We start from the raw sequence: 57252 nt of genomic DNA on the forward strand, positions 1-57252 counted from the left end.
CCGTTTTCTTCCGGCATGATCCAGATCTGATACAGATGCAGACGCTCGGTGCTACTTGGGTTGTACTCTGAGTGACGAATACCCGTACCCGCACTCATAATCTGAAACTCGCCCGCCGGAACCTGTTCTTTGTTCCCCATGCTGTCCTGATGCTCAACCGCACCTTCCAGCACATAGGTCAAAATTTCCATATCTTTATGTGGGTGAGTGCCGAAGCCCTGCCCTGCTTCAATCACGTCGTCGTTAATCACACGCAGCGCGGAGAAGCCCATAAAGTTCGGATCGTAATAGTTGGCAAAAGAGAAAGTGTGCCAGGAGTCCAGCCAGCCATGATTCGCATGGCCACGTTCATTTGCTTTGCGTAAGTAGATCATTTGTATTCGCCCCCTGAATGATTTGATGGGCTTAGTGTGGACCCGATCCGTCCGGGATGATAGAGGGTGAAAATTGACCCCTCTGTTCAAAAAAATTGAACTATTTGAGGGGGCATAAAACTTACTTCGCGAGAGTTACCGTGGAGGGTGAAGCTTGCTCAAAACCGCGCTCAAGGATTTCCAGATTAGTAAGAACTTCAGATTCCTTGACGTAATTTGGCGCACCGGTAGTAATGGTTTGATACAGCGCATCGTAGACGCGTCCGTAATCTCCCACTTCCGGCTTCATTTCCTCTCTTACCGTAACGCCCTCGTCATTGACATACTCCAGCACACCGACCGAATCATCCGCCGCGAATCCCGCTTCGCCCGGCATAATATTAGCCTTCAGGCTGGTTTCCTGCTGGTCAATACCGTATTTAATAAATGTACCTTTCTTACCGTGAACGATAAATTTCGGATAATCGATTTTCACCAAATGGCTGGTTTTGACGATGGCTTTCAAATCACCATAAAACAACTGCGCTTCGAAAGTGTCGTCCGGATTGGCTTTATTACGCAGGCTGCGAATATCGTAAGCCACATGATCCGGGCGACCAAACAGTGAAATAATCTGGTCGAGGGTATGCACGCCAAGACCATAGAACGCGCCATCTTGCGGTAGTCCGGGTTTAGTTTCTGCCACCGGGCGGTAGTAGTCAAAATGGCTTTCCACTTCGACAATCTCTCCCAGCTTGCCGCTTTCAATCGCTTTTTTCGCCGTCAGGAAGCAGGAGTCAAAGCGACGATTCTGATACGGCGTGACGGTCAGCCCTTTACTTTTTGCCAGCGCAAACAGCTCTTTCGCTTGCGCAAGCGTAGGGGTGAACGGTTTTTCGACCAGCACATTTTTTCCGGCCTCCAGCGCGCGCTTCGCATACTCGAAGTGACTGTCAGCATGGGTGCAGACGACAACCAGCTTAACGTCGGGATCATTTAATACTTCGTCGAGATCGCTGGTGAAATGAATATGGGAATAGATGGGAGCCTGTTCTTCCGGCCTGGCATGGCGGCGAAAAATATGCGCGACATGCCAGCTATCCTTGCGGTTAAGTACATACGGCAGATGGTAACGGGTGGTGCTTTTACCGAAGCCAATGAAGGCGCAGTTAATGACCATAGTTTCGTCCTTTTTAAGGTGGTTAGTGACACCTTAGCGCAAAGCGGACGTGGTTCCTATGCCTGTGTTTCAGTACGTCAGATTGTTGGCAAAGTGCACTTTGATCATGCCGGATGCGGCGTGAACGCCTTATCCGGCCTACACAAAATGGCATCGGTTTGTAGGCCTGATAAGCGTAGCGCATCAGGCAATTTTGCATTTGTCTCAACACGAGCACTTCCCGTGGGCAAAATAGCAAGTCAGCCTGGCTGAAACGAAAGCAAAAAAAAAGCCAGCACCCGGCTGGCTAAGTAATACTGGAAGCAATGTGAGCAATGTCGTGCTTTCAGGTTCTCCGCGAGGGTCTTCCTGATCGCGAGACAATAATAATCATTCTCATTCGCACTTGTCCAACACTTTTTGCAAAAAAATGCATTTGACTCGCTTTTGAAAGTCAATGATGTTGAAAGGGACATTTACACCAAAGAGGACAGAGGAATGAATGAGATAGTGATACGCCACGCTGAAACGCGCGATTACGAGGCTATTCGGCAGATTCACGCCCAGCCGGAGGTGTATTACAACACGCTACAGGTGCCTCATCCTTCCGCTCATATGTGGCAGGAGCGACTCGCCGGGCATCCCGGCATCAAGCAACTCGTCGCCTGTATTGATGGAGACGTCGTAGGTCATCTTACCATTGACGTACAGCAACGCCCGCGTCGCAGTCATGTTGCCGATTTTGGTATCTGCGTCGACTCCCGCTGGAAGAATCGTGGCGTCGCCAGTGCCCTGATGCAAGAGATGATTGAAATGTGCGACAACTGGTTGCGGGTAGATCGCATTGAGCTAACGGTGTTTGTCGACAACGCCCCGGCAATTAAAGTCTATAAAAAATACGGCTTTGAGATTGAAGGAACTGGCAAGAAGTACGCATTGCGAAACGGTGAATATGTTGATGTGTATTATATGGCGCGGGTGAAATAGAAAATTTGCAATCTAAGTTTGTCATTTAAGCCCTCACCTACCGGGAGAGGGCTTAACATATTAATACCCCGCCGTTAAATCATCTACCGAACGTGGATCAGATGCGCCGTACAACTCACCGTCCGGAGCAACCATAATGCTTTGCGTGCTGCCCATCGCTTCTTTCAGCGCCACTTTCTGGCCTTTTGCTTCCAGTAGCTTGAGCGTATCCGGGCTAAATCCTTTCTCCACTCGCAACTCGTCCGGCAACCACTGATGGTGGAAACGCGGCGCATTAGTCGCTTCAGCGACGTTCATTCCATAATCGATACTGTTCACTACCATTTGCAGCACGGTGGTGATAATTCGGCTACCGCCAGGGCTGCCAGTGACCAGCCAGGTTTTGCCATCTTTCACCACAATGGTTGGTGACATCGATGACAGCGGGCGCTTGTTCGGCCCTACAGCATTGGCATCACCGCCTACCAGCCCGTACACGTTCGGTACGCCCGGTTTGGCCGAGAAATCATCCATTTGGTTATTAAGCAAAATACCGCTCTCGCCCGCGACAATACCCGTACCGAAGGTGGTGTTCAGCGTATAGGTCACCGCCACCGCGTTACCGTCTTTATCCACCACTGAATAATGGGTGGTTTGATTACTCTCATAAGGCGCAAGCTTGCCGGGGCGAATTTCGCTGGACGGCTTCGCTTTATTGATATCAATTTGATCGGCAATAGATTTGGCATAGGCCTTATTCGTCAGCGCCTGCCACGGTACTTTGACAAAATCCGGATCGCCAAGGTATTCCGAGCGATCGGCATAGGCATGTTTCTCGGCTTCGGCCATGATTTGCATCGCATCAGCGCTACCAAAGCCATATTTCTTCATATCGAAGTTTTCCAGAATATTGAGGATCTGCACGATATGAATCCCACCAGAAGATGGCGGTGGCATGGAGTAAACCTGATACCCGCGATAATCGCCGCTAATCGGTGTGCGTTCGACCGCTTTATACGCGGCCAAATCCTCTTTGGTAATCAAACCACCGTTTTTCTGCATCTCCTGGGCAATCTGCTCAGCTATTGTGCCTTTGTAAAACGCGTCCGGGCCATTTTCGGCAATCATCTCCAGGCTCTTTGCCAGGTTCGCCTGTACCAACTTGTCGCCCTTTTTCAGCGGCTCCCCCTCTTTCCAGAAGATAGCCTTGCTGTTTTCGTGATTCGGCAGCACTTCGCTACCATAGGTTTTGAGATCGTCAGCCAACGCATCGTTAACGATAAAACCATCACGCGCCAGTTTAAACGCGGGCTGAACCACTTTGTTCAGCGGCATGGTGCCGTATTTATCCAGCGCCAGCGAGAAACCTGCTACCGTGCCCGGCGTGCCGGAGGCCAGATGCGAAGTGAGTGATTTTTTACTGTCCGGGTTGCCCTGGTCATCGAGGAACATATCGCGGGTCGCTTTGGCAGGTGCCATTTCGCGGAAGTCGATAGCGGTGGTGTTGCCATTTTTAGTGCGGATCAGCATAAAACCGCCGCCCCCCAGATTCCCCGCCTGCGGATGCGTTACCGCCAGCGCATATCCCACCGCCACGGCAGCATCCACGGCATTCCCGCCCTCCTTGAGGATATCTACCCCCACCTGAGTGGCAGTGGCATCGACAGAAGCCACCATTCCCTGCTTCGCGCGCACCGGATGGAAGACATCCTCCTCCACGCCATACGAGACGGGCGGCGGCGCAGGTGGCGCGGCTGCCGCACTAAAACAACATCCTGAAAGTAAAGTAGCAATCGCCGCCCGGCGTAAAAACGTCGGTTTTATCATCGTTATTCTCCAGTTGTATGAGGGGCCTTCCCCACTTAAGCCTGGTGTATAACTCTGAAATAATCATCGTTTTGCCGGGAAACGAGTAAACTTAAAGGATATCTTCAGAGGAGGATACGCGATGAAACGACTTCTGCTTTTGACGGCACTCCTGCCGTTTGTCGGCTTTGCACAGCCCATTAATACTCTGAATAATCCTAACCAGCCGGGATATCAAATCCCCAGCCAGCAACGGATGCAAACCCAGATGCAGACTCAGCAAATCCAACAAAAAGGGATGCTGAATCAGCAACTGAAAACTCAGACGCAATTACAACAGCAGCATTTAGAAAATCAGATTAACAGCAACTCGCAGCGGGTATTGCAGTCGCAGCCGGGGGAGCTAAATCCCGCCCGGCAGCAAATGCTGCCCAACAACAACGGCGGGATGTTAAACGGCAACCGTAATCCGGATAGTTCGTTGAATCAGCAGCATATGCTGCAAGAGAGGAGAAACGGCGACATGCTGAATCCACCCAGCACATCGCAGCCTGACCTTCCGTTGAAAACTATTGGGCCGTAAAATTTGGCCCGATCACGTCAATCGCATCAGTACAGATGCAATCCACGCCCCAGCGCAGCAACTCTGCCGCTCGCTGGGGTCTGTTGACGGTATAAACCAGAATCCGCAACCCAGCGTCTTTCAACTGCATCACTCGCGCTTTATCGAGCAACTTATGATTGAGATGAATAGAAACGCAGCCCAGCCGCGTAGTCAGTTCGCGCCAGTCGTCGCGCCACTCATCAAGCAACAAACCGCGCGGCAGTTCCGGTGCTGCCAATTGTGCGGCTTCTAAAGCATCAATCTCAAACGATGACAGCAGCGGCGGGGTCATCTCCGCCCAAAGTTCGCGTGCCGCCAGTGCCACCATTTTGCCCGTCGACGACCCGGTGCCGGTGGTGGGTTTGATTTCGATATTCGCCATCATCCCGTGTTCGCGACAGCGTTCCGCCACCTGCGAAAGCAACGGCAGCGGCTCACCTTTAAACGCTTTGCTGTACCAACTGCCTGCATCCACGCGCAGTAAATCCTGCCAGTTCAGTTCGCCCGCGACGCCCCAGCCGTTGCTGGTACGTTCTAGGTTGTCATCATGGAGCAAGAAGATCTCACCATCTTTCGATAACTTCGCGTCAAATTCGATCATCTTATGACCGTATTTTGCCCCCACGTCGATTGCCGCCAGGGTGTTTTCCGGGGCAAGTTTACCGCCGCCACGGTGGGCGACAATGCGGGGATAAGGCCAGTTACTCATACTCGTTGTCCTGTTTCACCATCAAAAAGATGTAGCTGATTTTCCGGCAAATGCAGCCACAACATGCTGCCTGCCGTCGGGCGTTCCTGATGCGCCAGTCGTACCACCAGCTTCTGATCGCCCCAGCGTCCGTGCGCCAGATTATCAGCGCCGAGGATCTCCAGCGTGTCCATCACCAGCGGCACGCCGCCTTCTGCCTGCGAGCTTAACGCAATATGTTCCGGGCGGATACCGAGGGTCATTTTACGCCCGGCATACTGCCGATAATAACCGTTCAACGGTAGTACGATGCCGCCGTCCAGCTCGAAGTGCGTACCTTCGTTATTCACGCGACCTGTCAGCAGGTTCATCGCCGGACTGCCGATAAAACTCGCCACAAACAGGCTGGCGGGTTTTTCGTACACTTCAACCGGCGTGCCAATCTGTTCGGCAACGCCGCCGTTCATTACCATCACTCGCTGGGCGAGGGTCATCGCTTCAACCTGATCGTGGGTGACGTAGAGTGATGTCGTTTTCAGACGACGGTGTAACTGTTGCAACTCAAGACGCATCTGTACGCGCAGCTTGGCATCGAGGTTAGAGAGCGGCTCATCAAACAAGAACACCGCCGGATCGCGCACAATCGCGCGCCCCATCGCCACACGCTGACGCTGACCGCCAGAAAGCTCGCGTGGACGGCGCTTAAGCAAACCGTCAAGTTCGAGAATGCGTGCTGCTTCTTTGACACGTTCAGCAATTTGCTGCTTGCCCATACCGCGAATTTTCAGCCCCCACGCCATATTCTCCTCTACGCTCATATGCGGATAAAGCGCGTAGTTCTGGAACACCATCGCAATCCCGCGATCTTTCGGCTCCATTTCGGTTACGCGCTGCTCGTTGATCCAGATATCGCCCTCAGTCACCTGCTCCAGCCCGGCAACCATGCGCAGTAGCGTGGATTTTCCGCAGCCAGACGGCCCAACCATCACAATAAATTCACCGTCTGCCACATCAAGCGTCAGCGGTTTAATGACCTGGGTTTTGCCATCCCAGCTTTTGGTTACTGCCTGTAATTTCAGTCCTGCCATCTTATTTCTCACTATCGACCAGGCCGCGCACAAAGGCACGCTGCATCACTAAAACAATCAATACTGGTGGGATCAGGGTTAACAACATCGCAGCCATCACCGAGTTCCATTCTGTCGTGCCTTCGCCAGTGGCGATCATCCCTTTAATCCCCGCCACGGTGGTGCCGAGATCAACATCGGTAATAATCAGCAGCGGCCACAGATACTGGTTCCAGCCGTAGATAAAGGTGATCACAAACAGCGCCGCCAGATTGGTTTTTGACAGCGGAAAGACAATGTCGCAAAAGAAGCGCATCGGTGACGCACCGTCGATACGAGCCGCTTCCACCAGCTCATCCGGCAGCGTCATAAAGAACTGCCGGAACAGGAACGTAGCGGTCGCTGAGGCCATCAGCGGCAGCGTTAAACCTGCGTAGCTGTCGAGCATCTTCAGATTGGCGATCACTTCTACCGTCGGGAAAATACGCACTTCAACCGGCAGCATCAGAGTAATAAAAATCATCCAGAAGAAGAGGTTACGCAGCGGAAAACGAAACCAAACGATGGCGAATGCCGAGAGCATCGAAACGGTAATTTTGCCCAGCGTAATGCTGAACGCCATCACGAAACTGTTAAGCAACATCCGCCAGAATGGCGCGCTATTCGTGCCTACTCCGTTTACCCAAATGTTATGGATATTCTCCAGCAGATGCGTGCCGGGGATCAGCGTCATCGGCGCGGCGTAGACTTCCTGTTTATCCAGCGTCGCTGCGACAAACGCCACGTACAGCGGGAAGAGGATCACCGCAATCCCAAGGATCAGCATGGTATGGCTGAATATCGTCAGCCACGGACGGTTCTCAATCATTGGTAACGCACCTTGCTTTCAACATAGCGGAACTGCACCACCGTCAACACGATGACGAGGAACATCAACACTACCGACTGCGCGGCAGACGAAGCCAGATCCAGTCCGGTAAAGCCTTCGCGGTAGATCTTATAAATCAGCGTGGTAGTGGCCTGTACTGGCCCACCGGACGTAGCGGCATCAATCACCGGGAAGGTGTCGAAGAAGGCGTACACCAGATTAACCACCAGCAGAAAGAAACTCACCGGAGCGATAAGCGGTAACGCGATCTTAAAGAAGCGGCGAATCGGGCCTGCGCCGTCAATGGCCGCCGCTTCGATCAGTGAACGGGGAATGGATTGCAGCGCGGCATAGAAGAACAGAAAGTTGTAGCTGATTTGCTTCCACACCGAGGCGAACACCACCAGAAACATCGCCTGGCCGCTGTTTTGCGCGTGGTTCCAGTCATAGCCGAACTCAGCAAGAAAATGAGTGATCAGCCCGCGACCGGGGTTAAACAGGAAGATCCACAATACGGCGGCAACGGCGGGAGCCACGGCATACGGCAACAACATTAAAGTTTGATAGAAACGGCTGCCGCGCACGATGTACTCCACCAGCGCCGCAAAGAACAGCGACACCAGCAAACCGCTGACGGTGACAAAGGTGCTAAATTTTATCGTCGTCCAGAAGGAGTCGAGATAGTAACTGTCATGGAACAGCGTGACGAAGTTATCCAGCCCGACAAACTGGCTGGAGAAACCAAACGGATCGACGCTTTGTAGCGAGTACCACAACGCTTCGCCCGCAGGCCAGATAAAAAAGATAACGGTGATGATGAGCTGCGGCGCGACCAGCAAATAAGGCAGCCAGCGCGAGCGGAACACCGGACGGGATGATGACATTACGGTTAATTCCTGAACTGTGCCGGATGCGCTTCGCTTATCCGGCCTACACGCGATGCCAGGTCAGATAAGCGAAACGCATCCGACATTACACTGATTAAGACTTCGTCGATTTCTCAAAGCGGCGCAGCAACTGATTCCCACGCTCAACGGCGGTATCCAGCGCCTGCTGTGGCGTCTTCTTACCGGTCCACACGCTCTCCAGCTCTTCATCCACAATTACGCGGATCTGCGGCATATTGCCCAGACGCAGTCCTTTGGTATACGGCAACGGCGGCTTGTTCAGCATCTGACGCGTCGCAGTATCCGCTCCTGGGTTTTTCTCGTAAAAGCCCTGCTCACGGGTCAGGTCATAAGCCGCTTTAGTGATCGGCAGATAACCGGTTTTCTGATGCCACTCAGCAGCGTTTTCTGGCTTCGCGAGGAAGTCGAGGAACTTCGCCACACCGGTGTAAGTATCCTTATCTTTGCCCTGCATCACCCACAGGCTGGCTCCGCCGATAATGGCGTTTTGTGGCGCATCTTTCGCATCGGCGTCGTAAGGCATCATGCCTACGCCATAGTTGAATTTGGCATACTCTCGAATGTTGGCAAGCGAACCGGAAGAGGCGGTCGTCATCGCGCAATCACCGTTATAGAACTTCTCGGTGGATTCATCCTTACGCCCGACGTAGCTAAAATCGCCCTTCTTGTTCATCTCTTCCAGCATGGCGATATGTTTCACCTGCTCCGGCTTGTTGAACTCCAGCACCGCATCTGTGCCGTCAAACCCGTTGTTTTTGCTGGCAAATGGCAGGCCATTCCAGGCGCTAAAGTTTTCCAGTTGGATCCAGCCCTGCCAGCCGCTGGCGTAGCCGCACTTCATACCGGAGGCTTTCAGTTTTGCGGCATAGTCAGCCAAATCCTGCCAGGTTTTCGGCGGCTGCTCCGGGTCTAACCCTGCTTTTTTGAAAGCATCTTTGTTGTAATAGAGAACGGGAGTCGAGCTGTTGAACGGTTGGGAGAGTAAATGTCCGGTTTTGCTGTCGGAGTAGTAGCCTGAAACCGTCGGCACAAACTGCGACTCATCGAAGTTAATCCCCGCATCTTTAAATACTTCATACACCGGTTTAATCGCTTTCGACGCCATCATGGTGGCGGTGCCAACTTCATAAACCTGCAAAATAGCCGGCGCGTTACCGGTACGAAATGCTGCGATACCCGCGCTTAAATTCTGTTCGTAGTTGCCTTTGTAGGTCGGTACAATTTTGTAATCCGGGTTTTCGGCGTTAAAACGTTGAGCCAGAGAATCCACCTCTTTACCCAGTTCCCCTTCCATCGAATGCCAGAACGGAATAGTCGTCACGGCCTGTGCATTCCCCATTAACGCCAATCCGAGCGCCAGTGCTGAAGCTGTATAATGTAACGGTTTCATTGATTATCTCTCTTGTTGTACCGGATGCGCGAATTCACGCGTTTTATGCTCGCGGGGTAACATGACATGCTCGAATTACAGAAAAATAACTCTTTTGTTACATTTTTAAGATAGTAAGGTGTCAGAAAGATGACAAGGCGGTGACGGTACGGGTGAGGGAAAATGGGAGATGGGGCACGGATAAGCGGGAAAATAGAAGGTCTGAGTCAAACTCTACAGATTGTAGATAATGTGCTTATCGTTTCATGCCGGATGCGGCGTGAACGCCTTATACGGCCTACAAGATCGTGCAAATTCAATATATTGCAACTCACCCAATAGGCCTGATAAGTGCAGCGCATCAGGCAATTTTACATTTGTCACCTGTCTCAAAGGAGTCTTTTGACTCCTTATCAATCAACGCGTTATTACCCGCCTAAATACGCGCTTCTCACCGCTTCGTTCGCCAGTAGTGCATCGCCAGTATCGGAGAGCACCACATGACCGTTTTCCAGCACGTAGCCGCGATCTGCCAGCTTCAGCGCCTGATTGGCGTTCTGTTCGACGAGGAAGATGGTCATTCCCTGCTCGCGCAACTGCTCGATGGTGTCGAAGATTTGTTGGATGATAATCGGTGCCAGTCCGAGCGATGGCTCATCAAGCAGCAGCAAACGCGGATTGCTCATCAGTGCACGACCAATCGCCAGCATCTGCTGTTCACCGCCGGACATGGTGCCCGCCCGCTGAATACGGCGCTCATGCAGACGCGGGAACAGCTCATAGACCCACTTTATGCGCTCCTGAAACTGATCTCTTTCGGCAAAGAAACCGCCCATTGCCAGGTTCTCTTCCACCGTCATCCGCGAGAAGACACGACGCCCTTCCGGGACAATCGCCACTGCTTCACGCATGATTTTCGCCGTCTGCCAGTCGGTAATGTCTTTATCATCAAACACAATTCGTCCGCTGGTGGCGCGCGGGTCGCCGCATAACGTACCGAGCAAGGTGGTTTTCCCTGCGCCGTTCGCACCAATCAAGGTAACAATCTCTCCCTGATTAATATGCAGGCTCACCCCATGCAGCGCCTGGATTTTGCCGTAGTGGGCGCTGACTTTGTCAAAGGACAACATGACTTTTTCCATCTTATGCCTCACCTAAATAGGCACGGATCACGTCCGGGTTATTACGGATCTGCTCCGGCGTACCATTTGCCAGTGGCGTCCCCTGATTAACCACGTAGATTCTGTCTGAAATCCCCATCACCAGCTTCATATCGTGCTCAATCAACAAGATAGTGGTGTTGTGATGATTACGCAGCTCGGCAATCAGCTCATCCAGTTCTTTGGTCTCTTTCGGGTTAAGACCTGCCGCCGGTTCGTCGAGCATTAAAATCTCCGGCTGCGTCACCATGCAGCGGGCAATCTCCAGACGACGCTGGTCGCCATAGGCCAGGTTGCTCGCCTGGCGGTTGGCGTGTTCCAGCAAACCAATGCGCTCAAGCCAGGTTGCGGCGCGGTCGAGCGCTTCACTCTGGGCGCGACGGAAAGAAGGCGTTTTCAACAGGCCGGAAAACAGCCCGGTTTTTAGTTGCTGATGCTGCGCCACCAGCAGGTTTTCAATCACTGTCATTTCACGGAACAGACGCACATGCTGGAAGGTGCGCACCACGCCCATGCGGGCAATTTGCTGGCCGGGCAAACCTTCCAGATGCTGATCGCGCAGTAAAATGGTGCCGCCGGTGGGTTTGTAGAATCCGGTCAGGCAATTGAAGACCGTGGTTTTTCCGGCACCGTTAGGGCCGATTAACGAGACGATTTCCTGCGGGTACAGCTCGAGATTGACGTTGTTCACCGCCAACAGGCCGCCGAAGCGCATCATCAGGCCGTTAACAGATAATAATGGCTGACTCATGCCTGCTCTCCTTTCGCTTCGCCGTTCTTCAGCTTCAGTTGCGGGCGTGTCATGGGCAGCAAGCCCTGTGGACGCCAGATCATCATCAGCACCATCAGGCCACCGAGCATCAACATGCTGTATTCGTTGAAATCACGCATCAACTCGCGCGACACCACCAGCAGAACTGCCGCCAGAATCACCGCAAACTGTGACCCCATGCCACCGAGCACCACAATTGCCAGCACAAATGCCGATTCGGCAAAGGTGAAGGATTCCGGGCTGACAAAGCCCTGGCGCGCAGCAAACAGCGTTCCGGCGAAACCCGCAAACGCGGCGCTGATGGTAAAGGCTGTCAGCTTGATACGGCGCGGGCTTAAACCCAGCGAACGACAGGCGATTTCATCTTCACGCAACGCTTCCCATGCGCGACCCAGCGGCATCCGCAGCAGGCGATTAATGACGAATAAGGAAAACACCACCAGCAACAAGGCCACCAGGTAGAGAAAGATGACGCGATCGGACGGATCGTATTTCAGGCCAAAGAAATTACTGAAGGTATCCCAGCCGCCTTCACGGGCAGTACGACTGAACTCGAGGCCAAAAAAGGTCGGTTTAGGGATCTGGCTGATGCCGTTCGGACCGCCGGTAACTTCAGTATTATTGAGCAGCAAAATACGCACAATTTCACCGAAGCCGAGAGTAACGATCGCCAGATAATCACCGCGCAGACGCAACACCGGGAAACCGAGCAGGAAGCCCGCCGCCGCTGCCATCAGACCGGCAATTGGCAGACAGGTCCAGAAACCAAGACCATAATAGTGATTGAGCAGCGCAAAGGTGTAAGCACCAATGGCGTAAAATCCGCCATAACCGAGCACCAGCAGGCCGGAAAGCCCTACCACCACGTTCAACCCGAGGCCGAGGATAATATAGATCATGGTCAGAATGGCGATATCCACCGTCCCTCGCGACACCATAAACGGCCACGCCACCGCAATCACCAGCAGCGCCACGAGGAACAGCTTCTGTTTCACCGTGGAACCATCAATCGCTGGCAGGATGAACTTCGGCCCGGAAACGCTTTTCAACCCTTTCTGGAAAGCAGGTCGCACAAGCTGAAAGAAAAAGACCACCGCCGTGCCGATAAACACCCATTCCCAACGGACATCCGAAGCCGTGTCGACCACCAGTTTGGTGCCGTCCAGCTCCAGTTGCACGCCCATAAAGACGCCCGCCAGGACAAAGAACATGGCGGCAGAGAGCAGCGCCATTGCAATATGCATCGGTTTCATACTTTCTCTACCTCCGGACGCCCCAGAATACCGGTCGGCATCACCAGCAACACCAGAATCAGCAAGGCGAATGAAACCACATCTTTATATTCCGTACTCAGATAGGCAGAAGAGAGCGCCTCCGCAATCCCCAGGATCAGCCCGCCAATCATCGCCCCCGGAATGCTACCAATCCCGCCGAGTACCGCAGCAGTAAAGGCTTTCATCCCGGCCATAAAGCCAATATAGGGGTTAATCACGCCGTAGAACTGACCGAGCAGAACGCCTGCCACCGCCGCCATCGCTGCGCCAATCACAAAGGTCAGCGCAATCACCCGGTCGGTGTTAATGCCAAGCAGACTCGCCATTTTCAGATCTTCCGCGCAGGCACGACACGCGCGTCCCATACGGGAATAGCGAATGAAAATCGTCAGCGCCAGCATGGCGAGGAAGGTGACAATCCAGATCACCGCCTGCATGGTGGTAATAGACGCAGAGAAGTTTTCGCTATGACCCACTATCCACTGACCGTTAAACAGGCTGGGCAGCGCCACGTCGCGCGAACCTTCGGTCAGGCTGACGTAGTTTTGCAGGAAGATAGACATGCCAATCGCGGAAATAAGGGCAATCAGACGTTTAGAGTTACGCACCGGGCGATACGCTACCCGTTCGATACTCCAGCCGTAAGCGCTGGCAATGACTATTGCACCGACGAATCCCGCCGCCACCAGCAGCCAGCCGGTATCAATGCCCATCATCATCAGCGCAGCGATGATCATAAACGAGACGTAGCTGCCGATCATATAAACCTCGCCGTGGGCGAAGTTGATCATGCCGATAATGCCGTAAACCATGGTGTAGCCGATGGCAATCAGCGCGTAAGTACTGCCCAGCGTGACGCCGTTAAACATCTGCTGCAAGAAATACAAAAACTGCTCAGACATAAGGTAACCTTTCTAAACCTGCCCGCTTTTCACGGGCAGTGGGATGATTACTTGGCTGCCGTGGAAGAACCGTCGGCGTGCCACTGGAAGACACCAAAATCAAATCCCTTCAGATCGCCTTTTTCATCCCAGTTCAGCGGCCCAATCACGGTATTAGCACCGTTAGCTTTTAAATCTTTCACCAACGCCAGCGGTTCATCGCTGCCGGTACGCTCAAGGGCAGTCGCCAGAGATTGCACCGCTGCGTAGGTGATCCAGACATAGGGACCGGTTGGATCTTTCTTGTCGGCTTTCAGCGCATCAACAATGCCCTGGTTTGCCGGGTCCTGGTCATAGCGTTTTGGCATGGTGACCAACATACCTTCGGCAGCATCACCGGCAATGTTCGACAGCGACGCGTTACCGACACCTTCCGGCCCCATAAACTGGGTTTTCAGGCCGACGGAACGAGCCTGGCGCAGCATCTGCCCCATTTCCGGGTAGTAACCGCCGTAGTAAACGAAGTCGATGTTTTCTTTTTTCAGCCGGGCAACCAGCGCGGAGAAATCTTTCTCGCCAGCAGTAATGCCGTCGAAGAAGACGATATTGGCATTAGCCGCTTTCAACGCGTCCTGCACCGAACGCGCCAGCCCTTCGCCATACTGTTGTTTGTCGTGAATAATGGCGATGCGCTCGGGTTTCACCGTCTCAACAATGTATTTCGCGGCAGTCGGCCCCTGGGAGGAGTCCAGCCCGGCAGTGCGCATGATGTGTTGATAACCGCGTTGAGTCAGTTCCGGGTTGGTCGCCCCCGGCGAGATCATCAGAATACCTTCGTCTTCATAGATGTCCGACGCCGGCTGGGTAGAGGAGGAACAGAGATGACCAATAACGTATTTAATGCCGTCGTTAACGATTTTGTTGGCGACCGCAACGGCTTGTTTCGGATCGCAGGCGTCGTCATATTCCACGCCAACCAGCTTATCGCCTTTAATTCCTCCTTTCGCGTTAATGTCTTTGATTGCCTGGCGAGCACCGTTAAATTCCATATCGCCCCACTGGGCAACCGGGCCAGACATCGCGCCGACAACGGCAACTTTAATATCGTCGGCCAACGCGGTGTGTGATATTGCCAGTGCAATCATCCCTGCGATGATAGTTTTCGCATTCCGTTTCATTATTCAAAATCCCCACTCGTAATGTTGTGTTGCTTTGTTTTTATGTATTAAAAAATCTGGCTGTTCTTTTTTTATACTGCGCTGTTTTGCCTGTCTGATTAAGGGTTTAGCGCAGTATTTTGTGATAATAGCGATTAAAATCCCTATTTTTCAGTCGATTAAGAACAGATAATATTCTGAATTTATTGATAGATAAACAGAAAAAAGCGCAGTTGTCAGCATAAAATAACGACACAAAGGGCGGAATAATTCACTACCATTCAGGGGATTATGCTGGACAATTTTCATTCTCTAATGTTTTTAATTTGTAATTATTGCTGAAAAAAAATTAATCACCTGCCAAAAGAAATAAAAAAGAGAAAGCCTCCGATTAAATTATTTCGCTACACTGGTTCCACTTTTGTGATTTGTACGGGTTACCTATGAAGCTGACCATCATTCGATTAGAAAATTTTAGCGACCAGGACCGGATTGACCTGCAAAAGATCTGGCCGGAGTATTCCCCTGCGTCTTTACAGGTTGACGATAACCACCGTATCTACGCCGCGCGTTTTAACGAGCGCCTGCTTGCTGCCGTGCGAGTAACCTTAAGCGGCACTCAGGGGGCACTGGATTCCCTACGCGTGCGGGAAGTCACCCGCCGACGCGGTGTGGGGCAATATCTGCTGGAAGAGGTGTTACGTAACAATCCTGGCGTTTCATGCTGGTGGATGGCGGATGCCGGTGTGGAAGATCGCAGCATGATGGCGGCGTTTATGCAGGCGTTGGGATTTAAGGAACAACCGGGCGGCTGGGAAAAGCATTAATATTCAGGTGTGATGACAAACGAGGGATTGCCTGATGCGCTACGCTTATCAGGCCTACAATGTGTATTTCAATTTACTGATTTCTGTAGATCTTGTAGGCCGGATAAGGCGTTTACGCCGCATCCGGCATGAAGCAATGAACTTGATATCAGCAATTTGACGGCAACCCTGGGTTGCCGATTAATGATTACTTCGCATCGGTCGCCGTGCCATTAGCGTGCCAGTCAAACACGCCGAACTCGAAACCTTTCAGATCGCCTTTCTCATCCCAGGTCAGCGGCCCCATCACCGTATCAACCGGGTTCGCTTTCAGGTATTTGGCGATCTCAGCCGGATCGTCGGACTGGTTCAGACCCGCCTGTAAAGATTGCAGTGCCGCGTAGGTGGTCCACACGAATGCGCCGCTTGGATCCTGTTTTTTCGCTTTGATCGCGTCAACAATTGGTTTGTTCGCCGGAACCTGATCGTAGTTCTTCGGCTTGGTCACCAGCAGACCTTCCGCTGACTCGCCCGCGATATTAGACAGCGAGACGTTAGCCACACCTTCCGGCCCCATAAACTGGGTTTTCAACCCCGCCGCACGTGCCTGACGCAGGATCTGCCCCATTTCCGGGTGGTAACCGCCGTAGTAAACGAAGTCGATATTCTCTTTCTTCAGACGCGCCACCAGGGTTGAGAAGTCTTTTTCTCCGGCGGTGATGCCGTCAAAGAACACCACGTTAGCGTTACCTTTCTTCAGGCCGTCCTGCACCGCACGCGCCAGACCTTCACCGTACTGCTGTTTGTCATGAACGATAGCAATACGCTGCGGTTTCACTTTCTCAAGAATATATTTCGCCGCTGTTGGTCCCTGGTCAGAGTCCAAGCCAGTGGTGCGCATAATCAACTTATAGCCACGCGCGGTCAGTTCTGGCGCGGTTGCCGCTGGGGTGATCATTAAAATACCTTCATCTTCATAGATGTCAGACGCTGGCTGCGTTGATGAAGAACAGAGGTGGCCAATCACATATTTTATGCCGTCGTTAACAACTTTGTTCGCCACTGCTACCGCCTGTTTCGGGTCACAGGCATCGTCATATTTTACGATTTGCAGTTTGTTGCCTTTAACGCCGCCTTTGGCGTTAATATCCGCAACTGCCTGCTCTGCGCCAGTAAATTCCTGGTCACCATACTGGGCTACCGGGCCAGACATCGCTCCGACAACCGCGACTTTGATATCTTCCGCCAGAGCCATATTGCTGAATGCCAGCGCGATACATCCTGCCAGTAACGCTTTACCCTTTATATTCATCCTGAGAATCCCCATTCTTCTGGTTATTACGTGTATTGTGATGTTGTTGTACAGCACTTTATTTCGTTTTGTGTATGACTACCCGTGCCTTAGCAGCATACTCTGCTAAAACATACCCGATTTTTATGATTTTGGAACGAGAAATTTAGACGAAACACCACAAATTCATAACAAAAATCACCATCATTGAGAACCATATCTTCGCTTAGATATTTATAAATACATGAAATGTATATTAATATATTATTTGCTATATTTATGGCATATCTTAAATAAGATATTCAGTTCAAGAATAAATAAAACATTAATCATCATTTAAAACAATAAAATATAACCCACCCTTCCTCTTATTTATTACAAAAAGTTTATTAGCAATTTTAGCCAACGCTACCATCTGTGATCCTGTTAACATTTTAATTTATTCGAATTAATATAAAATCTTAGACCAAGGATTCATACTTAATATGATAAGAAACATAACATTCGAATTATGAATATTTATTTCTTATCAGCCGCGCCATAACTATAAAAGGAACTTATCATTTGAATCAGTTCGATATTATAATTCTGACACACGGTGAAGCTGGTAATTATTTATTATCCAGCAGCGAAATGATTGTAGGTAAAACAAAAAATTCCACGTCGCTTTCTCTGCAGCCTGGAATGTCACCTGAAACACTTATGCTACAAGTAAAAGCGGTACTCAGGCCTGGTATTGATACGCTCATATTCACAGATATCTATGGCGGAACGCCATCAAATATTGCCCTCCTTCTTTCTAAAGATTTTCCCATTCGCTGTATCAGCGGTGTCAATTTGGCTATGTTAATCGAAGCCAACATGTTACAGGATTCTGACGAAATACTTACCTTTGAAGAATATGTTCAACATGTACATGATGCGGGTAAAGAAATGGTTCAAACTTATTACTTTAATAAAGGATGATAAACTATGAGTATAGTACATGCCCGTATTGATTACCGTTTAATTCATGGACAAGTTATAACAAAATGGTTAAAAAGAAGTGATGCTAATAAAATAATTGTCATTGATGACCCTTTATCACGCGATCCTTTTCTTGCCGAAGTCTATAAGATGGCAGCGCCAAGTGGCGTCGAAGTAATAATGACATCTATTGAAGATGTATTACAGCGCTGGAATAGCAATAACTTCTATGAAGGAAAGCTATTAATACTTTTCAAATCGATCGATTCTGCATTACAAACCATACAAGGTGGTTTAATACTAGAGGAATTACAGGTCGGCGGCGTTGAAAACACTCCAGGAAGGAAAATAGTTTTCAATCAAATATCACTCAATCATGAAGATGCCGACAAACTTCAAATCATCGAAGATAAGAATATAAAAGTTTATTTCCAAACTATTCCTGAAGAAGATCCTGCCAGCCTACAAAAAATCAAAAATAAGTTAACTTAATTAAGGAGAGGAACTTATGTCTATTTTTACCGCAGCAATTATTGCCCTGGTATATTGGATATCCCAGGCAAAAGTATGGTACGGTTTTTCTATTATGCGTATGCCATTATCGATAGCGCCTATTATGGGACTAATCTTTAATGATATGCCAACCGCTTTATCTGTTGGGGCCACCTTACAGATGATCTATATCGGGAGTATTGCCCCGGGAGGAAACCCTCCTGCCGATGAAGGTTTAGCCTCGTGTATCGCAATCCCAATTGCACTTACCGCAGGTATTAAACCAGAAATTGCTATCTCTTTAGCTATTCCTCTGGGATTGCTGGGCGTGGTTCTGGAAAACGTGCGCAAAACACTGAACACTACGTTTGTCCACATGGCTGACCGCTATGCAGAAAAAGGGGATATCAAAGGCATACAACGCGCAGCCACAATATATCCTCTCCTGTTAGCCTTTCCGATGCGTTTTGTACCGGTATTCATCGCCTGTTTGTACGGCCCGGATGCCATTGCCTCTTTTGTAAACCTGCTTCCCGCCTGGTCGACGAATGGACTGGCGATTGCCGGTAATATTCTGCCTGCACTCGGTTTCGCAATAACCATCATTGTCATCGGTAAAAAACAATATATCCCTCTGTTCATTATCGGCTTTTTCCTCGTGACCTATTCAGGTTTGAATACTATTGGCATCTCTATTTTTGGACTCTGTGCCGTCCTCTTATATATGCAGTCACAAAATGCAAAAGGAACGCAAAATGGATAATACAATTGAGTCAGGATACTCAGCATCCTCACCAATTACGCAAAGAGATGTTCAGATTGTTTGGCTAAAATGGCACGCATTCTCTGAAACATCTTTGAATTTCGAACGCTTGCAAGCGCTGGCATTTTGTAACGCAATGACAGGGGTATTAGCGAAATTATATCCCGATGAAAAAGATCTCGCTAAAGCCCTACAACGCCATTTAACCATGTTCAACACTCAGGCGAACTGGGGATCGGTTATCGCTGGTATTAGTATTGCGCTGGAGGAAAAAGCAGCTCAGGAACCAGAAGAACAACGTGAAGCAACAACGCAGCTCGTTACGGGTTTAAAAACGGGCCTTATGGGGCCTGTATCAGGTATTGGTGACACGTTAGACTTTGGTACATTGCGCCCCATTGTTATTGGTGTCTGTATCCCGTTTGTTATTCAGGGATACGTTATTGCCGCACTTCTCCCCCTGATTTACCAGGTTGTTTACATGTTTTTCGCCAGTCGATTTGCACTCAATATCGGCTATAAAAAAGGGAAAGAATCAATCCTGGAAATCCTGCATTCTGGTAGCATTCATCGAATCATTGAAGGCGCAGGAATGTTCGGGTTGTTGATGATGGGGGCGCTTTCAGCAACATATGTAAAAATTAAGACGCCATTGCACATTACAACCGGTGGCGGTAATACCATCGTCTTGCAGGATATGCTGGATAAAATTGTACCTAACATGTTGCCGCTTATTGCCGTGTTGGGTATTTATTTTTACATACAAAAGTGTGGCCCACATTTCTTACGCATTCTGGTAACTATTCTGTTTTTAAGCCTGGCGTTTTCTTTCTTTGGAGTTTTATAAAATGAAAAAGATAACTATCACGCCAAGACCTTTTGTTGATAAAGGAAAAGTCTATATTGAAAAACTACAATCTGCAGGTTATGACGTTGAATGTAATACCAGTGGAGGTCGATATAGCAAGGAAGAACTCATCGAGAAAATTAAATATGCAGATGCCATTATTACCGGCAACGATCCTTTAGACAGAGAAGTGATTGATCAGGCCAAAAACTTGAAGGTTATATCGAAATATGGTGTAGGGTTAGACAATATAGATGTCGATTACGCGAATAGAAAAGGCATCGTAGTGCACAAAGCTCTCAATGCCAATTCTATTTCCGTTGCAGAGATGGCCATCCTGATGATGCTCTCCAGTTGCCGAAAATATGTCGAAACCGAGAATCAAGCCAGAAATGGTCAGGATGTCAGGCTTGTCGGTCATGAGCTATATCAAAAAACGCTGGGATTAATTGGGCTTGGTGCAATTGGTCAGCATGTTGCCCATATTGCTCATTCTCTTGGAATGATTATCACCGCCTATGATCCCTATCTCGATAAAAATAAAGTTCCATCTTATATAGAGCTTAAATCACTGGATGATATTTATCATCATAGCGACATCCTTTCTCTACATTTGCCGTTACTGGATAATACTCGTAATCTGATCAACGAGACGGTATTCGATAAAATAAAACCCTCGGCCATTTTAATTAACACAGCAAGGGGGGGATTGGTTGATGAAGAATCTTTATATAGCGCACTTATTAATCAGAAAATAGCCTTTGCCAGCGAAGATATTGAGTTGAAGGAACGTTCAGCAAAAATTAAAGAACTAAAAAATTATTCTATTACACCTCATGCTGCTTCATTCACCAATGAGGCCGAGCATAACACCATGCAAATTTCTATTAAAAATGTCCTACAGGAACTGGAGAAAGAATAATGAAAGAGCTTAAAGGGATTATTACCGCAATGGTAACGCCTTTCGATGAAATGGAAAAAATGGACATTTCAGCAGCAAAAAAAATGGCACGTTGGTTAGTCGATAAAGGCGTACACGGCTTGTTTATTTGCGGAACGAACGGTGAGTTTCATTTGCTCTCCGATGACGAAAAAGTTGAACTAACAAAAGCCGTAGTTGAAGAAGTTGGCAATGAAGTGACTATTTGTGCAGGCGCGGGTTGCTGTAGCACAAAACAAACTATTGAATTAACAAGACGCTTAGTAGATGCAGGTGCCGATTACATTTCCGTTGTGACACCATACTACCTGGTGCCTAACCAGGAAGATTTATACCGCCACTATTATGATATTGCCTTAAGCACAACAGCCCCCATTATTCTTTATAACTTGCCGGGTCAGACAGGGTTGAGTATTGAATATGAAACGGCAAACCGTTTAGCCGATATTGAAAATATCGTAGCGATAAAAGATAGCAGTGGTAAATTTGAAGTTCAGAAACAATATCTGGAAATATCTAAACATAAAAACTTTAAGGTGTTAAATGGCTCAGACTCCTTAATGCTGGATGCATTTAAAGAAGGTTCTGTGGCTGCTGTTGCTGCAACGTCGAATGTTCTGCCTACTATTGAAGTCGATTTATATAACTACTTCATGGCCGGTGAACTGGATAAAGCACAGGAAGAGCGCAACAAGATGGATTCGCTACGCATGACCATTAAAAAAATGACTGCGCCTGCGGTAATGAAGGAAGCACTAAACCTGATGGGCGTGAAAGCCGGTATTACCCGTAGACCAATTCATATGCCAAACGACGCGATCGTCGAAGACATCAAGGAAATGCTAAAAGGCTATAAATTCCTGTAAATGATAAATGCCGGATGCACCTTATCCGGCAAGACAGCAGAAACAAAAACCCCCGGACTCGCTTCCAGGGGTTATCAGGTACAGCTCAACGCGTTGTGCAGTTACGCTTCAATAGCAGCGCGAAGTTTTTTCATCGCGTTCTTTTCAAGCTGACGCACACGCTCGGCGGAAACGCCGTAACGGTCAGCCAGTTCCTGCAACGTAGATTTGTTGTCTTCGTCAAGCCAGCGCGCGCGGATGATGTCCTGGCTACGTTCGTCCAGACCTTGCATCGCGTCGGTCAGACGGTTTGCCGCCTGCTCTTCCCAGTTATCATCTTCAATGCCGTCGGCAAAGTTAGATGATTTATCCTGCAGATAGAGCACCGGAGCCATCGGTTGGCTATCGGAATCGTCGTCGGAAGACATATCGAATGTCATGTCTTGTGCCGCCATACGCGATTCCATCTCACGCACGTCTTTGCTGGTAACGCCCAGTTCGCGAGCCACCATTTCGACTTCATCCTGATTAAACCAACCCAGACGCTGCTTGGTTTTACGCAGGTTAAAGAACAGTTTGCGCTGTGCTTTGGTCGTCGCAACTTTAACGATACGCCAGTTACGCAGAACGTATTCGTGGATCTCTGCTTTGATCCAGTGGACGGCGAAGGAGACCAGGCGCACACCCACTTCCGGGTTGAAACGGCGCACAGCTTTCATCAGGCCGATGTTACCTTCCTGAATCAAATCCGCCTGTGGCAGGCCATAGCCCGCATAATTACGAGCAATATGAACAACAAACCGCAGGTGAGACAGGATCAGCGTTTTAGCTGCTTCCAGATCGCCATGGTAATGCAGCTTTTCAGCCAGCGCCCGCTCCTCGTCAGCCGACAACATCGGCCACGCGTTAGCTGCCCGGATGTAGGAATCCAGGTTGCCAACAGGGGCTAAAGCTAAACTTTGCATTTTGTCAGTCATTCAAATCCTCTCAATCGATATCTTCTGGCGCCTCAGTGGTAGCAACAACTGTGCCAGAGCTTAAGAGCAACGAGATTATCATTCACAGTTTTATCAGACCGTGATTTTATCCACAAGTTCAATGCTGGCTTGTGAATAAATTACGCACAAAATGTGACATAGAGATGAAATACCGGGAAGAGACAACGGGGTCTCTTTCCCTGCTACGGAACCCATTGCAGGGAAAGAGTATAGCACGCTTTTATTATTCCGGCGTAAAGTGGCGTAAATGCTGCACCGTGGCAAGCCACGCTGCCACCCAGCCAATCATCGAACACACCAGCAACAACAACAGGCATTCATCGAAAGATAACCCATTGATATCAAACTTCGTTCCGAATACCTGTGCCACTTCTGCAACCGCCGATGACAAACGTAGCACCAGGATTTCTGACAAAATTAATGACAGCAATGCGCCAGAAAATCCCAGCAGCGCACCACCGTACAGGAACGGGCGAAGGATGAAACCATCCGTCGCGCCAATCAGTTTCTGCACGTTAATAGAATCACGACGGGCAAAAATGCTCAGACGCACACTGTTGCCGATAACAAGGAACACTGCCGCCACCATCAGCACGCCGATCATTGCCGAAACACGCCCAACCAGCCCAGTCAGCGCGGTCAGACGGGCAAACCAGCTATCGTCCATTCGCACTTCATCAATGCCGTTAATCTGGGTAATACGGTCACGTAGCGTATTCAGTGACTCCGTACCCTGAAAATCGAGTTTCGGGATCACCACCGCTACTGCCGGAAGCGGGTTTTCCTCCAGCATATCCAACGCACCGCCAAAACCAGACCAATTACGGAACTCGCCCAGCGCGTCTTCACGAGAAAGATAATTCACTTTCTCCACGCCCTGCTCGGCCTGTAGCTGCGCAACCACCCCCGCTGCGGCATCATCGTCCAGCGTTTTTTGCAGATAAACGGTGATTTGCGGTGACGGATAATATTGCGTCGCCGCATGGTTGACGTTTTTGTACACCATATAACAAACGCTGGGCAGCGTCAGGGAGATGGCGATCACCATCACCGTTAAAAACGTGGCGAACGGTTTGCTTTTTAGATCCTGCAAAGCACCGTGGAACGCATAGCGCACCTGTTCGTTGAAAACATTGGTTTTGCGATTCGCCGGTTTCGGTGATGACTTCGCTCGTTTCGGCGCGTTACGACCACCGTCGCCAGAGCCGCCGACCGATTTACGGAAGCGATCCAGACGTCCACCGAACTGGCGAATATTATTAATTGCATCGCGCTTATTCATGGGTCACGCCTCCATGCAAGTGACCATCGCTCAGAGTGAGCATGCGATAGGAACGCCGCGAAATCAGGTTAATATCGTGCGTTGCCATTAATACTGTTACTCCAACGCGGTTAAACTCTTCAAACAAACGTAAAATCCCTTCTGACAGCGCGTCGTCCAGGTTACCGGTCGGTTCATCCGCCAGCAGTACCGCAGGTTTGTTAACCACCGCACGGGCAATGCCAACGCGTTGTTGTTCACCGCCAGAAAGCTGAATAGGAAAGTTCTTCGCTTTGTCCAGTAGCCCGACTTTATCCAGCGCCGCCGATACACGGCGACGGATATCGTCACCACTGGCACCGGCGATAATCAGCGGGATCGCCACGTTATCGTAGACAGTACGATCCATCAGCAGATGGTGATCCTGGAAAATCATACCGATCTGGCGGCGCAGAAACGGAACTTCACGGTTTTTCAGACGCGTGATGTCATGGCCGCTAAACCAGATTTTCCCGGCGCTGGGCCGCTCAATCCCACAGATCAGCTTCAGGAGGGTACTTTTCCCTGCGCCGGAATGACCGGTCAGAAACGCCATCTCACCCGGCTGCATATGGAACGTCACGCCCTGCAGCGCCTGCCTCCCACCGAGATAAGCCTTGCTGACATGTTCAAAGCGAATCATTTTTAGTCCTCTCGGGCAAAAAGTGCCTCAATAAAGTCGTCCGCTTTAAACGGACGCAAATCCTCAATACGTTCGCCTACACCAATATAGCGGATAGGAATACCAAACTGGTCAGCCACCGAGAAAATTACCCCGCCTTTCGCCGTGCCGTCCAGTTTCGTCAGCGTGATACCGGTTAAGCCAACCGCTTCGTGGAACAGTTTGGCCTGGCTTACCGCATTCTGCCCGGTGCTGGCGTCGATAGTCAGCATAACTTCATGCGGAGCTTCAACGTCGAGTTTCTTCATCACGCGAACGATTTTCTTCAGCTCTTCCATCAGGTGCGATTTGTTCTGCAAACGTCCGGCGGTATCGGCAATCAGGACATCAACATTACGCGCCTTAGCGGCCTGAATGGCATCGAAGATAACAGAGGCGGAGTCCGCACCGGTATGCTGGGCAATCACCGGAATATTGTTGCGCTGTCCCCAGACCTGAAGCTGCTCAACCGCTGCCGCACGGAAAGTATCGCCTGCCGCCAGCATTACCGACTTGCCCTGCTGCTCAAACTGACGCGCCAGCTTGCCGATGGTCGTGGTTTTACCCACACCGTTGACGCCCACCATCAGGATCACGAATGGTGTTTTGCCTTCGACATTCAGAGGCTCATCAACCTTCGCCAGAATCTCACCCATCTCTTCTTTCAGCAGGCCGTAGAGCGCCTCAGCATCGCGAAGCTGCTTGCGTGATGCGCCTTCTGTCAGATTGGTGATGATTTTGCGTGTGGTTTCCACGCCCACATCGGCAATCAAAAGCTGTTCTTCCAGCTCTTCAAACAGATCATCGTCGATTTTTTTCCCACGGAACAGGCTGATAAATCCGGAACCGAGGTTTTCTTTCGTTTTTAACAGGCTTCGCTTCAGGCGCGCGAAGAAACCTTCTTTGGTTGGTTTTTCCTGTTCCTGAGCGATTTCTTTAACCGGCTGATCTTCTTCTGCCGGAGTAACCACCATCACCGCCTCTTCTACCGCTTCGGCGGCCAGTGCCTGCGCTTCCAGCTCTTCGTCAGTGATTTCTTCTTGCGCCGCTTGTTCTTCCGCCGCGTCGACAATCTCCACGGTTTCCGCGTCTGCCTGCCATTCTTCTGGCGAAACTTCCTGGGCTTTGACTTCTTCCGGCAGCGGCAGTTCTTCACGCTCAATAGCCACCGGTTCCGGCATGACTTCAGGTTCAACTACCGGCGCTGGCGCTTCTTCAACTATAGATTCCGGCTCTGCAATAACTTCCGGTTCGCTAACAGCTTCAGGCTGCACTTTCTCACTTTCGACAACCTGTTCGCTTACTTCCACCACTTCGGCAGCAAAAGTTTCCGCCCCGGCTTCAGTATGAACCTGCGGCTGCTCTTCAACAGCTTGTTCAGCTACTTTCGCAGGCTCTTCTGCCTGAACGATTTCTTCTACAACCTGTTGTTCATTTTGGACTTCTGTCTCTTTTTCCGGGGTCTGCTCTTTTTGACCAAAGCCCAGCCAGGAAAAAAAGCCACGTTTTTTTTCTTTCGCCATCTGCGACTATACTCCTCGCTGTTGCTTCATGGCACAGCGTTCACGCTATGTACATAGCAGCTAAAAAAATGATGAAATAGTCTATCACTTAACTTATTCCACATCACCGCCTGCAATTATGTGTTATCTGGCGGATTGAGCACTTTATCATGAAAAAACCGAATCATTCCGGCAGCGGTCAAATCCGCATTATTGGCGGGCAGTGGCGAGGCCGTAAACTCCCGGTTCCTGATAGCCCAGGTCTACGCCCCACCACTGATCGCGTACGTGAAACCTTGTTTAACTGGCTAGCGCCGATAATTGTTGATGCGCAATGTCTGGATTGCTTCGCAGGTAGCGGGGCTCTGGGGCTGGAAGCCTTGTCACGCTACGCTGCGGGAGCTACGCTGGTTGAGATGGATCGTGCAGTATCTCAGCAGTTAATCAAGAATCTGGCGACGCTGAAAGCAGGCAATGCGCGAGTCGTGAACACCAATGCGATGTCTTTTCTGATGCAAAAAGGAACGCCGCATAATATTGTGTTTGTTGACCCACCGTTCCGCCGTGGCTTGTTGGAAGAAACCATTAATTTACTGGAAAACAACGGCTGGCTGGCTGATGAAGCCTGGGTTTATGTTGAAAGTGAAGTAGAAAATGGCCTGCCCACCGTTCCGGCAAACTGGTCGTTGTATCGCGAAAAAGTGGCGGGTCAGGTCGCTTATCGGTTGTATCAGCGTGAAACACAAGGAGAAAGTGATGCTGATTAATATTGGACGTTTGTTAATGCTCTGCGTTTGGGGATTTTTAATCCTCAATCTTTTTCAACCATTCCCACGCCCGCTGAATATTTTCGTTAATGTCGCGCTGATTTTTACGGTTCTGATGCATGGTATGCAACTGGCGCTGTTGAAATCGACCTTATCGAAAGATGGCCCACAGATGACCACTGCCGAAAAGGTGCGTATTTTCCTTTTCGGCGTGTTTGAACTGCTGGTCTGGCAGAAGAAATTTAAAGTTAAAAAATAACCTTATTGCTCGCCAACAAAGCTGACAAAACGCGTTCCTTTAAAGCTCAACGTACCTTTATCACCCACCGTCAGGGCATGGTACTGTTGAGCGTCAAGACGGAACGTCTGCTCCAGTCCGCCGCTTTGCGGTTTGAAACTCGCCTCATAACGCAGACTGGTGCCAGCCGGTATCACTTCCTGCTGACGCGAACGACGATCGTTAATCGGTGTTTCTCGCTTATTGCTCACCACCACCAGTTGTTGCTGGAGCGGTGCCATATCATTATCAGCTTTTTCCCGTCGCTGCTGCATAAAGCGAAACGATGCGGCGACAATGATTAAGCCAATGATAACAATAAAGAAAAGAGGTGCCTTGCTCATCTTTATCCCTCATCGGAAAATGCGGAAATAAGCATACCCTGCCAGTTATGGTGTTGTCATCCGTCCACCCTCGCCACTAAACTGGAAGCAAGACTGTAGGCATTCCGCTTACGAAAAAATAACGAATTCAAGGAACTAAGATGCTTTGGTCGTTTATCGCTGTCTGTCTTTCCGCATGGCTATCTGTGGATGCATCGTACCGTGGGCCAACCTGGCAACGCTGGCTATTTAAACCGTTAACCCTTCTTCTCCTGCTATTGCTGGCCTGGCAGGCACCAATGTTCGACGCGATTAGTTATCTGGTGCTGGCGGGGCTGTGTGCGTCACTGCTGGGTGATGCGTTAACCCTGTTACCACGCCAGCGTCTGATGTACGCCATCGGCGCGTTTTTCCTCTCACACCTGCTGTACACCATCTATTTCGCCAGCCAGATGACGCTCTCCTTCTTCTGGCCGTTGCCGCTGGTACTGCTGGTACTGGGCGCGCTATTACTGGCCATTATCTGGACGCGTCTGGAAGAGTTCCGTTGGCCTGTCTGTACTTTTGTCGGTATGACGCTGGTAATGGTGTGGCTGGCAGGTGAGCTGTGGTTCTTCCGCCCGACCGCTCCCGCACTCTCTGCTTTTATGGGCGCTGCACTGCTGTTCATCAGTAACTTTGTCTGGCTGGGTAGTCACTATCGCCGCCGCTTCCGTGCGGATAACGCCATTGCAGCGGCTTGCTATTTTGCCGGTCACTTCCTCATCGTCCGCTCACTGTATCTCTGATAAAACTTGACTCTGGAGTCGACTCCAGAGTGTATCCTTCGGTTAATGAGAAAAAACTTAACCGGAGGATGCCATGTCGACTCCTGACAATCACGGCAAAAAAGCCCCTCAATTTGCCGCGTTCAAACCGCTAACCACGGCACAGAACGCCAACGACTGTTGCTGCGACGGTGCATGTTCCAGCACGCCAACACTCTCTGAAAAAATCTCCGGCACTCGCTATAGCTGGAAAGTCAGCGGCATGGACTGTGCCGCCTGTGCGCGCAAAGTAGAAAATGCCGTGCGCCAGCTTTCTGGCGTGAATCAGGTACAGGTGTTATTCGCTACCGAAAAACTGGTGGTTGATGCCGACAATGACATCCGTGCGCAAGTTGAATCGGCGGTGCAAAAAGCGGGCTATTCCCTGCGCGATGAACAGGCCGCCGAAGAGCCAAAAGAATCACGCCTGAAAGAGAATCTACCGCTGATTACGCTCATTGTGATGATGGCGATCAGTTGGGGACTGGAGCAATTTAATCATCCGTTCGGCCAACTGGCGTTTATCGCCACCACGTTGGTTGGGCTGTACCCGATTGCTCGCCAGGCGTTGCGCTTAATTAAATCCGGCAGCTATTTTGCTATTGAAACGTTAATGAGCGTAGCCGCCATCGGCGCGCTGTTTATTGGCGCAACGGCAGAAGCCGCGATGGTATTGCTGCTGTTTTTGATTGGTGAACGGCTGGAAGGTTGGGCCGCCAGCCGCGCACGTCAGGGCGTCAGCGCATTAATGGCGTTGAAACCAGAAACCGCCACGCGCCTGCGTAACGGCGAACGTGAAGAAGTGGCGATTAACAGCCTGCGCCCTGGCGACGTGATTGAAGTTGCTGCGGGCGGGCGTTTACCTGCCGACGGTAAACTACTCTCACCATTTGCCAGTTTTGATGAAAGCGCCCTTACCGGCGAATCCATCCCTGTGGAACGCACAACAGGCGATAAAGTCCCTGCAGGTGCCACCAGCGTCGACCGACTGGTTACACTGGAAGTGCTATCAGAACCGGGTGCCAGCGCCATTGACCGCATTCTGAAACTGATCGAAGAGGCCGAAGAGCGCCGCGCACCGATTGAGCGATTTATCGACCGTTTCAGCCGTATTTACACGCCTGCGATTATGGCCGTCGCCCTGCTGGTGACGCTGGTGCCACCGCTGCTGTTTGCTGCAAGCTGGCAGGAGTGGATTTATAAAGGGCTGACATTGTTACTGATTGGCTGCCCGTGTGCGTTAGTTATCTCCACGCCTGCGGCGATTACCTCCGGGCTGGCGGCAGCGGCGCGTCGTGGGGCGTTAATTAAAGGCGGCGCGGCGCTAGAGCAGTTAGGTCGTGTTACCCAGGTGGCGTTTGATAAAACCGGTACGCTAACCGTCGGTAAACCGCGCGTTACCGCGATGCATCCGGCAACCGGTGTTAGCGAATCTGAACTCCTGGCGCTGGCGGCAGCGGTGGAGCAAGGGGCAACACATCCACTGGCGCAGGCCATAGTTCGTGAAGCGCAAGTTGCCGCACTCAGCATTCCTGGCGCAGAGTCACAGCGAGCGCTGGTCGGCTCTGGCATTGAAGCGCTGGTCAACGGCGATCGGGTGCTGATATGCGCCGCAGGGAAACATCCTGCCGAAGCATTCGCCGGTTTGATTAACGAACTGGAAAGCGCCGGACAAACGGTAGTGCTGGTGGTGCGTAACGATGACGTGCTTGGTGTGATTGCGTTGCAGGATACGCTACGCGCCGACGCCGCAACTGCCATCAGTGAACTAAACGCGCTGGGCGTTAAAGGGGTGATCCTCACCGGCGATAATCCGCGTGCAGCGGCAGCCATTGCCGGTGAACTGGGGCTGGAGTTTAAAGCTGGATTACTGCCGGAAGATAAAGTCAAAGCCGTGACCGAGTTGAATCAACATGCGCCACTGGCGATGGTGGGCGACGGTATTAACGACGCACCAGCCATGAAAGCCGCAGCCATTGGGATTGCAATGGGTAGCGGCACAGACGTGGCGCTGGAAACCGCCGATGCAGCGTTAACGCATAACCACCTGCGTGGTCTGGTGCAGATGATTGAACTGGCACGCGCGACTCACGCCAATATCCGCCAGAACATCACTATTGCGCTAGGGCTGAAAGGGATCTTCCTCGTCACTACACTCTTGGGTATGACCGGCCTGTGGCTTGCGGTGCTGGCAGACACGGGGGCGACGGTGCTGGTAACGGCGAATGCGTTGCGGTTGTTACGCAGGAAGTAAAGGTGTTGCCTGATAGCCTCTGGCTATCAGGCTTAACGCTGGGGCGGGAACGGCGGCATAGTCAGGAAAGCGTAATATAGCGCTAACATCAGAATGACGGAGATAACACTGAATGCAGCAACCAGGCGAGATGCTAATGATGGCCTTTTGAACATCAACCACAGGGCATAAGCAAGCCCGACGCCGTTGAGTAAAGGTAAAAATATCATTAGCCAGAGCCAACCCCATGCAAGTACCCCCAGCCATCCCCCCACGACGATAAAAACAGGGGCAGCTAATTGGGGGCGAATATCGCGAGCAATCCCAGACAAACTGGAATTAAATAATCCATTTGTGCATTCCATTACACTTGCTTGCCGGATGCGGCGTAAACGCCTTACCCGGCCTACACAGAGCATCGAACTCGTAGGCATGATAAGACGCGACAGCGTCGCATCAGGCATTGTGCACCATATCGCCAGATGCAGCTTAAACGCTTTATTCGTTCTACAAGCCGGTTGCAAGCCGCAAAATTGAGCGCGATCGGCCCCCTCGCCCCTCTGGGGTGAGGGTTAAGGTGAGAGGAAAAGGCGGCATCGAAGCCAATCTGCCCCCATCAGCCACCTTTGCGAATCAAATAACGATAAGGCAGTCCGTCCGTCTCTTTGACCACCAGTTCGTGTTCCATAAAGGTACAAAACCCAGGAATATCGCGGGTCGTGGCCGGATCATCGGCAATAATCAGCAACGTTTCGCCAGGCTGCATATTACGCACGGTTTTACGCACCATCATCACCGGTTCCGGGCAGCGCAGGCCTAGTGCGTCAAGTGTGTGGTCAGGGCTGGAAAAGAGATCGGTCATTTTCTTCTCGTCACATAAAAAAACGGCGCTAGTTTACGCCCTGCGAGTCCGTAAGCAAACCAGGTTAACGATTGCGTGAAAATTAACCATTGCATTGTTAACACAAAGCAGTATCATGCGGCGGCTCGAAAAAAGGGTAAGCACGTTATTATCTCACTATAAAATAACGTGCCGTACGTATTGGGTTCCCTCACCCCAATGGTTAATCAAAAAGGTACAATATGAACGCTTTCTCGCAAACTCAACGCTATAAAGCGTTGTTCTGGTTATCGTTATTTCATCTACTGGTGATCACCTCCAGTAACTATCTGGTACAGCTTCCGGTCTCTATTTTCGGTTTTCATACCACCTGGGGCGCGTTTAGCTTTCCGTTTATTTTTCTTGCTACCGACCTGACCGTGCGTATTTTTGGCGCGCCGCTGGCTCGTCGTATCATCTTTGCGGTGATGATCCCCGCGTTGCTGATCTCCTACGTCATCTCGTCGCTGTTTTATATGGGTTCATGGCAGGGATTCGGCGCTCTCGCCCACTTCAACCTGTTTGTCGCCCGTATCGCTACCGCCAGCTTTATGGCCTACGCGCTGGGACAGATCCTCGACGTACACGTCTTTAACCGTCTGCGTCAGAGTCGTCGTTGGTGGCTGGCACCGACGGCTTCCACACTTTTCGGTAACGTCAGCGACACATTGGCCTTCTTCTTTATTGCTTTCTGGCGCAGTCCGGATGCCTTTATGGCCGAACACTGGATGGAAATCGCGCTGGTTGATTACTGTTTCAAAGTGTTAATTAGCATCGTTTTCTTCCTGCCAATGTATGGCGTATTACTCAATATGCTATTGAAAAGACTGGCAGATAAATCCGAAATCAACGCTTTGCAGGCCAGTTAAAGGTTCGTTATCAGACTTGTGATAAGATGGATGAATGAGCCGTTATGGCCGTTTATCAAAAGGAAGATGTCAATGCGCAATCTGGTTAAATATGTCGGAATTGGCCTGCTGGTTATGGGGCTTGCGGCCTGTGATGATAAAGACACTAACGCTACAGCGGAAAGCACAGTCGCGGAAAGTAACGCTACCGCGAATACCGTCAACCTGCTTGATGGCAAGTTAAGCTTCTCGCTGCCAGCAGATATGACCGACCAGAGCGGTAAGCTGGGAACACAGGCCAATAACATGCACGTCTGGTCCGACGCCACTGGGCAGAAAGCAGTGATTATTATTATGGGCGATGATCCGAAAGAAGACCTGGCTGTGCTGGCGAAGCGTCTGGAAGATCAGCAACGTAGCCGCGATCCACAACTGCAAGTGGTGACTAACAAAGCCATTGAGCTGAAAGGTCACAAAATGCAGCAGTTAGACAGCATCATCTCCGCTAAAGGCCAGACGGCGTACTCTTCCGTCATTCTGGGTAACGTGGGAAATCAAATGCTGACGATGCAAATCACGCTGCCTGCTGACGATCAGCAAAAAGCGCAGACCACCGCAGAAAACATCATTAATACACTGGTGATTCAGTAATTTTAAGATGATGAAACGGCCTCCGGTACTTGCTCCGGAGGCCGTTTTTTTAATCGCCACGTCAGCAATAACGCGATTGCTACCAATCCCGCCGCCGCCAGATAAATCACTGGCACACCTGCCCAACTCATCACCAGCCCAGCCAGCGGCCCGGTCACGCCCAGCGATAAATCCATAAACACAGTATAGGTTGCCAGCGCCGCCCCCTGATTCTGCTGAGGCACCGCTTTTACCGCCACCACGCCCAACGCCGGGAACACCAGCGAAAATCCCGCCCCCGCCAGTAGGACGCCGATTTTCGCCATCCACGGCATGGTCGCCACGCCAACCAATAGCAGGCCGATAATCTCAACGCTAAAGCAGATCATCGCCACGTTTAAGCCGCCAATACGATTAATACCGTTAGGGAATAACAGCCGCGTACCGACAAATGCACAGCTAAACAGCGTCAGCGCGAAAGCTGCGCCGTCCCAACCTTTAGCGTCATAAAACAGTGTGATAAAAGTGGCGATGACACCAAATCCGGCGGAAGCTAACGCCAGTGCCATGCCGTATAGCCAGACGCGCCCAAGCACCGCGCGAAACGGCAGCGGCTTGCCTTTGTTGGCTTTCACTGAAGGACGCGGGATCGCCAACAGAATTGCCACCAGTGCCACGCCCATAATGATTAACGCCAGCGCCTGCAAACCGCCCCAATGATAAAACAGCACGCCCAACGGCGCGCCCATAGCCATCGCCCCGTAAGTGACAATGCCGTTCCAGGAAATGACTCGCCCGATATGCAGCGAACCAACCACGCCAACGCCCCACAGTGTCGAGCCGGTTCCGGCAAAACTTTGTCCAATGCCGAGAATTACACGCCCCAGACACAGTAATAACAGGCTGATGACGGGCAGACTGGCGGTTAATCCTGCCGTCAGATACCCCAGACCACTCAAAAAGCAGCCGCACAGACCAAAGATGACTATCTTTTTTGGCCCCAGCAAATCGGCGTAACGGCCGGCATGAGGACGACTCAGCAAGGTGGCGAAATATTGCAGGCTGATAACCAGCCCCGCCCAGAAGGCGCTAAAACCCATCACATCATGGACATAGCCCGGCAATACAGCGAGCGGCAACCCGATGGTGAGGTAGCTGGCGAAGTTAAACATGACAATGGAGACAATGCGCAAATTCAGGCGCAATCCGTTAAATGCCGGTTCGGCAACGGGTTCGGGCATGAGGATCACCACGTTTTTACAACAGTGTTTCATTTTTACCACGTGCTGACGTGGAAATCAGCAGTAAGAATCAGAATATTGCTGGCGTGACTCCCGCTACACTTAATACAAAAAGTCACAAGGAAGCCCCAATGGAAACCCCTCAACCCGATAAAACGGGTATGCACATCCTGCTGAAGCTGGCCTCACTGGTGGTGATCCTCGCGGGTATTCACGCAGCAGCAGATATCATAGTGCAACTGTTGCTGGCGCTGTTTTTCGCCATTGTCCTCAACCCGCTGGTCACCTGGTTTATTCGTCGCGGAGTCCAGCGTCCCGTTGCCATTACGATTGTGGTGGTAGTAATGCTGATCGCACTTACCGCGCTGGTCGGCGTGCTGGCGGCATCGTTTAACGAATTTATCTCCATGTTGCCGAAATTTAACAAGGAACTGACGCGTAAACTCTTTAAATTACAAGAAATGTTGCCATTTCTTAATCTGCATATGTCGCCGGAACGGATGCTTCAGCGGATGGACTCAGAAAAACTCGTAACATTCACCACTGCGCTAATGACCGGACTTTCCGGGGCAATGGCGAGCGTGCTTTTGCTGGTGATGACCGTGGTTTTCATGCTGTTTGAAGTGCGCCACGTGCCTTACAAAATGCGCTTTGCGCTGAATAACCCACAGATTCACATCGCGGGATTACACCGCGCACTTAAAGGCGTTTCGCATTATCTGGCCTTGAAGACGCTGTTAAGTTTATGGACGGGCGTGATCGTCTGGTTAGGGCTGGCGCTGCTGGACGTACAGTTTGCACTGATGTGGGCAGTTCTGGCGTTTTTGCTCAACTACGTGCCCAATATCGGCGCGGTGATCTCCGCCGTGCCGCCGATGATTCAAGTGCTGCTGTTTAATGGCGTTTACGAATGCATCCTGGTCGGCGCACTGTTTTTAATCGTCCATATGATCATCGGCAATATTTTAGAACCACGGATGATGGGCCATCGCCTTGGAATGTCCACCATGGTGGTGTTTCTTTCATTGTTAGTCTGGGGATGGCTGCTCGGCCCGATTGGCATGCTACTTTCAGTACCACTAACCAGCGTGTGTAAAATCTGGATGGAAACCACGGAAGGCGGCAGCAAACTGGCGATTTTACTGGGACCAGGCAGACCGAAAAGTCGGTTACCGGGATGAGGCGACAAGTGATACGATACGCACTTTCCATCATAATTAAACGTTGGCCCTGATATGTATCGGATAGTTCTGGGGAAAGTTTCGACCTTAAGCGCAGCTCCACTGCCACCGGCTTTGCGCGATCAAGCACCGCAAGGCCCACGGCGAGAACGCTGGCTGGCGGGGCGTGCATTGCTTTCGCACACGCTTTCTCCACTACCGGACATCATCTACGGTGAACAAGGGAAACCCGCCTTCCCCCCGGAAACGCCGCTCTGGTTCAACTTAAGTCATAGCGGTGACGATATCGCCCTGCTGTTGAGCGATGAAGGTGAAGTCGGCTGTGATATCGAAGTGATTCGCCCGCGCGCCAACTGGCGTTGGCTGGCGAACGCGGTGTTCAGCCTCGGAGAACATGCCGAAATGGACGCTGTGCATCCTGACCAACAACTGGAAGTGTTCTGGCGTATCTGGACACGCAAAGAAGCCATCGTTAAACAGCGTGGCGGCAGCGCCTGGCAAATCGTCAGCGTAGACAGCACCTACCAGTCATCGCTGTCAGTCAGCCATTGCCAGCTCGACAATTTAAGCCTGGCAATCTGCACCCCTACTCCCTTTACGCTCACCGCCGACAGTGTGCAATGGATCGATTCACTTAACTGATCCGCCCGTCCGACTGCCTATCTCTTGATCCAGAACAGGTTATCAGTATGACGAATACTTAAAATCGTCATACTTATTTCCGCCATCTATTTTAATCCATTGGGGTTACCATGTTCTCCACACTCCGCCGCACTCTGTTTGCGCTGCTGGCTTGTGCGTCTTTTATCGTCCATGCCGCCGCGCCAGATGAAATCACCACCGCCTGGCCGGTGAACGTCGGGCCACTAAACCCGCACCTTTACACGCCTAACCAGATGTTCGCCCAGAGCATGGTTTATGAACCATTGGTGAAATATCAGGCAGACGGTTCGGTGACCCCGTGGCTGGCAAAAAGCTGGACCCATTCGGAAGATGGCAAAACCTGGACCTTCACCCTGCGTGATGACGTGAAATTCTCTAATGGTGAACCGTTCGATGCAGAGGCCGCAGCAGAAAACTTCCGCGCAGTGCTCGATAACCGTCAACGTCACGCCTGGCTGGAGCTGGCAAATCAGATTGTTGGTGTCAAAGCACTCAGCAAAACCGAGCTACAAATCACCCTAAAAAGCGCCTACTATCCTTTCCTGCAAGAACTGGCTCTGCCGCGCCCTTTCCGCTTTATCGCTCCGTCACAATTTAAAAACCACGAAACCATGAACGGGATTAAAGCCCCGATTGGCACCGGGCCGTGGGTTTTGCAGGAATCGAAACTGAATCAATACGATGTCTTCGTCCGTAACGAAAACTACTGGGGTGAAAAACCGGCAATTAAAAAGATCACCTTCAACGTGATCCCCGACCCGACTACTCGCGCGGTAGCTTTCGAAACCGGTGATATCGACCTGCTGTACGGTAATGAAGGGCTGCTGCCACTCGATACCTTCGCCCGCTTTAGCCAGAACCCGGCTTACCACACTCAACTGTCACAACCGATCGAAACTGTGATGCTGGCGCTTAATACCGCCAAAGCCCCTACCAACGAGCTGGCAGTGCGGGAAGCGCTCAATTACGCCGTAAACAAAAAATCGCTGATTGATAACGCATTGTATGGCACCCAGCAGGTTGCCGACACTCTGTTTGCCCCTTCTGTGCCTTACGCTAATCTCGGCCTGAAGCCGCGCCAGTACGATCCACAGAAAGCGAAAGATTTGCTGGAAAAAGCAGGCTGGACGCTGCCTGCGGGCAAAGATATCCGCGAGAAAAACGGTCAGCCGCTGCGCATTGAACTGTCGTTCATCGGCACCGATGCGTTAAGCAAATCAATGGCAGAAATCATTCAGGCCGATATGCACCAGATTGGCGCTGATATCACATTAATTGGAGAAGAAGAGAGCAGTATCTACGCCCGCCAGCGTGACGGTCGATTTGGCATGATTTTCCACCGCACCTGGGGCGCGCCATACGATCCACACGCTTTCCTGAGTTCGATGCGCGTACCGTCGCACGCTGACTTCCAGGCACAGCAAGGATTAGCCGACAAACCGCTGATTGATAAAGAGATTGGCGAAGTGCTGGCGACCCATGACGAAACACAACGTCAGGCACTATATCGCGACATTCTGACCCGTCTGCACGACGAGGCGGTTTATCTGCCAATCAGCTATATCTCGATGATGGTGGTGGCAAAACCGGAACTGGGCAACATCCCCTACGCGCCGATTGCCACTGAAATTCCGTTCGAACAGATTAAACCGGTGAAACCTTAATGTTGCGTTATGTATTGCGCCGCTTTCTGCTGCTGATCCCGATGGTGCTTGCCGCCTCGGTGATCATTTTTCTGATGCTACGCCTCGGCACCGGCGATCCAGCGCTCGATTATCTGCGTCTGTCCAACCTGCCGCCGACGCCGGAAATGCTGGCTTCTACCCGCACAATGCTCGGTCTGGATCAGCCGCTGTACGTGCAATACGGCACCTGGCTGTGGAAGGCGCTACATCTTGATTTTGGTGTCTCATTCGCCAGCCAACGCCCGGTGCTGGACGATATGCTGAATTTCCTGCCCGCCACGCTGGAACTGGCAGGCGCGGCGCTGGTGTTAATTCTGCTCACTTCCGTGCCGCTCGGTATCTGGGCGGCGCGCCATCGCGATCGCCTGCCCGATTTCGCCGTGCGTTTTATCGCGTTTCTCGGCGTGTCGATGCCTAACTTCTGGCTGGCATTTTTGCTGGTGATGGGGTTTTCGGTGTATCTGCAATGGCTGCCCGCGATGGGCTACGGCGGCTGGCAGCACCTCATTTTACCTGCGGTATCCATCGCCTTTATGTCGCTGGCGATAAACGCACGTCTGCTGCGCGCCAGTATGCTGGACGTCGCCGGTCAGCGTCACGTGACCTGGGCGCGGCTACGCGGTCTGAACGACAAACAGACCGAACGCCGTCACATCCTGCGCAATGCCTCGCTGCCGATGATCACCGCCGTGGGGATGCACATTGGCGAACTGATCGGCGGGACAATGATTATCGAAAATATCTTTGCCTGGCCGGGCGTCGGCCGTTACGCCGTGTCGGCAATTTTTAACCGTGACTATCCGGTCATTCAGTGTTTTACGCTGATGATGGTGGTGGTTTTTGTGGTCTGTAATTTGATTGTTGATTTGATCAATGCTGCGCTGGACCCGCGTATTCGTCGTCATGAAGGAGCGCACGCGTGAACTTTTTCCTCTCTTCCCGCTGGTCGGTACGCCTGGCGCTGATCATTATCGCCCTGCTGGCGCTGATTGCGCTCACCAGCCAGTGGTGGCTACCGTATGATCCACAGGCGATTGATCTGCCTTCTCGCCTGCTTTCGCCAGATGCGCAGCACTGGTTGGGCACTGATCATTTAGGCCGCGATATTTTCTCGCGGCTGATGGCGGCGACTCGCGTGTCGCTCGGCTCAGTAATGGCCTGCCTGCTGCTGGTACTGACGTTAGGGTTGATTATTGGCGGTAGTGCCGGGCTGATTGGCGGGCGCGTCGATCAGGCCACCATGCGCGTTGCGGATATGTTTATGACCTTCCCGACCTCGATTCTGTCGTTCTTTATGGTCGGCGTACTCGGCACCGGGCTAACCAACGTGATTATCGCCATCGCCCTGTCGCACTGGGCGTGGTACGCACGTATGGTGCGCAGCCTGGTGATTTCACTGCGCCAACGCGAGTTTGTGCTGGCGTCACGGCTTTCTGGCGCGGGCCATGTGCGGGTGTTTGTCGACCATCTGGCAGGCGCGGTGATCCCTTCGCTGCTGGTACTGGCAACGCTGGATATCGGCCATATGATGCTGCACGTGGCGGGAATGTCCTTCCTCGGCCTCGGCGTGACCGCGCCGACCGCCGAATGGGGCGTGATGATTAACGACGCGCGCCAGTATATCTGGACTCAGCCGCTACAAATGTTCTGGCCGGGGCTGGCGCTGTTTATCAGCGTGATGGCCTTTAACCTGGTGGGTGACGCACTGCGCGATCATCTGGATCCTCATCTGGTGACGGAGCACGCACACTAATGCCGCAACAGATTGAACTGCGCGATATCGCGCTACAGGCCGCAAAGCCGCTGGTGCACGGTGTATCGTTAACCCTGCAACGCGGCCGCGTGCTGGCGTTAGTTGGCGGTAGCGGCAGCGGGAAATCATTAACCTGCGCCGCGACGCTGGGCATTCTACCCGCAGGCGTTCGCCAGACGGCTGGGGAAATTTTAGCCGATGGCAAACCGGTTTCTCCCTGCACCCTGCGCGGTGTCAAAATTGCTACCATCATGCAAAACCCACGCAGCGCCTTTAATCCGCTGCACACCATGCACACCCACGCGCGGGAAACCTGCCAGGCGTTAGGGAAACCCGCCGATGACGCCACGCTTATCGCAGCCATAGAAGCAGTGGGGCTGGAAAACGCTGCGCGCGTGCTGAAGCTGTACCCGTTCGAGATGAGCGGCGGCATGTTGCAGCGCATGATGATTGCGATGGCGGTGCTGTGTGAATCACCGTTTATCATCGCTGATGAACCGACTACCGACCTTGATGTGGTGGCGCAGGCGCGCATCCTTGATCTGCTGGAAAGCATTATGCAAAAGCAGGCTCCGGGAATGTTGCTGGTCACTCATGATATGGGCGTAGTGGCGCGTCTGGCGGACGATGTAGCAGTGATGTCACACGGTAAGATTGTCGAACAGGGCGATGTCGAAACGCTGTTTAACGCACCGCAACATCCGGTGACGCGCAGCCTGGTTTCCGCTCATCTCGCGCTTTACGGTATGGAGCTGGCATCATGACTTTACTTAACGTTTCCGGCCTTTCACATCACTATGCGCACGGTGGATTTAGCGGTAAGCACCAGCATCAGGCGGTACTGAATAACGTTTCTCTGACCCTGAAAAGCGGTGAAACTGTCGCCTTGCTGGGGCGCAGCGGCTGTGGGAAAAGTACTCTCGCACGGCTGCTGGTGGGTTTAGAGTCGCCGTCGCAGGGCACGATTAGCTGGCGCGGTGAACCGCTGGCGAAGCTCAATCGCGCCCAGCGTAAAGCGTTCCGCCGTGATATTCAGATGGTGTTTCAGGACTCCATCAGCGCCGTTAACCCACGCAAAACCGTGCGCGAGATCCTGCGTGAGCCGATGCGTCACCTGTTATCGCTGAAAAAATCGGAGCAACTGGCGCGCGCCAGCGAAATGCTGAATGCGGTAGATCTCGACGACAGCATGCTCGACAAGCGCCCACCGCAGCTAAGCGGCGGTCAACTCCAGCGCGTCTGCCTGGCGCGCGCGCTGGCAGTCGAACCGAAATTGCTGATTCTGGATGAAGCCGTTTCTAACCTTGACCTGGTACTGCAGGCGGGAGTGATTCGCCTGCTGAAAAAGCTGCAACAGCAGTTTGGCACCGCCTGCCTGTTCATCACCCACGACTTACGCCTGGTAGAACGTTTTTGCCAGCGGGTAATGGTGATGGACAACGGGCAAATCGTCGAAACCCAGGTGGTGGGAGAGAAATTAACCTTTTCCTCTGACGCCGGACGTGTGCTACAAAACGCGGTATTACCCGCATTCCCCGTGCGCCGTCGCGCCACAGAAAAGGTTTAACGCAAATGCAACGAGTCACCATCACGCTTGATGACGATTTACTGGAGACGCTGGACAGCCTGAGCCAGCGTCGCGGCTATAACAACCGTTCCGAAGCTATCCGCGATATTCTGCGTAGCGCTCTGGCACAGGAGGCTACCCAGCAGCACGGCACACAAGGTTTCGCGGTGCTCTCCTATGTGTATGAACACGAAAAACGCGACTTAGCCAGCCGTATTGTCTCCACACAGCATCACCACCACGACCTTTCGGTCGCCACGCTGCATGTGCACATTAATCACGACGACTGCCTGGAAATCGCCGTGCTGAAAGGTGACATGGGCGATATACAGCATTTTGCCGATGATGTTATCGCCCAGCGCGGCGTGCGGCACGGGCATTTGCAGTGCTTGCCGAAGGAAGATTGATTTATTTCTGAAACGAGGAAAGAAAAGATATTAACTGAACTTAATTTATAAAATTAAGTTCAGTTGCATAGATAGATCCTGTAAAGGCAGATGTTCTGCGTAATGAACGCAGCTAAAATTTATGACTTCGCTTTATGACATCACAATATGAAGCCAGGTTTCCCTTCCTTACGCCATTGTCCCAATCGTCTTCCTGAATCGCAGTAGCGCGATGGTGAAAAACACGCCGCCAATTGCCATCAACGTCAGGAACTGCGGCCAGACGATTTCGAATCCGGCACCACGGTAGAGAATGGCTTGCGCGAGGCTAACAAAGTGTGTCGTCGGCATGGTCAGCATAATATCCTGCACCATCTGCGGCATACTTTCGCGCGGGGTAGAGCCACCGGAAAGCATTTGTAACGGTAGCAACACCAGAATCACCAGCAGCCCAAGCTGTGGCATCGAACGTGCTATCGTCCCCATAAAAATGCCGATTGACGTGGTGGCAAACAAACTGAGCGCTACACCCAGCATAAACAGCGGGATCGAGCCTTCAATCGGTACGCCCAGCACACCTTTCACCATCAGCACCAGCGATAATCCCGACACCACCAACACCACCAGCCCCATCGACCAGACCTTCGCCATCATGATCTCAAACGGCGTTATCGGCATCACCAACAAGTGTTCCACCGTGCCGTGTTCACGCTCACGGATCAGTGCCGATCCGGTGAGCACAATCGCCAGCATGGTAATGTTGTTGATGATCGCCATCACCCCGCCAAACCACGCGGGGTCGAGGTTCGGGTTAAAGCGCATGCGGGTTTCCAGCGATACCAACGGTTCGCTGTTATCACGGTAGCGCGCGACAAAGCTATTCACTTCACCGTTGATAATATTCTGGATATAACCGTTGCCAGTGAATGCCTGGCTCATGCGCGTGGCATCGACGTTCACCTGAATATCTGGCTGGCGTCCGGCGAGGACATCACGCTGAAAATTTGGCGGAATATTTATCGCGAAGGTATAGCGTCCGGCGTCCAGTCCGGCATCCATCTCATCGGCGGTGATCATCTCCGGTGGCAAAAACCACGGGCGATAGAAGCTGTTAACGATCCGGTTCGACAATTGCGATTGATCCATATCGGCAATAGCGATCGGCGCGAGGTTCAACGATCCTGGCGTAACGGTTGCCGACGAGTACACCGACACCGTAAACGAGAAGACAATCAGCGTCAGCATCGCTTTATCACCGAGCAGACTGCGCAACTCTTTGATACCCAGATTAAAAATATTGCGTAAATGGCGCATCATCCCTCCTGTTTTTTCAGTAGCAGGATGCTTAAGCCCATCACCAGCGGTATGGCTATCAGCAACGGGATGAAAAGTTGCCACAAATCAGTCAGATCCAGCGCCTTCGAGAATGTCCCACGGGCGATAGTCAGAAAATGGCTGGTCGGATAAACCTCGCCAATCCAACGTCCCGGCCCTTCCAGTGAAGCTACCGGATCGATCATCCCGGAAAACTGCGTCGCCGGAATCAACGTGATTATGGCAGTACCGAAAATGGCGGCTATCTGGCTTTTCATAAAGGTGGAGATCAGCAGCCCCATTCCGGTGGCGATGATGATATACAGCAGTGCCGCCAGGGTGAGCGTCAGGAAACTGCCTTTATGCGGCACGCCAAACACAAACACCGACAGGCCGCAGAGCAGGAAAAAGTTCAGCATTCCCAGCGCGATGTACGGTAGCTGTTTACCGAGCAAAAATTCGCTGCGGGTAGTAGGCGTAACGTAGAGATTGATAATCGACCCCAACTCTTTTTCCCGTACCACGCTAAGGGCGCTTAGCATTGAGGGAATCATCATCAACAGAAGCGGGATCACCGCCGGAACAATCGCTGGCAGACTTTTTACGTCCGGGTTATAGCGATAGCGCGTCTCAATGTTCATCAGACCGCTTTGACTGGCTGGTGTCGATTGTTGGCTTGCCTCGTTCTGTAGCCAGTTCTGATGCATCGCCTGCACGTAACCTTTTACCGTTTCAGCGCGGCTGGGCATCGCGCCGTCGATCCAGACGCCGATTTCCACCGGCGTACCGCGTGCGATATCGCGGCCAAAATTGGGTGGGATCTCAATCGCTACCGTCACATCTCCTGCACGCATCCGGCGCTCAAGCTCGTCGTAACTGGTGAGCGGCGGCTGTTCGATAAAGTAACGGGAACCGGAGAGATTGAGTGTCCACGCCTGGCTGCTGACAGTCTGGTCGCGGTCAAGCACCGCAAAGCGCAGGTTTTCCACATCCATACTGATGCCGTAACCCATTATCAGCATCAGGATCACCGTCCCCATCAGCGCCAGCGTTGAACGTACCGGATCGCGTCGCAGTTCCAGTGCTTCGCGGCGGCTGTAGCTAAACAGACGACGCAGGCTAAATCCCTGACGTGGCGCGTGAGTGGTGTCATGTCCCACGGGCGGTGCTTCAACTTCGTTGCTCTGCCCTGCCGCTTCCTGCAAATAGGCGATAAATGCCTCTTCCAGACTGGCAGCCCTGCGTTTCTCAACCAGCTCCTGCGGCGTGCCGCTGGCGAGTACTTTTCCGGCGTGCATCAGCGAGATGCGGTCGCAGCGTTCCGCTTCGTTCATAAAGTGGGTGGAGATGAAAATGGTCACTTTGTCCTGGCGCGAGAGATCCACCATCAACTGCCAGAACATATCCCTCGCCACTGGATCGACGCCAGAAGTAGGCTCATCGAGGATTAACATCTCCGGGCGATGAATCACCGCCACAGCCAGCGAAAGTCGCTGACGAATACCGAGCGGCAGGGATTCCGGCAGTACATCTTCAACATCGTTGAGCTTAAAACGCTCGCTCATCTCAGCAACTCGCGCAGGAATGTCCGCTTCCGGAATGTGAAACAAGCGGGCATGTAACTCAAGGTTTTGCCGCACGGTGAGTTCGTTATAAAGCGAAAACGCCTGCGACATATAACCCACCCGCCGGCGGGTATCGATATCTTTTGGATCGACTGGTTGCCCAAACAACCACGCTTCACCTTCGCTGGCAGGCAGCAGCCCGGTGAGCATTTTCATGGTAGTGGATTTACCGCAGCCGTTCGAACCGAGAAACCCAAAAATCTCCCCGCGTGGAATGCGAAAATTAACGTGATCAACAGCGACAAAGGAACCAAAACGCATGGTCAGATCGCGCGCTTCGATGGCAATCTCTGCGTTTTCAGGTTGATACGGTGGGATGACTACCGCCTGATGCGCCTGGCGTTGCGCTTGCGGCAACAGATTTATAAATGCTTCTTCCAGCGTGGCGCTTTGCGTTTGCTGCCGCAGCTCTTCGGCACTTCCGGTTGCCAGCACTTCTCCGGCATTCATCGCTACCAGCCAGTCGAAGCGTTCGGCCTCTTCCATATAGGCGGTGGCAACCAGCACGCTCATATTACTCTGCCGCTGGCGGATGCTGTCGATCAGATCCCAGAACTGGGCGCGGGAGAGCGGGTCAACCCCCGTCGTAGGCTCATCAAGAATCAACAATTCCGGATCGTGGATTAACGCACAACACAACCCAAGTTTTTGCTTCATGCCGCCGGAGAGTTTACCCGCCGGACGATCGCGAAAAGGTGCTAACCCGGTGCTGGTCAGTAGTTCATTAATTCGCACTTCCCGCTCCGCTTTGTCGTGACCGAACAAGCGGGCGAAAAAATCGACGTTTTCATACACCGACAAGGTGTGGTAGAGGTTTTTGCCCAGTCCTTGTGGCATCCAGGCGATGCGCGGGCAGACGTCGCGGCGATGCTTCGGGTCGCGCATATCGCCGCCCAATACCATCACGCTGCCCTGCTCAATGACGCGGGCACCAGAAATCAACGACAACAAACTCGACTTCCCGACACCGTCAGGGCCAATCAGCCCGACCATACAGCGGGCCGGAATATCGAGAGTGATATTGTTCAGCGCAACGGTTTTTCCATAATGCTGACTCACGCCCGCCAGTTGCGCGACAGGCGGGACGGGAACCAGTTCCAGATGCGTCATTGCGGCAACCTCACCGCCAGGTCTTCAGGCCACGGAAGTTCTTCATTCACCCGCACCCACGCCACGCCCGGCAAGCCAGTTTTGACATATTCCAGATGCTGCTGGAGTAATTCCGGTGGGATACGCGCTTTGACGCGGAACATCAGTTTCAGCCGTTCATCGCTGGTTTCGACGGTTTTTGGCGTGAACTGGGCAACGCTGGCGACAAAGCTGATGGTCGCCGGAATACGCAGATCTGGCGCGGCATCAAGGATCAGACGCGCTTCCCCGCCCAGTTTCAGCGTGCCAGCCTGTTCGGTTGGCAGGAAGAAGGTCATATAGACATCGCTCAGGTCGACCATATTCAGCACCCGACCGCCTGCCGCCAACACTTCACCAGGCTCAGCAACCCGATACTGCACACGTCCGTCGCGCGGGGCTTTCAGTTCACTATCGTCGATATCTGCCGCGATACGCCGTTCAGTGGCTTGTGCGGCTTCGACACGCGTTTGCGCCTGAATGATATTGGTGCGTGCCGCTTCTATAGCGGCTTTAGAGGCAGAAACCTGGGCTTTTGCCGATTCCAGCGCAGCACGGGCGCTTTCGGCAGCGGCGCGGTCATCATCCAGTTGTTGCGCAGAAATAGCCCCACTATGGGCGAGCGAGCGGGAACGGGTATGACGTTTGGCAACGGAGTCCAGTTCAGCCTGACGTTGATTGACCAGCGACTGCGCGGCGCGAGTTTCACTTTGCCTCTGCTCCAGCAAGGCCCGGGCGGCAGCAACGGCGCTTTGTGCTTCTTTGATTTGTGCGATGGCTTCCAGCCGCTGCTCCTGCAACACGCGGGTATCCATTTTCGCCAGCACTTCACCTTCGCGGACAAACTGGCCTTCTTTCACCAGAATAGTGTCGATACGCCCGGCGATTTTGCTGGCGATATCCACTTCCGTCGCTTCAATGCGCCCATTACTGACGGCAAAACCTTCCGGCACACCTGTCGGGCGCAACAACCACCATGCCACGACGGTAGCAACCGCCAGAACCCCGACAACCCACCACGCCAGATGGCGTTTACTCTTATCCATAATCGATCCGCCATAATCCCTGTAAGCAAACGAAACGTGTTACAACTGCCACTGAACGACGTTCAGCGGATTCTTCCATCCGGGATAAGAAGGAAACGGCATATGCGGCCAGGGCGCTGCAAGATGAGCACCAACGGGGAAGGCTTAGTGAAAACGGGTAGTAATGTTGTCATCATCAGCATTCCTGGCCGTAAATGAAACACGCATACTCATAATTGAAATCAATTAAATACTAACAGTTATATTCATGTTGTCTATTTGATTACTATCAGCTTGTGATACACCACGATGTTCTACATTTCGATTACGTTCTTAACCAAAAATCCTTTTTACAGGTTCTCAGGTTGTGCGACATAAATTTTCACAACAGGAAATAATGTAACTATCACACAGAGTTATTATCCCCTTGAGTACGAATATTTCACGAATGTGAATACGTTTTTTACGAAAAGATGATGAATGAGAAAAGACTGCACCTTACGCAACGATGAAAATAAGAAAAATATATTAATTCAGAATTCATCGTAGGATAAATATTTAATTACCAGTTTTAATCCATCTCTAAAAGCCGATACTTACAACAATAAATCCAGCTATAGTAAAGTCACTTTTTACAATTAGTGGTATCTCATTGTTATATTTAATTGGCTGAAAATACTACTTATACGTTTTCTGATATTAGCAGAAAAACATATGGAGATAGAGATGAATATCTATATTGGATGGTTATTTAAATTAATCCCTTTGCTAATGGGGGTAATATGCATCGCATTAGGTGAGTTTGTATTAGCAGGTTCTGGACAAAGTGAATACTTCGTTGCAGGGCATGTTCTGATTTCTCTCTCTGCAATATGTCTGGCATTGTTCACTACCGCATTTATTATTATCTCTCAGTTAAATCATGGCGTGAATAAACTCTACAACACATTATTCCCTGTTATTGGTTATGCTGGCTCCATTGCAACTATGATTTGGGGATGGTCATTTCTGGCCAGCGATAATGTGATGGCAGATGAATTTGTCGCCGGGCATGTGATTTTCGGTGTTGGCATGATTGCCGCCTGCGTATCAACCGTGGCGGCCTCTTCCGGGCATTTTCTGCTGATCCCGAAAAACGCAGCGGGTAGTAAGAGTGATGGAACACCATTGCAGGCGTATTCTTCAACTATCGGTAATTACTTAATTGCTATCCCCGTTCTGCTCACTCTCTTCGGTTTTATTTGGTCAATAGTGCTGTTACGCAGCGCAAATATCACACCACATTATGTTGCAGGCCATGTGCTCCTGGGGCTAACAGCAATTTGCGCTTGTCTTATTGGTCTGGTTGCTACCATCATCCATCAAACGCGGAATACGTTCTCAGCGAAAGAACATTGGCTCTGGTGTTATTGGGTTATTTTACTCGGCTCACTTACCGTTATTCAGGGCATCTACGTATTAATCAGTTCAGATGAAAATGCCCGTCTGGCTCCGGGTATTATTCTCATTTGTCTGGGGATGATCTGCTACAGTATTTTCTCCAAAGTGTGGTTGCTGGCGCTGGTCTGGAGACGCGCCTGTTCGTTAACCAACAGAATACCCATGATACCCGTATTTACCTGTCTGTTTTGCCTGTTCCTCGCGGCATTCCTTGCAGAGATTGCGCAAACCGATATGGCTTACTTTATTCCCTCGCGGGTTCTGGTTGGCTTAGGTGCAGTGTGTTTTACGCTATTTTCAATCGTTTCTATATTAGAAGCAGGGTCTGCAAAAAAATAATAGAAAAGACTTCAGATAAGACGCTGAGCGTCTTATCTGGGCTTTATTCAGGTTGATTCCCCCTGATTTCACTGCGAAAACGAGGGGGTACTTTACGTCTTATTCTGCCGCCAAATCCTGCGCACAAGCCCACGCGCTGGACCACGCCCACTGGAAGTTATAACCTCCCAGCCAGCCTGTGACGTCCATCACTTCACCAATAAAGTACAGCCCAGACACTTTGCGCGCTTCCATCGTCCGTGATGAGAGTTCATTGGTGTCCACGCCGCCGAGAGTCACTTCGGCGGTGCGATAGCCTTCGGTGCCGTTGGGTTGTACGCGCCACTCGGTCAATGTGGTAATCAGCGCCTGTTGGTCACGCACGTTGAGCTGTTTTAGCGGGACGTCCGGGATTTGCCCAAGTTGTTGCAACCGTTCAACCAACCGTTTCGGCAGATGAACCGCCAACGTGTTCTTCAGGCTCTGATTCGGATGTGCACTGCGCTGCTCGTTAAGGAAGGCTTCCAGGTCGACATCCGGTAGCAGATTGATGCTGACAAATTCACCCGGTTGCCAGTAGCTGGATATCTGCAACACCGCCGGACCAGATAAGCCACGATGCGTGAAGAGTAAATTTTCACGGAACACCGTGCCGTTTTCAGCGGTGATCACTGAAGGTACTGCAACGCCTGCCAGCACCTGTAACTCTTCCAGCAACGGTTTATGCAGTGTGAATGGCACCAGACCAGCGCGCGTCGGCAACACGTTGAGGCCAAATTGTTCGGCAATCTTATAACCGAACGGCGACGCGCCCAGACCCGGCATCGAGAGGCCTCCGGTCGCAATGACCAGTTTATCGCAGCCGACGGTCATACCATTCAGTTCAAGCGTAAAACCCGTTTCATCCTTTGCCACACTCAGCACTTCGCTACGCAATCTGAAGGTCACATTACCCTTCTCACACTCTGCCACCAGCATGTCAACAATCTGCTGTGCGGAGTCATCGCAAAAGAGTTGCCCTAACGTTTTCTCGTGCCAGGCGATGCCGTGTTTATTGACCAGATCAATAAAATCCCACTGCGTAAATCGGGCGAGGGCAGACTTACAAAAATGCGGATTCTGGCTCAGATAGGCACCAGGCTCGACATAAAGGTTGGTAAAGTTGCAGCGCCCACCACCAGACATGAGGATTTTGCGCCCCGGTTTTTTACCATTATCGATCAGCAAAACTCTGCGTCCTGCCTGACCTGCCAGCGCAGAACAGAACATACCAGCCGCACCAGCGCCTATAATAATGGCATCAAACCTTTCCACGTTGCGCTCCTCTTAGAAAAAATGGGCGTGAATTGTAAAGATTCCTCAGTGGCCGCACCAGCATCAATATTACTTAGGGGAAGTATTTATCTGAATTATATAAGATAATTATTTTTTGAGTGAAATTCATACAGGAGGCAAATCAAAAAAATCTATATTTCACTTTGCCCGCGCCGCGAAAGTCACTGATAATGCGCCGCGTTCATGTCCTCAAAATGGCGTAACGTCCTATGCTACATTTGTTTGCTGGCCTGGATTTGCATACCGGGCTGTTATTATTGCTTGCACTGGCTTTTGTGCTGTTCTACGAAGCCATCAATGGTTTCCATGACACCGCCAACGCCGTGGCAACTGTCATCTATACCCGCGCGATGCGTTCTCAGCTCGCAGTGGTTATGGCGGCAGTGTTCAACTTCCTGGGTGTTTTGCTGGGTGGTCTTAGTGTTGCCTATGCCATTGTGCATATGCTGCCGACAGATCTGCTGCTTAATATGGGATCGTCTCATGGCCTTGCTATGGTGTTCTCTATGTTGCTGGCGGCGATTATCTGGAACCTTGGTACGTGGTACTTTGGTTTGCCTGCATCCAGCTCCCATACGCTGATTGGCGCGATTATCGGTATTGGTTTAACCAATGCGTTGATGACCGGTACGTCAGTGGTGGATGCACTCAATATCCCGAAAGTATTAAGTATTTTCGCATCTCTGATCGTTTCCCCTATTGTCGGCCTGGTGTTTGCTGGTGGTCTGATTTTCTTGCTGCGTCGCTACTGGAGCGGCACCAAGAAACGCGCCCGTATCCACCTGACCCCAGCGGAGCGTGAAAAGAAAGACGGTAAGAAAAAGCCGCCGTTCTGGACACGTATCGCACTGATCCTTTCCGCTGTCGGCGTGGCGTTTTCTCACGGTGCGAACGATGGTCAGAAAGGCATTGGTCTGGTTATGCTGGTACTGATTGGCGTCGCACCAGCAGGCTTCGTGGTTAATATGAATGCCACAGGTTACGAAATCACTCGTACCCGCGATGCTATCAACAACGTGGAAGCTTACTTTGAGCAACACCCTGCGCTGCTCAAACAGGCGACCGGTGCTGATCAGTTAGTGCCGACTCCGGAAGCAGGCGCAACACAGCCTGCGGAGTTCCATTGCCATCCGTCGAATACCATTAACGCGCTCAACCGCCTGAAGGGCATGTTGACCGCCGATGTGGAAAGCTACGACAAGCTGTCGCTTGACCAGCGTAGCCAGATGCGCCGCATTATGCTGTGCGTTTCTGACACTATCGACAAAGTGGTGAAAATGCCTGGCGTCACTGCGGATGATCAGCGTCTGTTGAAGAAATTGAAGTCCGATATGCTTAGCACCATCGAGTATGCTCCGGTATGGATCATCATGGCGGTCGCGCTGGCGTTAGGTATCGGGACGATGATTGGCTGGCGTCGTGTGGCGACGACTATCGGTGAGAAAATCGGTAAGAAAGGCATGACCTACGCTCAGGGGATGTCTGCCCAGATGACGGCGGCGGTGTCTATCGGTCTGGCGAGTTATACCGGGATGCCTGTTTCCACCACTCACGTACTCTCCTCTTCCGTAGCGGGGACGATGGTCGTTGATGGCGGTGGCTTGCAGCGTAAAACGGTAACCAGCATTCTGATGGCCTGGGTGTTTACCCTCCCGGCTGCAGTGCTGCTCTCCGGCGGGTTGTACTGGATCTCCTTGCAGTTCCTGTAATCGCACGCATAAAAACGAGCGGGTCAGTTTTCTGGCCCGCTTTTTTTATGCCTTATTGCCGTGGTACTTAATGCCAAATCATCAATGCAATCAGGCTTATCACCACCAGACCACACAATGCGCTGGTCAGGATAAACTGCCGACGCACACGCTCGCAGCGACGAATAAACTCATCATCGTGATGATCACGATACCTCTGAGCATAGATATACCAGACGAGACGAACCTGTTTGTTGGGTTGGCCATGTGAGGTAAAAAAGCCCCCTCCATCAACATATTGATAGAGCAATGGATCGCAATTACGCAGTACCACTAACAACGCGCGTAGTGATGAGAAATAGCGCGCCATGTTAACAATGCAAACGACACATAAAGCCCAAAATAATGCGACGGTGCTTATCATACCTCCTCCCCGGCGACCTGCCCACAGAGTTCCACCCCGGGGCTACCGCTCCCGATACGCTGCCAATCAGTTAACACCAGGTCCTGGAGAAACCGCTTTTGTCGTAACGAACATCCGAGCGGCTCTATAGATAGTGTAGGAGATCAGGTTGTTTTTTTTCTATAAGGTTAACCACTATCAATATATTCATGTCGAAAATTTGATTATCTGATTGGTAAGCAAGGCGGATTGACGGATCATCCAGGTCGCTATAAGGTAAGGATGGTCTTAACACTGAATCTTTACGGCTGGGTTAGCCCCGCGCACGTAGTTCGCAGGACGCGGGTGACGTAACGGCACAAGAAACGCTAGCTGGCCAGTCATCGACAACTTTATGGAAGGAGTAACACTATGGCTTATAAACACATTCTCATCGCGGTCGATCTCTCCCCGGAAAGCAAAGTTCTGGTAGAGAAAGCGGTCTCTATGGCCCGCCCCTACAATGCGAAGGTTTCTCTGATCCACGTAGATGTAAACTACTCTGACCTATACACCGGACTTATTGATGTGAATCTGGGTGATATGCAGAAACGCATTTCCGAAGAGACTCATCACGCGCTGACTGAGCTTTCCACTAACGCAGGCTACCCAATTACTGAAACTCTGAGCGGCAGCGGCGATCTGGGTCAGGTTCTGGTTGATGCGATCAAGAAATACGATATGGATCTGGTGGTTTGTGGTCATCACCAGGACTTCTGGAGCAAACTGATGTCTTCCGCACGCCAGCTAATCAACACCGTTCACGTTGATATGCTGATTGTTCCACTGCGTGACGAAGAAGAATAATCATTCCCCTCTACTTGCTCCTGAACGCCCGCTCATGCGGGCGTTCTGCTTTTTGTTTTGAGCCGATGTTAATCTGCAGTCAGAAAGCTCACTGCGTAGCGAGCAATTCAAATTTACACCCCATAAAAAAGCATGTAACGCCATTACACATAAAAACATCAGCATGATTGGCTGGTTATTTTTGCTGTGATAGTGCATTAATGCATTCATTACATCAATATTAAGAATTTTAGACGCGTGTAAAATCTTTCGCGCGCAATCACTTACGCGTTCATACTTTTCAGGACGGTATTGGAAGGTTAATAAATATGAATACAACAACACCCACTGGGATGCTGCAGCAACCTCGCCCATTTTTTATGATCTTTTTTGTCGAATTATGGGAACGATTCGGCTACTACGGCATGCAAGGCGTGCTGGCGGTTTTCTTCGTTAAACAGCTCGGATTTTCACAAGAGCAAGCCTTTGTCACCTTTGGTGCCTTTGCGGCGCTGGTCTATGGCCTTATCTCGATCGGCGGTTATGTTGGCGACCATCTATTGGGAACCAAACGCACCATTGTTCTCGGGGCAATTGTGCTGGCGATTGGCTACTTTATGACCGGGATGTCGTTACTCAAACCTGACCTGATCTTCATCGCGCTGGGGACTATCGCCGTCGGCAACGGCTTGTTTAAAGCCAACCCTGCCAGCTTGCTTTCTAAGTGCTATCCGCCAAAAGATCCGCGGCTCGATGGCGCTTTCACCCTGTTTTACATGTCAATCAACATCGGCTCGTTGATAGCATTATCGCTGGCACCAGTTATCGCTGACAGATTTGGTTATTCCGTCACCTATAATCTGTGCGGTGCGGGGTTAATTGTCGCGTTACTGGTCTACATCGCCTGTCGTGGAATGGTAAAAGATATTGGTTCTGCGCCAGACTTCCGACCAATGAGCTTCAGCAAACTGTTGTACGTGTTGATTGGCAGCGTGGTGATGATCTTCGTCTGCGCATGGCTGATGCACAACGTGGAAGTTGCCAACCTGGTGCTGATAGTCCTCTCCATCGTCGTCACCATTATTTTCTTCCGTCAGGCATTCAAGCTGGATAAAACCGGGCGCAACAAGATGTTTGTCGCCTTTGTGCTGATGCTCGAAGCGGTGGTGTTTTACATCCTCTACGCCCAGATGCCAACATCACTGAACTTCTTTGCCATCAACAACGTGCATCATGAAATCCTCGGCTTTTCCATCAACCCGGTCAGCTTCCAGGCGCTCAATCCGTTCTGGGTGGTCATTGCCAGCCCGGTACTGGCGACTATCTATACCCGTCTGGGCAGCAAAGGCAAAGATCTCTCGATGCCGATGAAATTCACCCTTGGCATGTTTATGTGTTCATTGGGTTTTCTGACTGCCGCCGCTGCGGGGATGTGGTTTGCTGATGCCCAGGGACTGACATCGCCGTGGTTTATCGTCCTGGTTTACTTGTTCCAGAGCCTGGGTGAACTGTTTATTAGCGCCCTGGGTCTGGCGATGATTGCTGCGCTGGTGCCGCAGCATTTGATGGGATTTATTCTCGGGATGTGGTTCCTGACGCAGGCAGCCGCATTCTTGCTGGGCGGCTATGTAGCGACATTTACCGCCGTGCCGGACAACATTACCGATCCGCTACAGACATTACCGGTCTACATCGATGTGTTTAGCAAAATTGGTCTGGTCACGCTGGGCGTTGCGGTGGTAATGCTGCTGATGGTGCCGTGGCTGAAACGGATGATTGAGACGCCAGAAAGCAATTAATTTTTCCTGCAGCAAACCGGGTAGCAGTAACGCTACCCGGTTTACTTTTACGCTGGTGTCCCGGCATAAATATCAAAGCGATGCCCTTTGGTAACGACCGCGTTAGGCGTGGCGACATTCGCCAGCGGCGGGGCGTAGTCCGGCCGTTTGACCACCACGCGTTTTGTCGCTAACTGGCGAGCAGGCTCCAGCAACCCATCCGCATCGAGATCCGGCCCAACCAGCGACTGAAACACGCGCATCTCTTTTTTCACTAACGCACTTTTCTGCTTATGCGGGAACATCGGGTCGAGATAGACCACCTGTGGGCGCGGGGTAATATCGGTCAGCGCCGTCAGGCTGGAGGCGTGAATTAACTGCAAACGTTCCTGTAACCAGCCGCCGATTTCCGCATCGGCATAGCCACGCGCCAGGCCATCATCGAGCAGCGCGGCAACCACCGGATTACGCTCCAGCATCCGCACGCGGCAGCCCACCGAAGCCAGCACAAAGGCATCGCGCCCCAAACCTGCAGTGGCATCGACTACATCCGGCAGATAATCACCCTTAATGCCCACCGCTTTTGCTACCGCCTCACCGCGTCCGCCGCCGAATCTGCGTCGGTGTGCCATCGCTCCACCAACAAAATCAACAAAAATACCGCCAAGTTTCGGCTCATCGCGCTTGCGCAGTTCCAGATGCTCCGGCGTTAACACTAAGGCCATCAGGTTGTCTTCATCGTGCTCCAGCCCCCAGCGGGTCGCCAGAACAGATAAGGCACCGTCTCCGGTGCCCGATTCATCAATTAAGCAGATTTTCACTGACTGATCAGCCCTTAATGCCGTAATGCTCCAGCATCGCATCCAGTTGCGGTTCACGACCACGGAAGCGTTTGAACAGCTCCATCGGCTCTTCTGAACCGCCACGGCTCAGAATATTGTCGAGGAATGACTGTCCGGTTTCACGGTTGAAAATACCCTCTTCTTCAAAGCGTGAGAAGGCATCCGCCGCCAGCACGTCGGCCCACAGGTAGCTGTAGTAACCTGCTGCATAACCTCCGGCAAAAATGTGGCTGAAAGCATGTGGGAAACGCCCCCAGGACGGAGACGGCACCACGGCAACCAGTTTTTTGATTTCTGCCAGCGTTTCGAGGATCTTCGCGCCTTGTTCAGGACGGAACTCCGCGTGCAGACGGAAATCGAACAGGCCGAACTCCAGTTGACGCAGAATAAACAGCGCTGCCTGGTAGTTTTTCGCCGCCAGCATTTTATCCAGCAGCTCTTTCGGCAGCGGTTCGCCGGTTTCATAATGACCAGAGATAAACGCCAGCGCCTCCGGCTCCCAGCACCAGTTTTCCATAAACTGACTCGGCAGTTCGACTGCATCCCACGGCACCCCGTTGATACCGGAAACGCCTGCGGTCTCGATGCGGGTCAGCATATGATGCAGGCCGTGACCGAACTCATGGAACAGGGTGATCACTTCGTCGTGGGTAAACAGCGCCGGTTTACCATTCACCGGACGGTTGAAGTTACAGGTCAGGTAAGCGACCGGTTTTTGCAGCGAACCGTCGGCTTTACGCATCTGGCCTACGCAGTCATCCATCCACGCCCCGCCGCGCTTGTTTTCACGGGCATACAGATCGAGGTAGAAGCTGCCGCGCAGTTCGTTGTTCTCGTCATAGAGTTCGAAGAAACGTACATCCGGATGCCAGACATCGACATCCTTACGCTCTTTGGCGGTGATGCCGTAAATACGTTTAACCACTTCAAACAGGCCGTTAACCGCTTTGTTTTCCGGAAAGTACGGACGCAGTTGTTCGTCGCTGATGCTATAAAGATGCTGTTTTTGTTTTTCGCTGTAGTACGCAATATCCCACGGCTGCAACTCATCGACGCCAAATTCGGCTTTGGCGAAGGCGCGCAGTTGCGCCAGTTCTTTTTCACCTTGTGGACGTGCGCGTTTTGCCAGATCGGTTAAGAAATCAAGCACCTGCTGCGGATTTTCTGCCATTTTAGTGGCGAGTGATTTAAAGGCGTAGTTTTCAAAACCCAGTAATTGCGCCAGTTCATGACGCAAGGTGAGGATCTCTTCCATCACTTTACTGTTGTCCCACTTACCAGCGTTCGGGCCTTGATCGGAGGCGCGGGTGCTGTAAGCGCGATACATCTCTTCACGCAGGGCCTGGTTGTCGCAGTAGGTCATTACCGGCAGATAGCTTGGGATATCCAACGTCAGCAGGTAACCTTCCAGTTCTTTCGCTTCGGCCTGAGCTTTTGCCGCAGCCAATGCACTTTCTGGCATACCCGCCAGTTCCGCTTCGTCGGTGACGAGTTTAGTCCAGCCCATCGTCGCATCGAGGACGTTGTTGCTGTACTGGTTGCCCAGTTCGGAAAGACGGGTAGCAATCTCACCGTAACGCTGCTGTTTTTCTTTCGGCAGGCCGATGCCAGAAAGTTCAAAATCACGCAGTGCGTTATCAACCGCTTTTTTCTGCGCTGTGTTCAGCGTGGCGTAGTAATCGCCATCGCGCAGGTCACGGTACGCTTTATATAGCCCTTCATGTTGCCCTACCCAGGTGCTGTATTCCGACAGCAGCGGCAGCGTTTGTTCGTAAGCTTCACGCAGTTCCGGGCTATTTTTCACCGAGTTCAGGTGGCTAACCGGGGAGAAAATACGTCCCAGTACAT

56 protein-coding genes and 1 pseudogene (2 of these 57 running past the window's edge) are annotated in these 57252 nt (G+C 51.6%); 27 read left to right on the forward strand and 30 right to left on the reverse strand.

Annotation, left to right across the window (positions count from 1 at the left end; genetic code table 11):
• Together yhhW and BEA93_RS09425 are read right to left on the reverse strand one after the other, a co-directional pair.
• A protein-coding gene (yhhW, locus tag BEA93_RS09420; RefSeq protein WP_016249303.1) for a quercetin 2,3-dioxygenase crosses the window boundary here: on the reverse strand, positions 1 to 374 show its 5' portion. The gene continues 322 nt to the left of window position 1, outside the view; 374 of the gene's 696 nt are visible here — the first part of the coding sequence; its start codon is at positions 372 to 374; the stop codon falls past the left edge of the window.
• Positions 375 to 495: 121 nt separating this feature from the next.
• Positions 496 to 1533 carry an oxidoreductase gene (locus tag BEA93_RS09425; protein ID WP_061090565.1) on the reverse strand — a complete coding sequence of 346 codons (1038 nt, stop codon included), beginning with the start codon at positions 1531 to 1533 and terminating at the stop codon, positions 496 to 498.
• A gap of 477 nt (positions 1534 to 2010) precedes the next feature.
• Between BEA93_RS09425 and yhhY the strand changes: the two genes are divergently transcribed.
• On the forward strand, positions 2011 to 2499 hold the full coding sequence (gene yhhY, locus BEA93_RS09430) for an N-acetyltransferase (RefSeq protein WP_001517259.1): 489 nt from the start codon (positions 2011 to 2013) through the stop codon (positions 2497 to 2499).
• Between the two features lie 60 nt (positions 2500 to 2559).
• Here yhhY and ggt read toward each other — a convergent pair whose 3' ends face one another.
• Positions 2560 to 4305, reverse strand: coding sequence for a gamma-glutamyltransferase (ggt, locus tag BEA93_RS09435; protein ID WP_000595054.1), 1746 nt, complete (start codon positions 4303 to 4305; stop codon positions 2560 to 2562).
• Positions 4306 to 4426: 121 nt separating this feature from the next.
• Between ggt and BEA93_RS09440 the strand changes: the two genes are divergently transcribed.
• Positions 4427 to 4867: a DUF2756 family protein gene (locus BEA93_RS09440; RefSeq protein ID WP_000826135.1), complete on the forward strand. Its 441-nt coding sequence runs from the start codon at positions 4427 to 4429 to the stop codon at positions 4865 to 4867.
• Here the strand turns inward: BEA93_RS09440 and ugpQ are convergent.
• The 10 genes from ugpQ to livK all read right to left on the reverse strand — a co-directional run bounded on the left by ugpQ (position 4854) and on the right by livK (position 15053).
• Entirely contained in the window at positions 4854 to 5597 is a 744-nt protein-coding gene (ugpQ, locus tag BEA93_RS09445; RefSeq protein WP_001517261.1) for a glycerophosphodiester phosphodiesterase, read from the reverse strand. The genes BEA93_RS09440 and ugpQ overlap by 14 nt on opposite strands.
• Complete coding sequence (ugpC, locus tag BEA93_RS09450) at positions 5594 to 6664, reverse strand: sn-glycerol 3-phosphate ABC transporter ATP binding protein UgpC (protein ID WP_000907767.1); 1071 nt, start codon at positions 6662 to 6664, stop codon at positions 5594 to 5596. Before ugpC ends, ugpQ begins: the two co-directional genes overlap by 4 nt.
• A 1-nt stretch (position 6665) precedes the next feature.
• Positions 6666 to 7511 (reverse strand): sn-glycerol-3-phosphate ABC transporter permease UgpE, encoded by an 846-nt coding sequence (gene ugpE / locus BEA93_RS09455; protein WP_000572182.1) that lies wholly within the window; start codon positions 7509 to 7511, stop codon positions 6666 to 6668.
• The gene (gene ugpA, locus BEA93_RS09460; RefSeq protein WP_000099289.1) at positions 7508 to 8395 is read right to left on the reverse strand and encodes a sn-glycerol-3-phosphate ABC transporter permease UgpA; all 888 of its coding nucleotides are present in this window, start codon (positions 8393 to 8395) and stop codon (positions 7508 to 7510) included. The genes ugpE and ugpA overlap by 4 nt, the downstream gene beginning before the upstream one ends.
• Positions 8396 to 8492: 97 nt before the next feature.
• Entirely contained in the window at positions 8493 to 9809 is a 1317-nt protein-coding gene (gene ugpB / locus BEA93_RS09465; protein ID WP_000803211.1) for a sn-glycerol-3-phosphate ABC transporter substrate-binding protein UgpB, read from the reverse strand.
• 407 nt (positions 9810 to 10216) lie between these two features.
• Complete coding sequence (gene livF / locus BEA93_RS09470; protein WP_105224497.1) at positions 10217 to 10930, reverse strand: high-affinity branched-chain amino acid ABC transporter ATP-binding protein LivF; 714 nt, start codon at positions 10928 to 10930, stop codon at positions 10217 to 10219.
• Between the two features lies 1 nt (position 10931).
• On the reverse strand, positions 10932 to 11699 hold the full coding sequence (livG, locus tag BEA93_RS09475; RefSeq protein ID WP_000082101.1) for a high-affinity branched-chain amino acid ABC transporter ATP-binding protein LivG: 768 nt from the start codon (positions 11697 to 11699) through the stop codon (positions 10932 to 10934).
• A complete protein-coding gene (gene livM, locus BEA93_RS09480; protein ID WP_105224496.1) occupies positions 11696 to 12973 on the reverse strand; it encodes a branched chain amino acid ABC transporter permease LivM in 1278 nt (425 codons plus the stop codon). Before livM ends, livG begins: the two co-directional genes overlap by 4 nt.
• Positions 12970 to 13896: a high-affinity branched-chain amino acid ABC transporter permease LivH gene (livH, locus tag BEA93_RS09485; RefSeq protein WP_001295106.1), complete on the reverse strand. Its 927-nt coding sequence runs from the start codon at positions 13894 to 13896 to the stop codon at positions 12970 to 12972. Before livH ends, livM begins: the two co-directional genes overlap by 4 nt.
• A 47-nt stretch (positions 13897 to 13943) precedes the next feature.
• Positions 13944 to 15053 (reverse strand): high-affinity branched-chain amino acid ABC transporter substrate-binding protein LivK, encoded by a 1110-nt coding sequence (gene livK / locus BEA93_RS09490; RefSeq protein ID WP_001517262.1) that lies wholly within the window; start codon positions 15051 to 15053, stop codon positions 13944 to 13946.
• Positions 15054 to 15475: 422 nt separating this feature from the next.
• Between livK and panM the strand changes: the two genes are divergently transcribed.
• The gene (panM, locus tag BEA93_RS09495; RefSeq protein ID WP_105224495.1) at positions 15476 to 15859 is read left to right on the forward strand and encodes an aspartate 1-decarboxylase autocleavage activator PanM; all 384 of its coding nucleotides are present in this window, start codon (positions 15476 to 15478) and stop codon (positions 15857 to 15859) included.
• A gap of 187 nt (positions 15860 to 16046) precedes the next feature.
• On the opposite strand, the gene livJ is transcribed toward panM, so the two are convergent.
• Positions 16047 to 17150: a branched chain amino acid ABC transporter substrate-binding protein LivJ gene (gene livJ, locus BEA93_RS09500; RefSeq protein WP_010381090.1), complete on the reverse strand. Its 1104-nt coding sequence runs from the start codon at positions 17148 to 17150 to the stop codon at positions 16047 to 16049.
• Between the two features lie 543 nt (positions 17151 to 17693).
• Between livJ and BEA93_RS09505 the strand changes: the two genes are divergently transcribed.
• From BEA93_RS09505 to dapA, 6 genes are read left to right on the forward strand one after another with little or no spacing between them, the layout of a single operon-like run.
• Positions 17694 to 18095 carry a PTS sugar transporter subunit IIA gene (locus BEA93_RS09505; RefSeq protein ID WP_001071222.1) on the forward strand — a complete coding sequence of 134 codons (402 nt, stop codon included), beginning with the start codon at positions 17694 to 17696 and terminating at the stop codon, positions 18093 to 18095.
• Positions 18096 to 18101: 6 nt separating this feature from the next.
• On the forward strand, positions 18102 to 18587 hold the full coding sequence (locus BEA93_RS09510; protein ID WP_105224494.1) for a PTS system mannose/fructose/N-acetylgalactosamine-transporter subunit IIB: 486 nt from the start codon (positions 18102 to 18104) through the stop codon (positions 18585 to 18587).
• A 16-nt stretch (positions 18588 to 18603) separates the two neighbouring features.
• Positions 18604 to 19350 carry a PTS mannose/fructose/sorbose/N-acetylgalactosamine transporter subunit IIC gene (locus BEA93_RS09515; protein ID WP_000021881.1) on the forward strand — a complete coding sequence of 249 codons (747 nt, stop codon included), beginning with the start codon at positions 18604 to 18606 and terminating at the stop codon, positions 19348 to 19350.
• Positions 19343 to 20197 carry a PTS system mannose/fructose/sorbose family transporter subunit IID gene (locus BEA93_RS09520; protein WP_000370586.1) on the forward strand — a complete coding sequence of 285 codons (855 nt, stop codon included), beginning with the start codon at positions 19343 to 19345 and terminating at the stop codon, positions 20195 to 20197. The genes BEA93_RS09515 and BEA93_RS09520 overlap by 8 nt, the downstream gene beginning before the upstream one ends.
• Before the next feature lies 1 nt (position 20198).
• Entirely contained in the window at positions 20199 to 21119 is a 921-nt protein-coding gene (locus tag BEA93_RS09525; protein ID WP_016249310.1) for a phosphoglycerate dehydrogenase, read from the forward strand.
• Positions 21119 to 22003, forward strand: coding sequence for a 4-hydroxy-tetrahydrodipicolinate synthase (gene dapA, locus BEA93_RS09530; protein ID WP_001517269.1), 885 nt, complete (start codon positions 21119 to 21121; stop codon positions 22001 to 22003). Before BEA93_RS09525 ends, dapA begins: the two co-directional genes overlap by 1 nt.
• Before the next feature lie 101 nt (positions 22004 to 22104).
• Here dapA and rpoH read toward each other — a convergent pair whose 3' ends face one another.
• The 4 genes from rpoH to ftsY form a co-directional block, all read right to left on the reverse strand.
• Positions 22105 to 22959 (reverse strand): RNA polymerase sigma factor RpoH, encoded by an 855-nt coding sequence (gene rpoH / locus BEA93_RS09535; protein WP_000130220.1) that lies wholly within the window; start codon positions 22957 to 22959, stop codon positions 22105 to 22107.
• A 244-nt stretch (positions 22960 to 23203) separates the two neighbouring features.
• Positions 23204 to 24262, reverse strand: a complete 1059-nt coding sequence (gene ftsX / locus BEA93_RS09540) for a permease-like cell division protein FtsX (protein WP_001042022.1) — start codon at positions 24260 to 24262, stop codon at positions 23204 to 23206.
• Positions 24255 to 24923, reverse strand: a complete 669-nt coding sequence (gene ftsE / locus BEA93_RS09545; RefSeq protein WP_000617724.1) for a cell division ATP-binding protein FtsE — start codon at positions 24921 to 24923, stop codon at positions 24255 to 24257. Before ftsE ends, ftsX begins: the two co-directional genes overlap by 8 nt.
• A gap of 2 nt (positions 24924 to 24925) precedes the next feature.
• Positions 24926 to 26464: a signal recognition particle-docking protein FtsY gene (ftsY, locus tag BEA93_RS09550; RefSeq protein ID WP_105224493.1), complete on the reverse strand. Its 1539-nt coding sequence runs from the start codon at positions 26462 to 26464 to the stop codon at positions 24926 to 24928.
• A 149-nt stretch (positions 26465 to 26613) separates the two neighbouring features.
• Between ftsY and rsmD the strand changes: the two genes are divergently transcribed.
• Positions 26614 to 27210, forward strand: a complete 597-nt coding sequence (rsmD, locus tag BEA93_RS09555) for a 16S rRNA (guanine(966)-N(2))-methyltransferase (RefSeq protein ID WP_000743180.1) — start codon at positions 26614 to 26616, stop codon at positions 27208 to 27210.
• On the forward strand, positions 27200 to 27469 hold the full coding sequence (locus BEA93_RS09560) for a DUF1145 family protein (RefSeq protein ID WP_105224492.1): 270 nt from the start codon (positions 27200 to 27202) through the stop codon (positions 27467 to 27469). The genes rsmD and BEA93_RS09560 overlap by 11 nt, the downstream gene beginning before the upstream one ends.
• A gap of 2 nt (positions 27470 to 27471) precedes the next feature.
• Here the strand turns inward: BEA93_RS09560 and BEA93_RS09565 are convergent, their stop codons facing one another.
• Complete coding sequence (locus BEA93_RS09565; protein WP_000030471.1) at positions 27472 to 27831, reverse strand: DUF2500 domain-containing protein; 360 nt, start codon at positions 27829 to 27831, stop codon at positions 27472 to 27474.
• 140 nt (positions 27832 to 27971) lie between these two features.
• Here BEA93_RS09565 and BEA93_RS09570 point away from each other — a divergent pair, with 140 nt between their 5' ends.
• Both BEA93_RS09570 and zntA read left to right on the forward strand, forming a co-directional pair.
• On the forward strand, positions 27972 to 28598 hold the full coding sequence (locus BEA93_RS09570) for a lysoplasmalogenase (protein WP_000964706.1): 627 nt from the start codon (positions 27972 to 27974) through the stop codon (positions 28596 to 28598).
• A 73-nt stretch (positions 28599 to 28671) separates the two neighbouring features.
• Entirely contained in the window at positions 28672 to 30870 is a 2199-nt protein-coding gene (gene zntA, locus BEA93_RS09575) for a Zn(II)/Cd(II)/Pb(II) translocating P-type ATPase ZntA (protein ID WP_105224491.1), read from the forward strand.
• A 32-nt stretch (positions 30871 to 30902) separates the two neighbouring features.
• Here the strand turns inward: zntA and BEA93_RS09580 are convergent.
• Both BEA93_RS09580 and tusA read right to left on the reverse strand, forming a co-directional pair.
• Positions 30903 to 31201 (reverse strand): annotated as a pseudogene (locus tag BEA93_RS09580) (hypothetical protein).
• Positions 31202 to 31465: 264 nt separating this feature from the next.
• Complete coding sequence (tusA, locus tag BEA93_RS09585; protein WP_105224490.1) at positions 31466 to 31711, reverse strand: sulfurtransferase TusA; 246 nt, start codon at positions 31709 to 31711, stop codon at positions 31466 to 31468.
• Positions 31712 to 31932: 221 nt separating this feature from the next.
• On the opposite strand from tusA, the gene BEA93_RS09590 reads away from it, so the two are divergent.
• Both BEA93_RS09590 and dcrB read left to right on the forward strand, forming a co-directional pair.
• A complete protein-coding gene (locus tag BEA93_RS09590) occupies positions 31933 to 32598 on the forward strand; it encodes a 7-cyano-7-deazaguanine/7-aminomethyl-7-deazaguanine transporter (RefSeq protein ID WP_000991081.1) in 666 nt (221 codons plus the stop codon).
• Between the two features lie 72 nt (positions 32599 to 32670).
• Positions 32671 to 33228: a phage sensitivity protein DcrB gene (gene dcrB, locus BEA93_RS09595; RefSeq protein ID WP_001245289.1), complete on the forward strand. Its 558-nt coding sequence runs from the start codon at positions 32671 to 32673 to the stop codon at positions 33226 to 33228.
• A 2-nt stretch (positions 33229 to 33230) separates the two neighbouring features.
• Here the strand turns inward: dcrB and BEA93_RS09600 are convergent, their stop codons facing one another.
• Positions 33231 to 34481 carry an MFS transporter gene (locus tag BEA93_RS09600; protein WP_001517276.1) on the reverse strand — a complete coding sequence of 417 codons (1251 nt, stop codon included), beginning with the start codon at positions 34479 to 34481 and terminating at the stop codon, positions 33231 to 33233.
• Positions 34482 to 34579: 98 nt separating this feature from the next.
• Here BEA93_RS09600 and BEA93_RS09605 point away from each other — a divergent pair, with 98 nt between their 5' ends.
• The 8 genes from BEA93_RS09605 (at position 34580) to nikR (ending at position 41704) form a co-directional block, all read left to right on the forward strand.
• On the forward strand, positions 34580 to 35629 hold the full coding sequence (locus tag BEA93_RS09605; RefSeq protein WP_010381063.1) for an AI-2E family transporter: 1050 nt from the start codon (positions 34580 to 34582) through the stop codon (positions 35627 to 35629).
• A 54-nt stretch (positions 35630 to 35683) separates the two neighbouring features.
• Positions 35684 to 36271 (forward strand): 4'-phosphopantetheinyl transferase AcpT, encoded by a 588-nt coding sequence (acpT, locus tag BEA93_RS09610; RefSeq protein WP_000285763.1) that lies wholly within the window; start codon positions 35684 to 35686, stop codon positions 36269 to 36271.
• 110 nt (positions 36272 to 36381) lie between these two features.
• Positions 36382 to 37956 carry a nickel ABC transporter substrate-binding protein gene (gene nikA / locus BEA93_RS09615; protein WP_085449362.1) on the forward strand — a complete coding sequence of 525 codons (1575 nt, stop codon included), beginning with the start codon at positions 36382 to 36384 and terminating at the stop codon, positions 37954 to 37956.
• Entirely contained in the window at positions 37956 to 38900 is a 945-nt protein-coding gene (gene nikB / locus BEA93_RS09620; protein ID WP_000947086.1) for a nickel ABC transporter permease subunit NikB, read from the forward strand. Before nikA ends, nikB begins: the two co-directional genes overlap by 1 nt.
• Entirely contained in the window at positions 38897 to 39730 is an 834-nt protein-coding gene (gene nikC / locus BEA93_RS09625; protein WP_001008957.1) for a nickel ABC transporter permease subunit NikC, read from the forward strand. The genes nikB and nikC overlap by 4 nt, the downstream gene beginning before the upstream one ends.
• On the forward strand, positions 39730 to 40494 hold the full coding sequence (gene nikD / locus BEA93_RS09630) for a nickel import ATP-binding protein NikD (RefSeq protein ID WP_001517281.1): 765 nt from the start codon (positions 39730 to 39732) through the stop codon (positions 40492 to 40494). Before nikC ends, nikD begins: the two co-directional genes overlap by 1 nt.
• Positions 40491 to 41297, forward strand: coding sequence for a nickel import ATP-binding protein NikE (gene nikE / locus BEA93_RS09635; protein ID WP_085449364.1), 807 nt, complete (start codon positions 40491 to 40493; stop codon positions 41295 to 41297). The genes nikD and nikE overlap by 4 nt, the downstream gene beginning before the upstream one ends.
• Positions 41298 to 41302: 5 nt before the next feature.
• Positions 41303 to 41704 (forward strand): nickel-responsive transcriptional regulator NikR, encoded by a 402-nt coding sequence (gene nikR, locus BEA93_RS09640; protein WP_001190061.1) that lies wholly within the window; start codon positions 41303 to 41305, stop codon positions 41702 to 41704.
• A gap of 168 nt (positions 41705 to 41872) precedes the next feature.
• Here nikR and BEA93_RS09645 read toward each other — a convergent pair whose 3' ends face one another.
• The 4 genes from BEA93_RS09645 to BEA93_RS25685 all read right to left on the reverse strand — a co-directional run bounded on the left by BEA93_RS09645 (position 41873) and on the right by BEA93_RS25685 (position 46972).
• Positions 41873 to 42997, reverse strand: coding sequence for an ABC transporter permease (locus BEA93_RS09645; protein WP_016262635.1), 1125 nt, complete (start codon positions 42995 to 42997; stop codon positions 41873 to 41875).
• On the reverse strand, positions 42997 to 45732 hold the full coding sequence (gene rbbA / locus BEA93_RS09650; RefSeq protein WP_105224489.1) for a ribosome-associated ATPase/putative transporter RbbA: 2736 nt from the start codon (positions 45730 to 45732) through the stop codon (positions 42997 to 42999). The genes BEA93_RS09645 and rbbA overlap by 1 nt, the downstream gene beginning before the upstream one ends.
• Positions 45729 to 46796: an HlyD family secretion protein gene (locus BEA93_RS09655; RefSeq protein ID WP_000361522.1), complete on the reverse strand. Its 1068-nt coding sequence runs from the start codon at positions 46794 to 46796 to the stop codon at positions 45729 to 45731. The genes rbbA and BEA93_RS09655 overlap by 4 nt, the downstream gene beginning before the upstream one ends.
• A gap of 62 nt (positions 46797 to 46858) precedes the next feature.
• A complete protein-coding gene (locus tag BEA93_RS25685) occupies positions 46859 to 46972 on the reverse strand; it encodes a hypothetical protein (protein WP_214678606.1) in 114 nt (37 codons plus the stop codon).
• Between the two features lie 529 nt (positions 46973 to 47501).
• Here BEA93_RS25685 and BEA93_RS09660 point away from each other — a divergent pair.
• Positions 47502 to 48554 carry a DUF2776 family protein gene (locus BEA93_RS09660; RefSeq protein ID WP_010381050.1) on the forward strand — a complete coding sequence of 351 codons (1053 nt, stop codon included), beginning with the start codon at positions 47502 to 47504 and terminating at the stop codon, positions 48552 to 48554.
• 99 nt (positions 48555 to 48653) lie between these two features.
• Here the strand turns inward: BEA93_RS09660 and BEA93_RS09665 are convergent, their stop codons facing one another.
• Positions 48654 to 49847: an NAD(P)/FAD-dependent oxidoreductase gene (locus BEA93_RS09665; protein ID WP_000439152.1), complete on the reverse strand. Its 1194-nt coding sequence runs from the start codon at positions 49845 to 49847 to the stop codon at positions 48654 to 48656.
• A 230-nt stretch (positions 49848 to 50077) separates the two neighbouring features.
• On the opposite strand from BEA93_RS09665, the gene pitA reads away from it, so the two are divergent.
• On the forward strand, positions 50078 to 51577 hold the full coding sequence (pitA, locus tag BEA93_RS09670; protein WP_000902773.1) for an inorganic phosphate transporter PitA: 1500 nt from the start codon (positions 50078 to 50080) through the stop codon (positions 51575 to 51577).
• Positions 51578 to 51644: 67 nt separating this feature from the next.
• On the opposite strand, the gene uspB is transcribed toward pitA, so the two are convergent.
• Complete coding sequence (gene uspB / locus BEA93_RS09675; RefSeq protein ID WP_000626185.1) at positions 51645 to 51980, reverse strand: universal stress protein UspB; 336 nt, start codon at positions 51978 to 51980, stop codon at positions 51645 to 51647.
• A gap of 390 nt (positions 51981 to 52370) precedes the next feature.
• Here uspB and uspA point away from each other — a divergent pair, with 390 nt between their 5' ends.
• Positions 52371 to 52805, forward strand: a complete 435-nt coding sequence (gene uspA, locus BEA93_RS09680) for a universal stress protein UspA (RefSeq protein ID WP_000323571.1) — start codon at positions 52371 to 52373, stop codon at positions 52803 to 52805.
• A 308-nt stretch (positions 52806 to 53113) separates the two neighbouring features.
• Positions 53114 to 54583: a dipeptide/tripeptide permease DtpB gene (gene dtpB / locus BEA93_RS09690; protein ID WP_105224488.1), complete on the forward strand. Its 1470-nt coding sequence runs from the start codon at positions 53114 to 53116 to the stop codon at positions 54581 to 54583.
• Between the two features lie 47 nt (positions 54584 to 54630).
• On the opposite strand, the gene rsmJ is transcribed toward dtpB, so the two are convergent.
• Both rsmJ and prlC read right to left on the reverse strand, forming a co-directional pair.
• Positions 54631 to 55383 carry a 16S rRNA (guanine(1516)-N(2))-methyltransferase RsmJ gene (gene rsmJ / locus BEA93_RS09695; protein WP_001517284.1) on the reverse strand — a complete coding sequence of 251 codons (753 nt, stop codon included), beginning with the start codon at positions 55381 to 55383 and terminating at the stop codon, positions 54631 to 54633.
• A gap of 7 nt (positions 55384 to 55390) precedes the next feature.
• Positions 55391 to 57252 carry the 3' portion of an oligopeptidase A gene (gene prlC, locus BEA93_RS09700; RefSeq protein ID WP_000184159.1) on the reverse strand. It continues 181 nt past the right edge of the window, so 1862 of the gene's 2043 nt are visible here — the last part of the coding sequence; its start codon lies beyond the right edge, outside the window — the gene reads right to left on this strand; the stop codon is at positions 55391 to 55393.

Source organism: Escherichia sp. MOD1-EC5950 (assembly GCF_002965345.1).
GTDB lineage: Bacteria > Pseudomonadota > Gammaproteobacteria > Enterobacterales > Enterobacteriaceae > Escherichia > Escherichia marmotae.

Excerpts from the sequence above, each read along its gene's own strand:
- ugpA (WP_000099289.1), bottom strand. The coding sequence starts at position 8,395 with ATGTCATCATCCCGTCCGGTGTTCCGCTCGCGCTGGCTGCCTTATTTG.
- tusA (WP_105224490.1), bottom strand. The coding sequence starts at position 31,711 with ATGACCGATCTCTTTTCCAGCCCTGACCACACACTTGACGCACTAGGC.
- yhhY (WP_001517259.1), top strand. The coding sequence starts at position 2,011 with ATGAATGAGATAGTGATACGCCACGCTGAAACGCGCGATTACGAGGCT.
- nikD (WP_001517281.1), top strand. The coding sequence starts at position 39,730 with ATGCCGCAACAGATTGAACTGCGCGATATCGCGCTACAGGCCGCAAAG.
- BEA93_RS25685 (WP_214678606.1), bottom strand. The coding sequence starts at position 46,972 with ATGATGACAACATTACTACCCGTTTTCACTAAGCCTTCCCCGTTGGTG.
- uspB (WP_000626185.1), bottom strand. The coding sequence starts at position 51,980 with ATGATAAGCACCGTCGCATTATTTTGGGCTTTATGTGTCGTTTGCATT.
- ugpQ (WP_001517261.1), bottom strand. The coding sequence starts at position 5,597 with ATGAGTAACTGGCCTTATCCCCGCATTGTCGCCCACCGTGGCGGCGGT.
- BEA93_RS09520 (WP_000370586.1), top strand. The coding sequence starts at position 19,343 with ATGGATAATACAATTGAGTCAGGATACTCAGCATCCTCACCAATTACG.
- dcrB (WP_001245289.1), top strand. The coding sequence starts at position 32,671 with ATGCGCAATCTGGTTAAATATGTCGGAATTGGCCTGCTGGTTATGGGG.
- BEA93_RS09515 (WP_000021881.1), top strand. The coding sequence starts at position 18,604 with ATGTCTATTTTTACCGCAGCAATTATTGCCCTGGTATATTGGATATCC.
- BEA93_RS09570 (WP_000964706.1), top strand. The coding sequence starts at position 27,972 with ATGCTTTGGTCGTTTATCGCTGTCTGTCTTTCCGCATGGCTATCTGTG.
- livM (WP_105224496.1), bottom strand. The coding sequence starts at position 12,973 with ATGAAACCGATGCATATTGCAATGGCGCTGCTCTCTGCCGCCATGTTC.
- acpT (WP_000285763.1), top strand. The coding sequence starts at position 35,684 with ATGTATCGGATAGTTCTGGGGAAAGTTTCGACCTTAAGCGCAGCTCCA.
- pitA (WP_000902773.1), top strand. The coding sequence starts at position 50,078 with ATGCTACATTTGTTTGCTGGCCTGGATTTGCATACCGGGCTGTTATTA.
- BEA93_RS09660 (WP_010381050.1), top strand. The coding sequence starts at position 47,502 with ATGAATATCTATATTGGATGGTTATTTAAATTAATCCCTTTGCTAATG.
- BEA93_RS09510 (WP_105224494.1), top strand. The coding sequence starts at position 18,102 with ATGAGTATAGTACATGCCCGTATTGATTACCGTTTAATTCATGGACAA.
- BEA93_RS09590 (WP_000991081.1), top strand. The coding sequence starts at position 31,933 with ATGAACGCTTTCTCGCAAACTCAACGCTATAAAGCGTTGTTCTGGTTA.
- BEA93_RS09560 (WP_105224492.1), top strand. The coding sequence starts at position 27,200 with ATGCTGATTAATATTGGACGTTTGTTAATGCTCTGCGTTTGGGGATTT.
- livJ (WP_010381090.1), bottom strand. The coding sequence starts at position 17,150 with ATGAATATAAAGGGTAAAGCGTTACTGGCAGGATGTATCGCGCTGGCA.
- ugpE (WP_000572182.1), bottom strand. The coding sequence starts at position 7,511 with ATGATTGAGAACCGTCCGTGGCTGACGATATTCAGCCATACCATGCTG.
- rsmD (WP_000743180.1), top strand. The coding sequence starts at position 26,614 with ATGAAAAAACCGAATCATTCCGGCAGCGGTCAAATCCGCATTATTGGC.
- dtpB (WP_105224488.1), top strand. The coding sequence starts at position 53,114 with ATGAATACAACAACACCCACTGGGATGCTGCAGCAACCTCGCCCATTT.
- nikA (WP_085449362.1), top strand. The coding sequence starts at position 36,382 with ATGTTCTCCACACTCCGCCGCACTCTGTTTGCGCTGCTGGCTTGTGCG.
- livK (WP_001517262.1), bottom strand. The coding sequence starts at position 15,053 with ATGAAACGGAATGCGAAAACTATCATCGCAGGGATGATTGCACTGGCA.
- BEA93_RS09655 (WP_000361522.1), bottom strand. The coding sequence starts at position 46,796 with ATGGATAAGAGTAAACGCCATCTGGCGTGGTGGGTTGTCGGGGTTCTG.
- uspA (WP_000323571.1), top strand. The coding sequence starts at position 52,371 with ATGGCTTATAAACACATTCTCATCGCGGTCGATCTCTCCCCGGAAAGC.
- BEA93_RS09525 (WP_016249310.1), top strand. The coding sequence starts at position 20,199 with ATGAAAAAGATAACTATCACGCCAAGACCTTTTGTTGATAAAGGAAAA.
- nikR (WP_001190061.1), top strand. The coding sequence starts at position 41,303 with ATGCAACGAGTCACCATCACGCTTGATGACGATTTACTGGAGACGCTG.
- ugpB (WP_000803211.1), bottom strand. The coding sequence starts at position 9,809 with ATGAAACCGTTACATTATACAGCTTCAGCACTGGCGCTCGGATTGGCG.
- rbbA (WP_105224489.1), bottom strand. The coding sequence starts at position 45,732 with ATGACGCATCTGGAACTGGTTCCCGTCCCGCCTGTCGCGCAACTGGCG.
- panM (WP_105224495.1), top strand. The coding sequence starts at position 15,476 with ATGAAGCTGACCATCATTCGATTAGAAAATTTTAGCGACCAGGACCGG.
- dapA (WP_001517269.1), top strand. The coding sequence starts at position 21,119 with ATGAAAGAGCTTAAAGGGATTATTACCGCAATGGTAACGCCTTTCGAT.
- ftsY (WP_105224493.1), bottom strand. The coding sequence starts at position 26,464 with ATGGCGAAAGAAAAAAAACGTGGCTTTTTTTCCTGGCTGGGCTTTGGT.
- BEA93_RS09645 (WP_016262635.1), bottom strand. The coding sequence starts at position 42,997 with ATGCGCCATTTACGCAATATTTTTAATCTGGGTATCAAAGAGTTGCGC.
- ggt (WP_000595054.1), bottom strand. The coding sequence starts at position 4,305 with ATGATAAAACCGACGTTTTTACGCCGGGCGGCGATTGCTACTTTACTT.
- BEA93_RS09565 (WP_000030471.1), bottom strand. The coding sequence starts at position 27,831 with ATGAGCAAGGCACCTCTTTTCTTTATTGTTATCATTGGCTTAATCATT.
- livG (WP_000082101.1), bottom strand. The coding sequence starts at position 11,699 with ATGAGTCAGCCATTATTATCTGTTAACGGCCTGATGATGCGCTTCGGC.
- nikE (WP_085449364.1), top strand. The coding sequence starts at position 40,491 with ATGACTTTACTTAACGTTTCCGGCCTTTCACATCACTATGCGCACGGT.
- nikB (WP_000947086.1), top strand. The coding sequence starts at position 37,956 with ATGTTGCGTTATGTATTGCGCCGCTTTCTGCTGCTGATCCCGATGGTG.
- livF (WP_105224497.1), bottom strand. The coding sequence starts at position 10,930 with ATGGAAAAAGTCATGTTGTCCTTTGACAAAGTCAGCGCCCACTACGGC.
- BEA93_RS09440 (WP_000826135.1), top strand. The coding sequence starts at position 4,427 with ATGAAACGACTTCTGCTTTTGACGGCACTCCTGCCGTTTGTCGGCTTT.
- ugpC (WP_000907767.1), bottom strand. The coding sequence starts at position 6,664 with ATGGCAGGACTGAAATTACAGGCAGTAACCAAAAGCTGGGATGGCAAA.
- livH (WP_001295106.1), bottom strand. The coding sequence starts at position 13,896 with ATGTCTGAGCAGTTTTTGTATTTCTTGCAGCAGATGTTTAACGGCGTC.
- ftsE (WP_000617724.1), bottom strand. The coding sequence starts at position 24,923 with ATGATTCGCTTTGAACATGTCAGCAAGGCTTATCTCGGTGGGAGGCAG.
- BEA93_RS09425 (WP_061090565.1), bottom strand. The coding sequence starts at position 1,533 with ATGGTCATTAACTGCGCCTTCATTGGCTTCGGTAAAAGCACCACCCGT.
- rpoH (WP_000130220.1), bottom strand. The coding sequence starts at position 22,959 with ATGACTGACAAAATGCAAAGTTTAGCTTTAGCCCCTGTTGGCAACCTG.
- zntA (WP_105224491.1), top strand. The coding sequence starts at position 28,672 with ATGTCGACTCCTGACAATCACGGCAAAAAAGCCCCTCAATTTGCCGCG.
- BEA93_RS09600 (WP_001517276.1), bottom strand. The coding sequence starts at position 34,481 with ATGAAACACTGTTGTAAAAACGTGGTGATCCTCATGCCCGAACCCGTT.
- ftsX (WP_001042022.1), bottom strand. The coding sequence starts at position 24,262 with ATGAATAAGCGCGATGCAATTAATAATATTCGCCAGTTCGGTGGACGT.
- BEA93_RS09605 (WP_010381063.1), top strand. The coding sequence starts at position 34,580 with ATGGAAACCCCTCAACCCGATAAAACGGGTATGCACATCCTGCTGAAG.